We start from the raw sequence: 57,671 nt of genomic DNA, 5'->3' as shown, positions 1-57,671 counted from the left end.
CGTAACAAATATTGTTAGCAATAGTATCGTTAAATAAAACAACTTGTTGAGAAACTAATGCAAACTGGCGGCGTAAATCAGCTAATTTATAATCGTGCAAAGCAATACCATCAAGTAAAATTTCACTCGGTAACTCTAAGTCATAGTAACGAGGTAATAAATTAGAAATTGTTGACTTACCAGAACCAGAGCGCCCCACTAATGCAATACTTTCACCTGCTTTTATCGAAAGTGATAAATCATTTAATACAGGTTCGTTTTTAGTTGGATATTTAAAGGTAACATTTTTTATTTCAATAATACCTTTAACTTTATCAACCGCGACTGTGCCGGTATCTTTTTCTACATTTTCATCCAGTATTAAAAATATGCTTTGAGATGCAGAAATGCCACGTTGCATATCGCTATTAACATTAGCAAGTTGTTTCAGTGGACGCAGCAACATCATCATCGATGATATCAAAACCACAAAATCACCAGAGCTTATCGTATCAATCATGGAAGGCATTGATACCACCCATAAAATAACCGCCATTGCACTTGCAGCGAGTATTTGAATAATAGACACACTTAGCGCTTTGGTTGCATCCATTTTAATGCGTTGCTGGCGGTTATGATTATTAATTTTAGAAAATTTACTTATTTCTTGGTCTTGCCCACCAAACCCATGAATAACTTTATGCCCGCTCAGCATTTGTTCTGAACTACGGGTAACTTGCCCCATAGCCGATTGAATGTTTTTTGATATATGGCGAAAACGTTTAGAAACGACGGCAACAATAATAGCCACTAATGGAATAATCACTAAAAATATCAGTGACAATTTCCAGCTGGTGTAAAACATAAGAGCAAGTAAAAAGACAACAAATGCCCCTTCTCGAACAACGATTAGCAACGCTTTAGTTATTGCCTGTTGAACCTGTTCTGTATCAAAGGTAATTTTAGAAATTAAATCGCCCGTTGAGTTTTTATCATGAAAAGAAACAGGTAAATGTAAAATGTGTTCGAATAATTCTTGACGAAGAGATCGTACAACTTGTGAGCCTACATAGCTTAAACAATATGACGACATAAAGTTAAAAATACCACGCCCTATTACCAAAGCAATAACCACAAATGGGGCATATTTTAATACATCAGCATTTCTCTGATTCAGCCCTTCATCTATAAATGGCTTCATTAACTGAATAAACAAAGCATCCATACCTGAATACCCTATCATTCCTATAATAGCGACGAAGGCGACAGACTTATACGCACCAACGTAAGAAACAAGTCGTTTATAAATTTGTGTAGTACTTTGATCCATAACACTCTCTTTATACAATTACAGTCTCTATTGTATCCTCAGGGGCGATAAAACAAAACGTCAATCTTTAATAAACCAATAACTTTCCTGTTGTCTTGCAGTTATCACGCTAATATCACTACTATAAAACTTAATACTAATTTGCCCCTGCTTACCTGTACTATATTGCTTGGCATTAATTTTATTATACCGTGCTACAACTTCGTCTTTAGGAAAACCCCACTGCCCTTGATAAGCACTTGAGTGAATAACTATTTTTGGATTCACCTTATCTATAAAAGCCTTACTCGAAGAAGTATCACTACCATGATGCGGACTAAGCATTACAGTGCTTTGAAGTAAATAACCACCTTTTAGTAGTTGCGCTTCTCGTTGTTTAGAAATGTCACCCGTTAATAAAACACTGTAATTTCCATCTGATATTCTAACTACACATGAGTCATCATTTTCATTACCAAATCCAGTCGTTTTATAACTTTCAACTATTAATCCATAAAAGTTAGCTGTGATTACTTTACACACGCTTTGTAAATTATCAGGGTGAAACTGTTTAAAACTCAGTGCAAAGCCAGCATCGATAAAATGATCAACCCCACCGGCATGATCATTGTCTTCATGGCTCAAAATTGAAGTAGAGACAATTAATTTATTTGCTTGAATGTAGGGCAACAAAATACTGCGAGTTCGGCTAAAACGGTTAAAGTAACTCGGTCCAAAATCATATACTAGAGCATTTTTATCTTTTTCGAGCAGTATCATTAAACCATGACCAACATCAAAAACATGCAACTGCCAGTGAGGTTTTTCTGTCAATAAATAATTTATTAATAAGGTGCTTAATGGAATAAATGCCAACCATCTGTAAGGTAATAAATAGAATATTAAGATGGTTATATACGAAAAAACAACAAGCGAGGAACTAATTTCATCTGCGCTTATCCAACTTAAATGATCTGGAATCATTACAAGTAATTTAAATAAATAATTAAGGCTGTTATCTAATATCCATATAAGAATACTCATATCCAACACACTACTTATTAGTGTAATTATAATTAGCATGGGCATGATAATAAAAGACAATAATGGAATAGCGATTAAATTCAACACTAAACCAGCTAAACTAACACCATTAAAAAAGTAGAGTGACAATGGCATTAACCCAATAAACAAAGCTATTTGAATCAAAACTAAAGCTATAATTTTGTTTAAAAATGACGTATTTAAAACAGGGATTTTATTTACGACTATAAAAATAATAGCGACAGCTAAAAATGAAAAATACAGTCCAGGGTTTAATACATTAAAGGGGTTTATGAGCAACACAATTACAAGCGCAAATAAAATGCTGCGCCATCGCAATGGCTGTTTAGCTAAAAAATATAGCAATAAATAACAGCCTAACATAATCAATGCCCGTGTGGCTGAAACTAAAAAATCACTTAAATAGACATAAATAAAAGCGGTTACAAAACCTACAAAACTATAAATAATAGATAAATTTTTTGTCTGATTTCCTACGTAATTGATCTTTTTAAATAAAAATCGCGTTGTTATATATCCAAAACCAAAAATAAGTCCTATGTGCAACCCCGATATAGCTAGTAAGTGACTTAAACCAAGAGATTGCATTAATTGCTTATTATCAAAACTCATCAGTGATTTATCACCAGTAAGTAACGCATAATAAAGCCATTGAAGCTGCGTGTTTTTATATGTTGTTTGAATGAATTTACGGTAACCAAACACACGGCTGTGTTCTTTTTTATAAGTGATAGCTAATTGCTTATTTAAAACCTTACCTTTAAAAAATATTTTTTGAGTAAACGCATACCGCTCATTATCAAAAACATTAAAATTTTTATTACTTCGAAAAGACTTTAAATGGATTGTTGCATCAAAAGTATCACCAACTGATAGTAGTTGTTCCGAATTCACACTCAACATTGCATTCGGTGCTCTAAAATACGAATAGCTTTTGTCATCCAATGTTAATATTTTGGCTTTTATATACTGAGGCCGCTTATCTGAAATAACATCTTCAACTATCAGTTTTGTTTGATATGTGTACTTTTCATTCGAAATTTGAGCGCCGAAATCATAAAAAAAATAAAAATGTAGTGCTATACAACAAATAGAGCAAATAAAGCCTAACAATACGTTTAAAAACGGCTTAAAATAAGCGCTCACAATAAGGATAGAAATTGTGAATACTGTAAATTCAAGGGTCTGATAATAAAATACGGTTGCAATACACCCAATTACAAACCCAAGACTTATCCACACTGATGTAAATGGTTGCTTTAAATGGCTAAAAAAACGATCCAAAGATTTTTACCTAACCCAAATAAAATTAGACATCATAAATCACTAAGAATTTTTGGACATCTTTTGCAGGACGCAAATCTTTGGCACTTAAACAGACGCTCTGCACGTGGCGCTTTTGCTGTTGGGTTATTCTTTGCTTTCATCCCTGTTCCTTTTCAAATGGTTTTAGCGGCCGCTTTTGCAATTGTATTTAGAGTTAACCTTCCTATATCTGTCGCGCTAGTTTGGCTTACTAACCCCTTAACTATGCCACCTATTTTTTACGGCTCGTATCTCGTTGGTACATTAATACTAAATCAACCTGAGCAGCACTTTGTTTTTGAAGCTAGTTGGTCTTGGTTTTTAGAAAGTATAGAGACTATTGGTCCAGCATTTTTACTAGGCTCACTAGTGTGTGCTTCTATTGCTTCAATCATCGGTTATTTTGGTATTGATATAATTTGGCGACGCTCTGTTATCAAAGCGTGGTCAACACGCACTAAGTAATTAGTTTAATGTTAATTACATTCTAATTACTATAGACGAAAAAAAACCCAACTTATTAAAGTTGGGTTTTTTTATATTTATTATTTAATAATTTAAAAACGAAATATACGTCTTAAACCAACCAGTGGTAATAAAAATAATGTATACCAAGGGAAGCTTGCAGAGCTACGCTCATTTTCTTCAAGCTCAGCAACAGAACAACTATCTACTTCACCATTAGCAATAGGGGTAAGTTTTACTGCAACAGCCACACTTTCAAATTCAGTATTGCCATTAACATCGGTAACAATACCACCTAGCGTATCTCGTTTTTCAACGGTTTTTGTAGCTACACCAAAAATTTCGTTATTTTCATTAATTACTTTAGCCTCAGCCATAGTATAAGCATAACTAGTTTCACCATCAGATTCAAAACATGGTAGTAAGTCATTTAAATTGGTGATTTTATCTTCACCAATCTTATAAATAAATGCTTCTTTACGACGAGTATTATCAGAAACACCTACTTCGCCTTCACCAACAATGTAACCTTGGTTATTTATATCGTTACCATAAGAACTTGAACTCGAGAAGTAGCCTGTAGGAAAGACTGTGCTGCCAGTATTAATGTCATGATAAAAGAACTGACTTCTTTGCGTGCCTTCAATAAATTTAACTGCATAACCTGCAATAACTTCATTATCATTTATAGCTAATGATTTACCAGATATCCAATCATCTTCTTGATCAATAAAATCAATTACATTTCCATCTTTAAAATACACTGGCATAGTTATGATAGTACTATCGTTATTGTAATAACGAGTGTGAGATGAGCCAACTACAGTGCCATTTTCATTTATAGCTAGTGCAGTACTCGTGTAAGCATCGTCCTCTGTTTCATCTTCATCAGGAGCAAAAGCTAAGCCTAGAATCTCGGTAGAGTTAATATTTAAAAACTCATCCAGTTCCCATTTAACAGCTCGTTTATTAAATACGCTTGCTGATGAATTTAATAAGTTAATACAAACAGAAGTCGGTTCATCTTCGTTATCACAATTATCGTCTATGTTTTCTAATCTATCTTCTGGTATATCTATAGATACATTGCCAACAACCGTATAACCACTATTCGTTTTAATAATATCGTTTGCGCGGCTTGTACCGCCATACTCATTAAACTCTGGTACTAAAGGTACTTGTAAGCCATCGGCACTAACAACCATTCCACGTTCAATAAATTCATGAGTAAACCATGTTTCGGCATCATCTTCATCATCAGGTGTAAACAGCACTTTATCATAAGGCGCGCTACCCCAACCTACAGAGACACCATCTTCACTTACCGCATTATAAAAATTAGTGTTTGAGCGGGTTAATCCATCATAATCAACTGAAGCAACATCAAATAATGGTTGCTCAACTACGCTATCATTGTTGTAGATTACACCCACTAATGAACTTAATTTTTGATACTCAAAGTTTGATGTGATTCCTAGAGTACTACTACCTAAAAAGCTAACCATAAAATCATGAGCATCTGGGTTATTATCAACCGCATTATTATTTTCTATATCATCTAAAGTGAAAGTAATTACTTTATCACTTAACTCAAAAGCATTTTCTTCACTTGAGTAAGCACTTTCGACAACATTTTCTGTAAAGTCTATGTAGCTAATGTCGATTGGCAGATTATACAAACCATTTGCTGCACCGATCATATGCCCGCTTTCACTTACATCAGTAACGTAAGAATGTTTAGCACCTTCAAGTGTACCTAATTCAGTTAATTGGTATGTTGCACTTATTGCTGATGTACTCAGTGTTGCTAAAATACTGGCAGCGAGTAATTTATATTTCATTTTAATCCTTACTACTGATTCTGTAATTCTTCAAGTTCTTCCCAGCGCTCAAGGGCAGCTTCAAGGTCAGACTCAAGTTGTGCTAAATGGTTCAATGCTTTAGTAGTTACATCACTTTCTTGTTTAAAAAAGTCTGAATCACTAACTACAGCTTGTTGAGCTTCAATATCAGCCTCAAGTTTTTCCATTTTATTTGGTAGTTGCTCTAATTCAAGCTTTAATTTGTAAGAAAGTTTATTTGCCTTAGCTGCAGGTTTAGCTACAGGAGCGACTACTTTTTCAACCTTTTTTACTGGTTGCTGTTGAGTTTTTTTTTCTTGTTCGGCTAAGTAGTTAACATAAGCTTCGTAATCGCTGTAACCACCAACAATATCAGTAACTTTACCATTACCTTCAAATGCCCAAACACTCGAACATGTATTATCAATAAATTCACGGTCATGGCTTACTATCAACACAGTACCTTGATATTGATTAATTATATCCTCTAATAACTCTAGTGTTTCAATGTCCAAATCATTCGTAGGCTCATCGAGAACAAGAATATTAGATGGTTTTAAAAACAATTTAGCTAATAGTAATCTGTTCTTTTCACCACCAGAGAGTGCTTTAACTGGAGTTCGAGCGCGGGCTGGCGGAAATAAGAAGTCTTGTAGGTAACCTAAAACATGACGCGAGCGCCCACCCATCATTACTTCTTGTTTGCCTTCAGCAACGTTATCTTGAACAGTGGCTTCTTCATCAAGTTTTTCACGATATTGGTCAAAGTAAGCAAACTCTAAATTAACACCCTGCTTAGTCTCACCGCTGTCTGGCACTAAATCGCCAAACATTAATTTTAATAATGTTGTTTTACCAATACCATTTGGACCGACTAAGCCAATTCTGTCGCCACGCATTACAAGTGTAGAAAAGTCATCTGCAATAACTTTGTCTTTAAATGCATGACAAAGATGCTTAGCTTCAAATACTAACTTACCAGAGCGGTCAGCCGTTTCAATATTGAAATCAGTTTTACCAACTTGGTCAACACGTTGTTTACGCTCCGTACGAAGCTGTTTTAACTCACGAACTCGACCTTCATTACGGGTTCTTCGTGCTTTAACGCCTTGGCGGATCCACGTTTCTTCTTCGGCTAAACGCTTATCGAACAATGCATTTTGGCTTTCTTCTACTTTTAAATCATGGGCTTTTTGCTCTAAGTACGTAGCGTAATCACCAGGGTACGAAATAAGCTTACCACGGTCTAAATCTAAAATACGCGTAGCAACAGCACGAATAAACGCACGGTCATGCGATATAAATACGATTCCGCCTTTGAACTCTTTTAAAAATTGCTCAAGCCACATTACGCTTGCCATGTCTAAATGGTTTGTTGGCTCATCAAGTAGTAATAAATCAGGTTCACTAACGAGTGCACGTGCAAGTGCCACTTTACGTAACCAACCACCTGAAAGAGATTCTAATTTAGCTTCTGGCGTTAGTTCTAATTGTGTCAAAACTAGTTGAATACGGCTATCAAAGCGCCAGCCGTCAACCGCTTCTAATTGGTTTGATAAACGCTCAAGTTTATTTAATAACTTATCGTTACACTCTGTTTGAAGCTCATTACTTACATGATGGAAATCAATCAATAAGTTAGCAATTTCAGGCATACCTTGCGCAACATAATCAAATACAGTGCCATTTGCACCTTTTGGTGGATCTTGTTCTAAACGAGAAACTCGGATCCCACCTAGCTGATTTATTTCACCATCATCTAATACAACTTCGCCATCAAGCACTTTTAATAGAGTTGACTTACCTGCACCATTTCGACCTACAACACACACTCGTTCGCCACTTTCAATCACTGCATCTGCTTTGTTAAGTAAAGCATGAGTACCAAAGGCAAGTTGTGCTTTTAAAATTCTAATTAAATCCATAGTTCTTATTTACTCTTATTCTGTTTGCGCTAAAAATTCACGCACAGTGTGTGAGGTAAAAGGCCAAAATAATAACTCGCCTTTTTCACTTTTTAATACGGGAATACTGATTTGATACTCAGCAATAAGCTGCTCATCAGTCATAATATCAATTGGTAATAGTGTATTACTATTACCAAGTAACGGCATAATGAGTTGCTCTGCTTGCTCGCATAAATGGCAACCATCTGTGTGGTATAAAATCCACTTAGCCATGAGTGATCAACCAGCTATTATGAATTTTTTTATTACGTTTAAAATCAGGTGATAACGTTTTATCTGAAATATTAACGGCTTTTAAACCTAAACCAATTAAGCCAACCTCATCCATTACAAAGCCACGTTTGTTATTAGAAAAAATTAAGGTACCTGATGGGCTTAAAATCTTTTTAACCCACGTTAATAATTTAATATGATCGCTTTGAACGTCAAATGCATCTTTCATTCGTTTTGAATTAGAGAACGTAGGTGGATCTAAAAATATTAAATCGTACTGTGACGTTGCGTGCTCTAACCATTTTAAACAATCTGCTTGCTCAAAGCGGTATCGCGTATTATTGATATTATTTAAATCGAAGTTGTCTTGACCCCATTTTAAATAAGTTTTTGATAAATCAACGGTAGTTATTGCTTTAGCACCACCTAACGCAGCATGTACAGAGGCTGTGCCAGTGTATGCAAACAGGTTCAAAAAGCGTTTATCTTTGGCGTTGTCTTGAATATAACGTCGCATTAAACGGTGATCTAAAAATAAACCGGTGTCTAAATAATCGAATAAGTTTACTTTAAACTTAGCACCAAACTCTTCAACAACCATAGTACGGTTTTGTTTAGCCATTGCGGTGTATTGATCTTCGCCTTTTTGCTTTTTACGCACTTTTACAGCTATATTTTCTGGCGCTATTTTAAGCTGCTGAGATGTTAAGCTAATTACATCTTGTAAGCGTTTTTCAGAGGTTTTTTCATCAATTTCTTTAGGTGCTGCATATTCAAAAATAACAGCTGAATCGCCATAAATATCAACAGCAACGTTGTACTCTGGAATATCGGCTTCATAAACACGATAAGCATTAATCTCATTTTGCTTAAGCCAGTTTTTTAAACCTTGCTTGTTCTTTTTTAAACGATTAGCAAACGACGTTGAGCCTTCAAAATTAAGGGCTTTTTTATCATCTGTAGTTAAGCTTACTTGCTTATCATCTAATTGATATAAGTTAAGTTCAACATCTAATGGACCATTTTTAAACTTATAACGCTTAAGACGAACCAGTTTTAAAAGCTTAAATAAGCTTTCATCCATACCTAATAACGCAAGCTTCCAATGATTGAAATGCTTTTTGAAGCCAACACCTAAATTACGGTGTAAATCAACGAGTTCAGCCATCGAACCAATACGCTCACCGTATGGTAAGTTAGAAATAACTACACCTGGTAGTTTAGCAACAGCGGTTAGCTTAGTTGCATCGCTTTGCTTAAACTTAATAACATCATCAAGCTCAGCGCGTTTGGCATTATCAATCGCTTTTCCTAACACTTGCGCGTCATAATCATGACCAATTAACCATAATTTAGGATCAGTTATATTGGCGAGTAGCTCTTCTTTTAATTCTTGAAACTTAACAGCTCTAAAGCTAGGCAAACGCTCAAAAGCAAACCCTTCACGAAATAGCCCAGGTGCTTCGTTTCGCGCCATACCTGCGGCTTCAATTAAAATAGTACCTGCACCACAACACGGATCAAATAACGGTTGTTTTACATTATCAAGCCAGCCACTTCGTTTAATTAATGCAGCAGCTAGATGCTCTTTAATAGGCGCTTTACCTTGACCTTGGCGGTAACCACGTTCAGATAAACGCGGACCAGAGTAATCAATATACATTGATACGCCATAACGATTTAAACGAGCGACAACTCGTACGTTAGCGTCTTGTTTATCAACATTTGGGCGCTGTTCAAATAAATCATTAAAATAATCAACAATTGCATCTTTTATAACAAGACCAGAGAACTGTGTATTTTTTAGTGAGTCGTTAGTACCATTGAAATCAACTGCGAATGTTTGCGTTGGTCCAAACCATTCTTGCCAAGGTTGCGAGCGGGCAAAGTTATACAGGCTACTTTTGTCATCTACGCCTTCTTTTTCTTCAATAAGCATAAGCACACGCGTAGCAAAACGACTTGATAAACAAACCTTTTGCGCCAGTAATGAGTCAGCCTCAAAACGAACTGAACCCACAGTTTGCTTAGACACAGTTGCGCCAAGTTCTGTTAGTTCATCAACCAATAAATTTTCGATTCCGATAGAAGTAAGTGCGATAAATTGCAAAGTAATAACCCTTAATAGCTAATTGCGCAGGATTATAACATAGGTTGGCATACAAACACGCCATAAACACACGCTTATAAGGTAAATTTGGTTAGGCGGTTTGGCTTTGATATTGCTGATTTAGGATAGGATGTACACGATTATTCAAAATACGAATAACTTCAAACTGTGCTAATGATAAATTTTCATCAAGTCTGAAACTTTCACTTAAATTTAAACAAATAGACGCATCAGGGCAATGCTCTACAATTAAAAAATCACCAGACTGTACTTTAGATGTTAATTTTATAACAGCTTCAACACTTGGTTCTGAGCCAGTATATTCTTTAAAAAACCAACTTTTGGCTAAAACCGGCTTTAAGTGGTACTTCACAGCTGTTGCATTTAGCGATATTTGGCATATTTGGGCTGAATTCCAAATTTCAAACCCTGCCAAGTAATTATATGCTTGTTCATAAAATGCAGCATCTTCAATACTAAAATAAGGATTTTTAAATACAGAATCAGTTAGTTGTCTTAATTTGTAAGGAGTACATAATTGCATATCATCATTTAAATCAAGCAATAAGCGATTAGTATTAGAGCAAGTAATCCATTGCCATTGCTTAGATGCTTGTAACATATACTCCTCCTTGCTTAGTTAAATAATTTTTATAATACAATAAGCTTAGAGTATAACTGCTTTTAACCATTAGATATATGTTTACTTAGAACATTTATCGAACGATCAAAAGCTTAGATAACTGATCCTTATAAGCCGTTCAGGATCGATTTGACTAATTGTGGACCTTTATATATGAACCCAGTATAAACTTGTACCAAATCAGCGCCTGCATCCATCTTTTCTTTTGCCGATGCAGCATCATCAATACCGCCAACACCAATAATAGGAAGCTTGCCTTGAGTTAAGCGTTTTAACTCACTTACTACTTCTGTAGAGCGCATTCTTACAGGGTGTCCAGATAAACCACCTGCTTCATCTGCATATTGCTGACCAATAACAGCACTACGTTCTAAGGTCGTATTTGTTGCAATTACACCATCAATATTATTATTCAATAATGATTCACTTACTTGCTCTATTTGAATTTGATCAAGATCTGGCGCTATTTTTACGAGCATTGGTACTTGTTTATTGTGTTTTGCAATTAAATCGAGCTGTTCATTTTTCAGGCTTTGCAGTAAATCATCAAGCGCTGCACCATACTGTAAATCACGCAGACCTGGCGTATTTGGCGAGGAGATATTTACTGTAATATAAGATGCGCGTTCAAACACTTTACGCATACAGTGAATGTAATCATCTTTGCCTTGTTCGTTAGGTGTGTCTTTATTTTTACCTATATTAATGCCTAACACACCTTTATATTTTGCGGCTTTCACATTAGAAACTAAATTATCAACACCTTTATTATTAAAGCCCATTCTATTAATAATCGCATTTGACTCTGGAAGTCTGAAAATACGCGGTTTGTCATTACCTACTTGAGGTCGTGGTGTTACGGTACCGACTTCAATAAAACCAAAACCCATTTGGCTAAATGCATCTATACATTCAGCATTTTTATCAAGCCCGGCGGCAAGCCCTACTGGGTTTTTAAATTCGAGACCTAAAAAATTTACAGGTCTGTCTGCAACACTTTGCGACCATGCTACGTTTAAAGGTGTATTTGCAAAACGACGAAGATTATTAAGAGCAAATTCATGTGCCCACTCCGCATCACGGGTGAACATAAAGCGGCGAGCTAAATCATAAAACATCAATATAATCCTCTAATAAAAAATAGACAAAAAAATACCTCAGACAAGGCCGAGGTATTATATAGCAATTTTAACGATTAACTTATTATTTACGATAGAAATAATAATACATACGTTAAATTATTTAACTGGGGTATCACAGTTATGACTTAACAACATAAGTTCACGTAATGCTACTGAGAACTTAGCAAAGTCATGGCTTTGTGATGTTTTGAACTCAGCCAACATTTGTTTCCAACGTTGTAATAGCAATTCTTGGCTATCCATCCATTGATCAATTTGGCTATCAACATCAGTATCATCACCTTCAAAGCTATTTAATACAACTTCAGCGAGTGTACGTTGTTGCCAATCTAACTCTTCACGATAAGAAGAACGAGCTAATGCTTGCCAATGATTTGCTACCGGCTGCTTAGTTATTTGCTCTAAGAACCAATGTAATCCCATTCTAGCGCCTAACTTAAAGTAAGTATTCGATACCATCGAAATACTTCGCGTTGAGCTATTTGCAACTTCAGCTAAATCCATTACTGAGAACAAGCTCGATAACGAAACAATACGCTTAGCAATATCTGCTGGCACACCACTTTCTACTAACTTATTGGCCTCAACTACAATACGATCATTTTCTTTTTCAATCATATATGTATTTAAGTTATCGCTTAAGTCTTTAAACGTTGGTGCAAAAAATTCAATTCCTTGCTCAATTGTTTGTGATTTATTGCGATGACGTAAAAACCAACGTGTAGCACGGCGAACTGTACGACGAAGCTGATAAAGCATTTCGGTTTGAACAGCTGCTGGTATTTTATTATCAAGTGCGCTGATAGATGACCATGTATCGCGCATTTCAAAAATTTCACTCGCAATAGAATAACACGTCGCAATTTCAGCTTCGTTAGCGCCTGTTTCTTCATGCATACGTACCATGAAATTTAAGCCCATATCGTTAACTATGCTATTCGCTAATTTAGTTGCGATAATTTCTTTACGAAGTGGATGATTATTCATCGCGTCATTAAACTTCTCACGTAGTGGACGTGGGAATGACTTAACTAATAACTGACGATAATAAGGATTTTCTGTAATTTCATCACTTACTAACGATTCTTTTAATACCATTTTAGCGTACGAAACAAGTACAGAAAGCTCTGGTCGAGTTAAATCTTTACCTGCTGCAGCACGCTCGGCTAACTCTTCATCACTTGGAATAAATTCAATTGCACGATTTAACTTGCCTTCTTTTTCAAGCGCATGAATAAAGCGTACTTTTTCTTTAAGAGTAGAAGTGCCTTTAGATTGTGTAATTGAAATAGTATGCGTTTGACGATAACAATCTTTTAATACTAACTCAGATACTTCATCCGTCATTGAGTAAAGCAGTTCATCACGTTGTTTACGTGTTAAGTCACCTTCAGCAACCAAGCCATTAAGTAAAATCTTAATGTTAACTTCGTTATCTGAACAGGCAACGCCACCCACATTATCAATAAAGTCAGTATTAACACGACCGCCTTTAGCAGCAAATTCAATACGACCAAGTTGAGTAGCACCTAAGTTACCGCCCTCACCTATAATTTTAGCACCTAAATCTTTACCATTTATGCGAAGCGCATCGTTTGCACGATCCCCTACATCTGCATCGGTTTCTTTAGAGTTTTTAATGTATGTTCCGATACCGCCATTCCACAGTAAATCGAAGTCCATCATTAGAGATGCTTTCATTAGTTCGCTTGGCGTCATGCTTGCTTTTTTAGTGCCAAGCATTTTTTTCATTTCAGGGCTTAATGTAATTGATTTAGCCGCACGAGAGAAAACACCACCACCTGCAGAAATAAGGTCTTTATTGTAATCTTCCCAAGATGAGCGTGGCATATTAAATAAACGCTCACGTTCTGGGTAAGACGTAGCTGCATCAGGGTTCGGGTCAACAAAAATGTGCATATGGTTAAATGCAACTTGTAAACGAATATGTTTAGATAACAACATACCATTACCAAATACATCGCCTGCCATATCGCCTATAGCTACCACTGTAAAGTCAGTCGTTTGACAATCTATGTCCATTTCACGGAAATGACGTTTTACAGACTCCCACGCACCTTTAGCTGTAATACCCATTTTTTTATGGTCATAACCAACTGAACCACCCGATGCAAAAGCATCACCTAGCCAGAAGTTATATTCATTTGCTATGCCATTGGCGATATCAGAGAAAGTAGCCGTGCCTTTATCCGCTGCTACTACTAGATATGCATCATCTTCATCATGACGAACAACATCTTTAGCTGGCACTACTTCGCCGCGTTCAATGTTATCTGTAATGTCTAATAAGCCACGAATAAATATTTTATAACATTCTTGACCTTCTTTGATAAACGCTTCGCGTTCACTTGGTAGTTGTTTACATACAAAACCACCTTTTGAGCCAACTGGTACAATTACTGTATTCTTAACTTGCTGTGCTTTAACTAAGCCAAGTACTTCTGTACGGAAATCTTCACGACGGTCAGACCAGCGTAAACCACCACGCGCCACTTTACCGTAACGCAAATGCACACCTTCTACACGAGGTGAATAAACAAAAATCTCAAATGCTGGTAGCGGTAATGGCACATCAGGAATTAAGCTTGGTTGAATTTTAAATGACACATAAGACTTAAACTGACCTTCTGCATCTTTTTGGTAGTAGTTAGTACGAAGTGTTGCAACAATCATATCTACGTATAAACGTATAATACGGTCATCATCAAGGTTAGCTACATTTTCAAGCTCTAAGTAAACCTGAGTAATAAGCTTTTCAAGTGTTTTTGCACTAGCAGGCGCTTTAATTGAGAACTTTTTAGCGAATAAGTTAACTATTTGCGCTGCAATATTTGGATAATTAGCGAATGTACTTTCAATATACATTTGTGAGAAAGTAACGCCAATTTGACGCATATATTTAGCGTAAGCACGTAAAATAGAGGCTTCACGACCCGTTAAGCCGCCCATAAGTACTAAACGGTTAAATCCGTCGTTTTCTAAGCGATTGCCCCAAACATTCGTAAGCGCTGAGCGAAAACGAGCTGAAACCTTATCAAAATCAGCCATCCCTTTGCTATCAATTAGCATTGAGAAATCCATAATCCAATTAATACGACCGTCACTTGTTTTAACTGAGTACGGTGTTTCACCCACTACGCGTAAGCCAAAGTTTTCAAGCATAGGCATAACATCAGATAAGTGAATTGGCTCATCTTTATGGAATAAACTTAAACGAACAATATTGCTATTTGCTTCTTCTTGCGGACGATAGAAAAGCATCTCTAGCTTGTTTTCATCGTTAAGCATTTCTAGTTTTTCAATATCTACTACAGCAGCACTTGGTAAAACCTCATCTTTGTATGAGCGTGCAAATGCGTTGCAGTATTTACGATTTAATTCGTTACCACGTGCTTCGCCTGCTGATTCTAGTAAGGCTGATTGTAATTTATCTTCCCAAGTACGGGCAGCTTCAATTAAATTATTCTCGATATCTTTCACGTTATATTCGATATTGTTGTCGGTCACACGAACGGTATAATGAGTACGCGCTAATGTTGACTCAGAAAAATAAGTAGTAAATTCGACTTTATCGTCAGAATTAAATGCGTCACCTAAAATGTCTTGTGTTTCACGACGAAGTGCCGTGTTGTATCGCTCACGCGGTACATAAACCATACAAGAGAAAAAGCGACCATACGCATCTTTACGTACAAATAAGCGGCACATATCGCGCTCTTGTACTTGTAAAACACCCGTTGCAACTTCAAGTAATTCGCTTTCGCGTGCTTGCACTAGCTCGTCACGTGGGTATGTTTCTAAAATATTAAGTACTGCTTTGTATGCATGTGTACCTTTAGCAAAATCACACATTTCCATAATGCGATTAATTTTACTTTTAAGTACAGGCACATCTGAAGCACTATTATTGTAAAAGTTAGATGAAAACAAACCAATAAAGCGGTCTTCTCCAATCACGTTTCCTTTATCATCAAAACGTTTAATGCCAACGTAATCAATATAAGCTGGGCGATGTACACGAGAGAGTGAGTTAGTCTTCGTTAAAATAACTAAATTACTACTGCGTGCCTCTTGACGTGCCACTTCTGGCAATTCAGATAATAATCGTGAGTGCTCTTCGGTAGAGTTTTTCATTAAACCAAGGCTAGTATCCATTTTGCCTTTTAATTCATAATCACCTTGTACAGGGCTTAACTCATATTCGCGATAACCCATTAGTGTAAAGTTATCTTTAACAAGCCAATTTAAAAACTCTGCGGCTTCAGATATTTCACCGGTGTTTTTATTATGATGGCGTTTTGGCAAATCTTTACTAACAGCGATTAGCTTTTTACGGATTGGTTGCCAATCTTCTACAGCAACAGATACATCAACAAGTACCGACTCTAATTCTTTTTTGAAAGACTCAATCACAGATAAGTCTGTTTGACGGTCAATTTCAATAAAAAAGACAGCTTTAGTAGATGTTGATTCTTGTTCTGCTTTTAAATTTGATAAACCCGAAATTTTAGCGTTTTTATCACGCTGTATTTTAAGTGGGCTATGAAGTAATAAGTGAGAGGCAATATTTTCGCGAGTCATGGCCATACGCACTGAATCAACTAAAAACGGCATGTCTTTAGCTATGATTTCTACAATTGTATGTGATGACTGCCAGCCATCCTTTGCCACTTCAGGATTGAAAACGCGTATAACAGCGCTGTCAGATGTGTTTTTTTCTAGTGCATTCCAAAGACTGAGTGCAGCACCATATAAGTCACTATCGTTGCGGTTTGCCAAATCCTCTTTAGACATATTGCTGTACAAGGCTTTGGCGAATTTTTCAACGAGCAAAACATTATCAGCGTGAACTTTTTTTTGGATCAGCTTGCAGACATTATCTAGGATAACCGAGGCTTGGCCTTCTTTACGTGTCATTGTATGTTCCTTAATCTATTGCTGCTCAGGAGCAGAAATTTGTACAGCCATTTATTAGCGTGGAGTCAGCTAAATTCTAACCCTTTTGCAGCTAATAAACAGCCTTTTCGATGAAAACATTTTAAGCATTTCAGCTATTTGGTCATCTATTCACAAAACATAGATATAAATGACCATTACTGGTCATTTAGGAGCAAGATTATTCACATTATTTTTTCTGGTCAGTCCAGAGTAAGCTACCAATTGCCGGTAATAACAACACTGCACCAAGCATATTTACTAAAAACATGAACGTTAATAGTATTCCCATATCAACTTGAAATTTCAAATCAGAGAAAATCCACGTGCTTACACCAATAGCTAATGTAATACCTGTAAATAATACCGCACTACCGCGTTCAACTAACGCATTTCGATACGCAACGGAAAGTGGCACATTTTGCTTAAGCTGACTCATCATTGATGACAGTATATAAATACCATAATCAACACCAATACCTACACCAAGTGCAATAACAGGCAAAGTAGAAACCGTTAGGCCTATTTCTAATTGCACCATAAGCGCTTGTGCCAACGTTGATACAACATAAAGTGGTAATACAACCGCAATTGTTGCTTTTACACTTCTAAAACTCATTAAGCATAAAATAATAACGGCGCCATAAACGTAAAGCATCATTGGTATTTGTGCATCAGAAACCGACTCGTTAGTAGCAGCCATTACACCAACCGGACCAGAAGCTAACTTAAAGGCAATTTTATCTGTCCCTTCTTCTAGGGCAAACTGCTTAACACTTTCAATAACACGGTCAATAGTTTGTGCTTTGTGGTCATCTAAAAAGATAATCACTGGCATTACAGAACAATCACCATTGAGTAAACCAGTACTGGTTTCTACTCGAGCAGTTGATTGTACTAAGCTGGCTGAATTACGCGGTAAACTTTGCCATTTAAGATTACCTTCGTTATAACCCGCATTTACCGACTGTGCTACAGAGCTTAAACTAACCGCCGATTGCACTCCCACTACATTTTCTACTTTGTATTGAAAACGGCTAATATGTTCCATTACATCGTGTTCAGTACACGCTGCAGGATAAGCCTCAACAATCACTTTTAAAATATCAGATGAAATAGTGTATTTGTCAGATATTAAAAAAGTATCTTGATTATAACGTGCATCTTGATGAAGCGAAGGCGCGCCTGCATGTAAATCACCAATACGCATTTTGTCTGCTTGCCAATAACCTAATGCAAATAATACTAAGGTAAAGCCTATAATCATTTTGGCAACTTTAGGATCGGTTGCCTTGACAAGTAAGTCTCTTATTTTATCCAGCATGTTTGGCTTTTCTGCATCACCAGACTGAATATGTACACTGTTTTCAAAGCGCATGTAAGATGCCCAAACAGGTAGCAATATTAAATTGGTGAAAATAATAACCGCCACACCTAAGCTTGCTGTTATGGCAAGTTCACGGATTATGCCAATATCAATAGTTAGTAATGTTAAAAAGCCGACCGTGTCTGAAAGCAGTGCAATACCGCCTGGTATTAATAAAGCTCTAAAGCTCGATTGACAACAAATACGCGTACTTTTCCCTTCCCCTACTTTTTTACCAATCGCATTGATCATCTGCACACCATGGCTTACACCAATAGCAAACACCAAAAACGGTACCAAAATAGACATAGGATCAAGACCAAAACCTAAGCTAGAAAGCAATCCTAATTGCCAAACAACGGCAATAATAGAACACGCTATAGGTAAAATAGTCAGTTTTAAACTACCGCAAAATAACCAAACCATAATAAAAGTAAAGGCAATAGCAATCGCAAAAAATACAATAACGCCTTTTGCTCCTTCTGCTATATCGCCAGCCATTTTTGCAAAACCAATAATATGAATACTTACTTTATCAGTACTTAAAGGCTCTCTTAATTCACTTTCTAGTTTTTGTGCAAAAGATAGCGTATCTAGTTTTTGTTGTGTTTGCGGATCAGTTTCTAAAAGCTGTGCTGTTACCATTGCACACGAATAGTCACTGGCAATCATTCGCCCTACTACTTTGGCTTTTTCTATGTTCTCTTTAACAACCCCTAAACCACGCGTATCTGCTTTAAAGTTTGCAGGGATAATAGGACCACCGGCAAAACCATCTTCAACAACTTCAACAAAACGGGCGCTTGGTGAAAATATCGAATTTACTAAAGGACGGTTAACCCCTGGAATAAAATAAAGCTGATCGTGAACGGCTTTTAACTGTGTAAAAAATTCAGGGTTAAATATATTACCACTGTCGTCGCACACCGAGATTAAAATGCTGTTTGCGCCACCAAATTGCTTTTCGTGCTTGGTGTATACTTTCATGTACTCGTGATTTAGTGGAATATTTTTATTGAACGAAGCATCAAGTTGAATTTGCGTCGCTTTAAATACCAGTAAACACGTTATAAGTGCAAAACTTATAAGCATAATTAAACGATGTCTAAAAATCGCTTTTTCTATTAAATCTAAAATTTTATGCATTAAGGGGTCAACTCCTTCACTTTAATGCCATCTTCTGTTGCCATGATTAATTTATTATCCATAATCACACCATCAAGAATCGCTTTACCATCAGCCAGTTGCTCGTGAGTAAGCAATCCGTCTTTTAAATGAAAAATAACACCACTGTTTGCCAGCATTAACCATTGTTCGTTATTATAATTAATGATGCTGTTAACGGTTGCTGTTTTAACATTTTCTAAATGCTGCCAATCTTGCTCATTGCGTTGCTTGGTAAACACATTGCCACGTAAGCCTGCAACAACCTCTTGTGTATCATCAGAATTAAAACCAAAAAATGAACCTGGGTATATTTCTTCAATTCTTTGCCAAGTAATACCATTGTCAGTACTTCGAGCCATTAAACCCATTTCGCCTACGAGTATAAGCCCATCATTTGTATTCTCTATGCGGTTAAAATGAGGCAAAATGGAGGCTGTTTCAGCTTCATATCCTTGTGGGTCATTCTCTTTTAAATCGTTCAAGTAGTCTTGGTCTTCACTAAAGAGTAAAGAGTCTAAAAAACGTTTTTGCCAATGCTTACCGCCATCAGAGGTTTGGTAAAACATCCCATAAGCACCTACCATGAAACCATTTAAGTCATCTTCAAAAAGAATATCTAGGCATGGTTTATCTAACTCTGGTAACGCTTGTTGTAATTGCCAATTAACACCACCATCAGTAGTGTTAATAATGGTTGCATCGTGCCCGCATGCCCAGCCATTATTTTCATTGCTAAAATCTACCGCAGTCAATAATACTTGTGTTGGTACCAATTGAGCTTGTTGCCAACTTGCACCATCACTGCTTTTAATTACTGTGCCATGCTTACCAACAGCAATAATGTTGCTACCCGCTTTTGTTATATCTGTTAATAGGGTTTTGTCTGCGTGGGTTACGTTAATTGCATTTTTAGGAGCATCTTGTGCAACACTCGCACCGCTTATAATCAGGCTGGCATATACCAAATACTTCATAAATTTTAATCGCCTTGAACTGAAGGATTGTTTGTCTTTATTACTCGGGAAGGTCCAGCGCGTGAAAAAGACAAACGCGATGAGAAAGGAGAAAGGCATCTAACATATTAGCTAGATGCCTACTTTATAACTATCTACCAGCGCGACGCAATGCGCTTGATGTAAACTCGTTATCGTTAAACGATTGTGAAAAATCGTACATTTTTTCTTGGTTATCTAAACCAATTGCTAAATAACGGCGAGAATTCAAATCATGATAAACTTCTAATGTGCTCCACTGGGTAGGCACTTCGTAATAGTTAAGACCATAAGCCATTGCTACGCGATAAAGTTGATCACGGTTATCATAAATATCTGTAACCTGAACTTGCCAGCTATCTTCATCGATGTAAAACACACGTTTTTTATAGATATGACGTGTATCATCTTTTAAGTTAGCTTCAACAACCCAAACACGGTGTTTTTCGTAACGTGTATGTTCTGGGTTTATATGCCCAGGCATTAAAATATCATCGTACTCTAGCTTATCACTATGAAGTTTATAGCTGTTGTAAGGTATATATAACTCTTGCTTACCCTTTAGTGTCCAGTTATAGCGATTAGGCGAGCCATTAAACATGTCAAAATCGTCAGTAGTACGTAAGCTATCTGCTGCGGTACCTGGTGCATCGTATGCAACATTAGGTGCACGTCGAACGCGGCGTTGTCCTGAGTTATAAGTCCATGCTTGGCGCGGCGTTAATATTTGATCCATTGTTTCATGAACTAATAATGCAGTACCCGCTAAACGAGCTGGCTCTGTAACGCTTTGTTTAAACTTAAACAAAATATTTGAATCTTGCAGCTCTGCTGGTGTTGCACTAGGGTCTGAATATTTAACCAGTAACTGCTCATCAAAACCTACATAGTTATAAGTACCTGATGCCGTTGGTGCTGCTTGACCACCAAAACGTTCAATAGACTGCCCGCGATAACGTAGCAAATGATTCCAAATAGCCTCTAGCCCTGTTTTAGGAATAGGAAATGGAATACCAATTGCTGTATTTTTAATTCCGTTTCCGCCTTCAACTAGTTCAGCTGTTGCTGCAAACTGTTTCGTAGCATCATAAACAAATTGAGGAAAAGAAGCAGAACGGCGAGTTTCGTATACTGGCATTTTAAATGTATCTGGATACGCTTCAAATAATGCAATTTGCCCTGGGCTTAAGTTTGCCTTGTACTTATCAATATTACTTTTATCAATAGTAAAAAGCACTTTATCGGCAGTAAATGGGTCTAGGTGGTGCATCCCAGGCTCATAGCCAGCAGGTGCAGTTGTAATACCATTATTCCAAGCAGGAATAGATCCATCTGCATTAGCTGCTTTTTCTGCGCCAAGTGGTGTTAAGTCTTTACCTAAGTGAGCAACTTCTTCAGCGCTCAATTTTGCTAAAGCTGCGCTGCTTGCAAACAAACTACAAAAAGCTGTAGCAATGAGGGTAGGTTTATTAATCATAGTAATGTTACCCCTAAATAGAATATTTTAGATTAAAAGAAACGTAGTCGCGGTCTGAGAAAGTATTTATATCACCGCCACCCCAAAACGAGTTGTAGCTCACATCAAGTGACCACGCATTTTGGTAATTAAAGTTCATGGTTGCGCCTAATGACTTACGGTCTTCAATAAATAAGAACATAGGATCTGGCGTATTACCATTTACGTCATGAGAAAAAACAAAACGTGGTGAAAAGTTAATGCCATTATAAAGATTAAAGTAATCACCTTTAGCAATTAGACGATAACCCCATGATGAAGCTGTCGCGAATGACTTCTCTTCTGCACCATTAGATAAACCAAGTTGTAATGTTGAGTAATCAGTAGTACCTGGACCGGTAATTGTTCCGCTTCTACCTGTACCCGATACATTTAAACGCATCTCATCATAAGTAGGCATACTGTGAATACGTACTCCACCTACTTCACCTACTACAGCCCAACTATCAGCTCCCAATGAAGGACCAAATAAATGAGTCGCAGTAAATTGTAACTGTGATGTGTTGCGTTCAATATAACCTTGTGCAATTTCACCCGGACCTACAGAGCTTATAGCATCGCCAAAACTCATCTGTGAAATACCAGCAAAATCAGGGCGAATACCAGCAACAGCTAACTGCTCAGGCATTGCTGTGTAAAGTAACTCAACGTCATCAATTTGCAGTGGTTCATCTTCGCGAAAAGTAAACTCACCTGCAAATGCAGTTTCGCCCAATGACGTATTAAAACTTAAACCATAAAGCTTAATATCTTCTGGGTATTCGTTGGTTGCTTTAGAAAAGGCTTGAAGCTCAGAAATATTATTGCTAGTAATTTCAGTACCACTTAGCAATATCGATAAATCTTGAGCAATTGCTTCTGAAGTAAAGTTAGATACACGACCAGAAATAAGTGGACGGCGACTATGATAATTCACATGATATAATGCAACCTCAGTGTCATTAAAATCAGGTAAAAACACACCTAGGCGTAAGCCGTATTGACCACCATCATCTGGTTCTGACTTACCATCATCGCCTTTACCTTTTAACGCAACCTTAGTTGGATGCGCAAGATACATTTGAGCTAGTAATGCACTGCCCTCTGCACTTGAAGGATCAATACCTTGAGCTGCAGCGGCTTGAGCAAAATCTGTGGTTAAGTTATTTAAGCTATTTGTTAAAAATGCTAAATCTATATCAGGATTAGAAGTAAAACCCAGTTGAACATTTTGTTGATAGCCATTTTCAGCAGCAAAATCATTAGTAGAAAAATAAGTGCCCGCAGCTGGCAAGCGAGTTTCTTGCCATTGGTACTGATAAAAACCCTCAAGGGTAATATTTTCAGTAATACCTAATGAAGCCCACAACATTCCAACCGGAATAAACGCTTCTTTAAGCTCAGCACCTGGTGCTTTTAAACGGTCTATATCAACTGGGTTTACGTTAATACCATGAGAGATAAGTGTACTTTCTCCCCAGTTAACTACTTGTTGACCAATTCGAACAGAAAGAGGGTTATTACCATCATTTAAATCGAAATCAGCCCATACAAACGCATCAAGTAAACGAATATCTGCACAGCTTTGCGCTTTTGTCGCTCTATCGTCACATGGGTCTACACCTTCACCAGACGTTGGGTTGGAATAGGCATGATAACCATCCATAAGTGCAAAGTCGTAAAAATACATAAAACGAGTAAACAGACCATAGTTATCTTTATTGATTGATAAGTCGTGCGTACCCTTTAATAATTTAGAAAATGAATCACCGCTATCAAAATTTAAATTACCTGCATCACCATTATTTGAGTATGAACCCGGTTGAGCCCATACATCTTGTGATGAATAAATTGTATTTGATGCAGGATGATAGCCTGTCCAATCAAAAGCAGGATTGTTACTTTTACCTATTAAGTTAAAGTCCCTGTCTTCTACTCGAGTACTCTGTCCATATGAAAAAGTTGAATCGAAGGTAATATCAAACCCTCCGGCCTCAAATGTTACAGCGTGTGTGTTGGCTGCAGATAGCCCTAAGCTAGCGGCTGCTAGACCTAAAACAATTTTATTTCGAACAAAAAGCGATCTTCTTATCATTGTGGTTCCCCCCTGTCGCGGGTCATTTTGTGTGATCAAGTTATTGTTTTTAGTGTAATCGTAACGATAGAAGCGAATTAGATAAATTACAAATTAGTCGCATCCAATCAGTTATAAATTTTTTAAATGGCTGACGTTTACGTATTGGTAAGACGTCGTACCAGATAATTTATACACGTTATTTAACAATAGGACAAATTGAAATTAACAAAAAGATAATATTTTTATAATTATATAACATAAAAATAAAGTGTTAAGCCACTCGTTCAATGCGAATAAATTTGTTTTCGGGGGTTAATAACATTCTAAAACGACCACGTATTCCCAGGCTAGAAATATAAGGTCTTAAATGATGGGCAGAAAAACGAATGGTTTTCCCGCCATCTTCAACTACTTGCAATGAGCTAAAACGACCATGGTAGTAATCCATGCAGTCGCTATAGCTCAGTTTTAAACTAAAATAATACTCAGTCATCTAGGCAAGCGCTTTCTCTACTTTTTCAAACAGATCATCGCTAAGACCATCTAAATTAGCCAAACGTAATAGTTGCTGTTTCATCGCTTGTGCACGCTCACCATCATAACGTTTCCACGACATAAACGGAGTAAGCATGCGAGATGCATTTTGTGGATTTATTGCATTAAGTTTTATTAATAAATCACCTAAAAGCGCATAGCCCTCACCATCAGCACGATGAAAGTGCTGTGTATTAAAATGGCTAAAACTACCCACTAGTGCGCGAACGCGGTTAGGATTTGAAAAATCAAAACATGGGTGCTCATATAACGCTTTTATATTTGCAATAGCATCATCTGCGGTTTGCATAGCTTGCAGAGCAAACCACTTATCCATAACCAATACATCATGACGCCACTGGCTATCAAAATGATTTAGTAACTCGTTACAAATTGGGTGCGATGCTTTAACTGCAGCGCTCAATGCACCTAATACATTGGTCATATTAGATGAACCAGCAGAATGCCTAATAAAGTCTGATGCATGAGGACTATCTGTTTGAGCCAGATAATGTAAACACAACTGCTTTAATGAACGAATAGCCACCGCACTTGCACTTACACTCCCATCATCTATTAGTGATTCAAAACATGTTATAAATTCAGCAGTTAGAGCTTCGGCAATTTGTTTTTCAAACGCATTAGTTACGGCAATAATGTCATCAACTGGAATTACGTCAAATTCAGCCGCTAATGTATCAAAACTTGGTAGTTTTAGTAGTTCTGCAATTAATGCTAAATCACCTTGTTTTGAGCTTACTAAGGCGCGTAGCGACTCAATAATCTCATCACTTAATAGGTTACTACTCGCTTTAATTACATTATCTTTAACTGCATTTATAAATAATTGTTGTTGAGCATCCCAGCGTGAAAAATCACTACGAGCAAAACGCATTATATGCAGTAAATCTTGCTCACTAGTTTGCTGAGTTAAAATACAAGGTGCCGAGAAACCTTCAAGCAATACAGCAACCGGTTGTTCTGTAATATTATCGAACTTAAATGTTTGCGTATCTTTAGTTACATCAAGTACATAGTCAACTTTTTCGCCTTTATATTGTAATTCAATGCTTTTACCATTCGAATCCAATAATTCAATAGCAAAAGGAATATGCAATGACTTATTATTTACCTGATTAGTAGGCGCAGTTTGCTCTATTGTTAAACTGTATGTATTTATATTTGCGTCATAATGTTGTATCGTATTTAAACGAGGTGTGCCCGATTGACTATACCAGCGTTTAAATTGCTCAAGGCTTACGCCCGATGCGTCACTCATTGCACTCACAAAGTCATCGCAAGTAACTGCTTGGCCATCGTGTCGCTCAAAATAAAGTGTCATACCTTTTTGAAAGTTAGTTTCACCTAGTAATGTATGCATCATGCGAATCACTTCAGCACCTTTGTCATACACGGTAACCGTATAAAAGTTATTCATTTCAATAACTTTTTCAGGGCGAATAGGATGCGACATAGGTCCTGCATCTTCACTAAACTGGTGAGTACGCATTACTTTTACTGCATCAATTCTGTTTAAAGCCCGTGAACCTAAGTCACTACTAAACTCCTGATCTCTAAATACCGTTAAACCTTCTTTTAGCGATAATTGAAACCAGTCTCTACAGGTAACTCGGTTGCCAGTCCAGTTGTGAAAATACTCATGCCCTACTATCGATTCAATCGTATGGTAGTCTTTATCCGTTGCAGTTTCTTGGTTTGCTAAAACACATTTACTATTAAAAATATTTAAACCTTTATTTTCCATTGCGCCCATATTGAAAAAATCAACGGCTACAATCATATATATATCAAGGTCATACTCTAAATTAAAGCGTTCTTCATCCCACTGCATTGCTTTTTTTAGCGATGCGATTGCGTGAGGAGTTTTCGACAAATTTCCTTTATCAACAAACAGCGCTAATTCAATATCTCTACCACTTTTAGTAATGTAATTATCTTTTAAAACATCAAAATCGCCAGCAACCAATGCAAATAAATAACTTGGCTTTTTAAACGGGTCTTGCCATTTTGCAAAATGACGACCATCTTTTGTTTCACCACTATCGACTTTATTACCATTTGAAAGTAAATGTGGGTATTTAGTATCGGCAATAATAGTTACGTCAAATGTAGATAAAACATCAGGACGATCCATGTAATACGTAATTTTTCTAAAACCCTGCGCTTCACATTGCGTGCTATAAGCACCACCCGATAAATAAAGCCCTTCTAGTGATGTATTCGTTTCTGGTGATATCTCTGTCACTATATTGAGTTGGCAGCTATCTGGCAGGTTATTTATAATAAGTTGCTCGCCCACTATTTCATAATCAGTAACATCAACTGTATCAATCGATAAAGAAATTAGGCGTAAATTAATACCATCTAGCACTAATGGTGCATTTTTAACACCACTACGATTTAGCGTTAACAACGCACTTACTTTAGTCGTTAAAGGCTGTAAATCAAAAGTAAGTTCTGTGTGGTCAATTAAAAAATCCGGAGCTTTGTAGTCTTTTAAATATTGCGTTTGAGGTTTGCTTGATTCAGTCATATATACTCCAAAAAAAGCTCCTTTGAACAAAGGAGCTAATTAAATTAGGCAGATTGTTTTGGCTTAATACGTAAAATTTTAATACCTAAGTAGGCATAAATAACCGCTAAAACAGGGTTGATTAAGTTAAAGAAAGCGTAAAGTGCATAATCAAAAGGGTTTATTAATAGAACGCTTTGCATGTAAGCACCACAAGTGTTCCACGGAATCAGTGGGCTTGTAATAGTGCCACCATCTTCTAATGTACGAGATAAATTTACAGGCTTTAACCCCCGTTTTTCGTATTCATCTTTAAACATACGCCCAGGTACTACAATTGCAATGTACTGATCTGCTGCTATAACGTTAGTACCAATACAAGTCGCAATCGTTGCTGCTATTAGTGAACCCGTACTTTTAGCTATTTTAAGAATACTTTTAACAAAAATATCTAAAAGACCCGTTTTTTCCATAATGGCACCAAACATAAGTGCGGTCATTATCAACCATGTTGTTGTTAACATACCTGACATACCACCGCCACTGAGTAATGAATCCATTTTAGCATCACCGGTACTTATGCTAAAACCATCAAAAAAGGTAGTCCAAACCAACTTAAAATAACCGACTAATTGACCTTTAGATACATCAATTTGGCTGCTAATTAAATCTGATTGAAATAACATAGCCCAAATAGCACCAACTACAGCGCCAATAGAAATAGCTGGGAAAGCAGGCATTTTTCTAATCGCTAAAACTAAAAGTACAATTAACGGTATTAACATTTCAAAACCAATATTAAAGTTTTGTTGTAAAATAGCTGTAATTTCATCAATGCGCCCTGCCTCGCTTGACGCTGTGGCATTAAAACCCATAAATATAAATATAATAAGCGCTATTACAAAGCTGGGAACTGTTGTCCATAGCATATGTTGAATATGCTCAAATAAATCAGCACCAACAACAGCAGGTGCTAGATTAGTTGTTTCCGATAGCGGACTTAGCTTATCACCAAAATAGGCGCCCGAAATTACAGCGCCTGCTGTAACTGTTTGCTCAAGCCCAAGACCAGTAGCAACACCAAGTAACGCAACACCAATAGTTGCTGCGGTTGTCCAAGAACTTCCAATACTCATTGCTACAATGCCACAAATTAAGCAACTTGCTGCATAAAACCAACTTGGGTTTATAACCTGTAAGCCATAGTATATTAAGGTAGGAACAGTCCCTGATAGCAACCAAGTGCCTATCAAAGCACCTACCATTAATAAAATTAAAATAGCACCAAGCGATAAGGTAATACCTTCAATCATAGCTTGTTCTAGTTTTTTCCACGTATAGCCATTTTTAAGACCAATTAATGCGGCTGCAAAAGTAGCAAATAAAAGTGCAATTTGATTCGGACCTGATGATGAACTATCACCAAATAAATATACGGCTGCACCTAACAAGCATATTAAAACAGAGATAGGAATGAGTGCGTCAAAAAACGAGGCGGGCTTGATTGGTTTATCTTCCAATGGCTTCAAAGTAGAGACTCCTACACACACTTAATGTGTGTTTAATTATTATTTTTAGCACATTTAGCGCATGAATTGGGTAATGCAATATCAACCCAACTTTATGTAATCGGTAATTATAGCAATTTAGTAAATTATAGGTAGTAAAAAAGGCGCTAAAGCGCCTTTTTTATAGAGGTAAAACCAATAGTTATTTTTTAGCTATACGACCATATTTAATGTAATCCTGAGTAATTAATGCCGCTTCTTCTAAAAACGGGTCAAGCTCTTCAATTACTTCTGGTAGGTCATCTAGGTTTTCAACCGGATCTTTACCTAAACGCTTAAGACGTTCGTTTGTACGTACAAGTGCACGTGCTTCACCTTCATCTTTTTCTTTAATACGTTTTGCTTCAACTAAAGATATTGTTTTACGATCTTTCTCTTCATTGTACAAAGCAATGTCGTCAAATACATAACCAAACTCTGGTTCCGATTTAATACGCTCTTCATGATATTTTTCAAGATACGTAATAACTGGCGTTAAGTTATGCAATTTATTGTACTTAGCTTTAACAATACTATCCCATGGCAAAGCATTATCTTGTTTGCTTTCGCCCCACTCAGCAGGATCAATTGCTGATGGAAATGAAATATCTGGAATAACGCCTTTGTGCTGTGTACTACCACCATTTATGCGGTAAAACTTAGCAATAGTATATTGCACACTACCAAGCTCGTTGTCGTATAAATCGTATGGGCGACCTAACCCTTTATGCTGTTGTACAGTACCTTTACCAAACGTTTGCTCGCCAATAATAACAGCACGACCGTAGTCTTGCATTGCAGCAGCAAATATTTCAGATGCCGAGGCGCTGTATCTGTCTACTAGTACAGTAAGCGGACCATCGTAATAAGTAATACCATCACGGTCTCTCTGCTCTTCAATTCGGTTATTTAAAGTATGAATCTGAACAACAGGACCTTGATCAAAAAACAATCCCGAGAGCTGTGTTGCTTCATATAAAGAACCACCGCCATTTTGACGCAGATCAATAATAATCCCATCAACTTTCTGTTCTTTAAGCTTCGCAAGTTCTACTTTTACATCTTTTGAAAGATTATTGTAAAAACCAGGAATTTCGATTACTCCAACTTTGCTTGTTAAATCAGAATATTTAGCTTCAAATACTTCTGACTTAGCTGCTCTGTCTTCTAAGCGAATTTTATCACGCGTGATTTCAACAACTTTAGGCGTGCCATGTGCATCAGCGCCTTTTAAATACTGTAAACGTACTTTGGTCCCTTTAGGACCTTTTATTAAGTCGACTACATCATCTAAACGCCAGCCAATAACATCAACGAATTCTTCGTCATCTTGAGCAACACCAATAATGCGATCGTCAGCTTTTATCTGATCAGTCTTATCTGCTGGGCCACCCGGTACTAAACTGCGGATAACCGTATAATCTTCATCTGGACTTAATACAGCACCTATACCTTCAAGTTCTAGGTCCATGTCCATTTTAAACTGTTCAGCACGACGTGGTGATAAGTAAGACGTATGTGCCTCAATACTACGTGCCAAAGAATTCAATACTAATTGAAATGCATCTTCAGGGTTTGATTGTACTAAACGCTTTTCTGCATTTTTGTAACGTTTGGTCAGCACTTCTTTAATGCCTTCCCAATCTTTACCGGTCATTTTTAAACGTAAAGCATCGTACTTAACACGTTCTCGCCAAATTTCGTCAAGTTCAGTTTGCGATGTTGGCCATGCTGCATCTTCGCGGTCAAAAAAGTATTCATCTTCTTTATCAAACGTCATTTCTTTTTCAAGCAAAGTAAGTGAATACTCGTAACGTTCAAAGCGGCGTTTAAGGCTTAGATTAAAAATATCAAACGTAAAGCCTAATTTACCGGTAGTTAAAGCGTTATCAAAGTCATCACGATACTGTTCAAAAGAAGCTATATCACTTGCTAAAAAAACGCTTTTATTAAAATCAAGGGATTCGATATAACGATCGTAAACTTTACTAGAAAGCTCATCGTTAAATCGAACCGGTATATAGTGTGAACGAGCAAATAAGCTAGCCACTCGCTTGCTGGCAGTACCATGTTGACTTTCTTGCTTAAGTAAAGGCAAATCATCTATCGTAACGGCTTCTACAGCAGCAAATAATGAACCTGAAAACAGGGCAGCAACTAACGGAATGAGCGTAAACTTTTTACTCATACACAACTCCTTAATTTATTTACAACTTAAATGATGTATAAGCTGTCAGCTTTGGTTTTAACTTGCATACCTGTCACTAATTCAACATGAACGTCGTCTTTGTTTACTTCAGTGATTACTGCATTTACAAGTGCTTGGCCAAGTTTAACCTTAACCTTGTTATTAACCTTGACCTCAGTTGCTGGTAAAGGTTCAATTTTTCCTGAACGCTTAACCGGTGCTGCTTTAGCAGATTTATTAGCAGGTGAAGCATTTTTGTCACCTGTTTTGCTAGCATGAGCTGGTTTTTTCTTGAAAGATTTTGAATCAGAATCTTGGCGAGGACGCTGTTGTTTTTTGCGTTTTGCCATTTTAGCGCGGCTTTCTTCCAATGCTTTTTGTGCATGGTCGATATGCTCTTGCTCAACTTTTTCAGCTTGATTACCATCAAGATCAATACGAAACTCTGACTTAGTCACAGCTTCTAAATAACGCCAATTAGACGTGTATTTTCTAAGCGCTTGACGTACTTGAGTCTTACTTACTTTTTCAGACCCTTCAATACGCTCAGCAATATCTTTAAAAATACCGACTTTAAGCGGTTTGATACCGTCTTTTTGTTTAAAACATTGAGGGAATTCTTGATATAAAAATTCCAACACTTCATTAATATCTTTTAGCTTGTTTGTGGTTTCCATTTTAGAACCTATTTTTCACATCTTTCATCAAGGGACGAATCGACGTAGTGTATTACCCAGTCGACCAGCTCTTCAAAGTCAGCTTCAATTACAGCCATATCACCTCGAAGGTGTTCCCAAATACCATTAATTGTTTCATCAATAAACTCACACTCTGCATCATCTGGAAGACGATCCCAAGCTATGTGAATCAAATCATTGAGCGTTTCCGCTACATGTTCTTCTTCGCCTTCCCAGTCGCCAACATCTTGTACAGCAAATAGGTAGTCTTGAACATTTAGCAAATCTTTCATTACAGGCTCGCCTCTAAGCATTTTACTAATGCTTCAAGACCGGCTTTGTCATCAGTATCAAATCGGCCAATACTTGGACTATCGATATCGAGTACGGCAAATACTTTACCATGTTTCATGATAGGTACAACTAATTCAGAGTTAGACGCTGCATCACAGGCTATATGCCCATCAAAAGCGTGAACATCTTCAATTAATTGTGTTTCTGCGGTTGCTGCTGCAGTTCCACATACCCCTTTCCCTACTGGGATACGAATACATGCAGGGTTACCTTGAAACGGGCCAAGTACTAATTCAGTAGGAGAATCCATAAAGTAAAAACCCGCCCAATTTACATCTTCTAAAGAGGTAAATAACAGCGCGCTTATATTTGCCAAATTGGCAATTACATTAGATTCACCAGCTATCAGCGATTCAGTTTGCTTAACTAATGACTGGTAAAAATCGTGCTTTTGCATACCAAACTACTTCTTATTAAACAGACAGTAGCTAAAGGTACTCTTTGTCGTGAAAAATTGGAACCTTTTGAAGGTAAAAAAAAGGAAATCGCACCGTTTATCAGCGTGCTTGGTTAATAATGCTGCGATTATTTTTTACCGATTTGCGAAGACCAAATAAAAACAGTCCGGCCGCAAATGCTGACATAACACTATTAATCAAAAATATCTCGCCAGTAGAGGCACTTAATAAGTAACTAAATATAGCGCCACCTAACAAACCAAGCGTTAATACACCTGAATAATTAACTTTAGAATACTTAAACATTAGTAAGTACCCTGGCACAACAAAGGCCGCCATCGTTAAGCCTACAATATGTGCATTTGAGATAGCAGTCATCAACAGTTGAAAAAATACGGATAAGAAATCACCCTGTAGCGTTAGTGCATAATACAATCCTAACAAGCTGCCAATAATTACCGGGGACAATAATGAAAGCGCGACGCTTTTTGCGAGTTGATGTTTCATCTAATAATCCTTAATACAGAGTATAAATTTTAATGTATTAAGCATGCACCAAGATCTAAAGCTTAGAAATAGAGACTATGGTCGTAATTTATGATTAAAAATAAACCTTATTGCAGTATGAGCCTATTAATAAATTAATAGACTCATACGTTTGGGTTATACTTATCAAAGTGCTTATAACTGAGCTATTTTATTTGATAACTCAAAGTGGCGAGATGTTACTATTTCCTCTAGCACTGCCAATCTTTTGTTCAACATCGCTGTTTGTTCCTCTAATTTTGTTATCTTATTATTATTCAGTCCTTTAAATTTTACTTGCGCTGCCATTATTGTAGTTTTATAGGTGAAATAACGTTTAGTAATAGTAAGAATCAAAAAGGGTGAGCTAAATATAATTATTACAATAAATAGTTCTAGCATGGTCGTTTCCCAATCAATTTAAGTAAGCTTGTTGCGTATAAAGGCCACTTTTAGTGCATTGAAATAATTTTGATAATGTAACTTCGCGCTGCTTTCCTCGTCGAATTAGCATCTCAACATACACAATACTTAACACAATGGCTGTTGCTTTAAATAAGTTACCTTGTAGATCACCTGCTGCGCCGCCCGACATACCAAATATTCCGTAAGCTGCATTCATAAAAATATGCATCCACATAGGAAACCAAATACGATAACCACATTCACAATATAGCCACGCAAACCATGTACCTGCTACAGTAGTGATCGCAACCGCCATTAATGCAGAAATCGCATCATTACTTTGATAAATATGACCCAGGCCAAATATTACTGAACTAATTAATGCCGCAGGCACAAAGCCCCATCTACAATATTTAAATAAAACACCAAACAATGCAGCCCTAAAAATTAGCTCTTCAAAAAAACCCGCATAAACTGAGCCGGTGATTATTGCTGGTATTGATAGGTTAAGTTCATCACTCAAAAATCCATAACCTATTGCCATAGGAGCACAACAAATAATTGCTGCGAGTGCATAGTTAATAAAACCAGAAGAATTAAGCCCTATAGATTCAAAAGGCTCACTTTGTTTAAACAAAATAATAGCCGCAATAACTAACGGTCCATATAAAAAAGTATATTTAGCGGGGGTAAATAAAATGCCAGTTAGATTATCAAGTTCAGACAACCAGCTAGACCAACCTTCTCCCCAAAGCTGCCTCATTACATAGTGGCAAAACACAAATATAGAAATTATTACAAGTGCCTTGATAGCGTATTTCATATCTACTTTCCTCGTTAAGTTGTTAATTTCAACTTAATCTTGGCTATAGTAAAAATACAAAGCGACATATTAGGTCTCAATTACAAGACGAGGTATAAAGCCCATGTTTTAGGGGGGATTAACATGTTTTTGGGATTAATGACAAAGCATCCTTTATTACTTTTACATAAGAACGAGACACCGGTATTTTAATATCAATTGTATGCAGCGATAATTGCAACCCTCCAGCATTACCACTGTAGTGCTGAATGTTTTGCAGGTTAACCGCATAAGAACGGTGGCATCGTAATATAATTGTATTTTCTGGAAGCTGCTTTAATAAACCGCTAAGAGATACACGTAATAGTTTACGTGAAGTTGAAGCTCCTTCCATTATTGTTATTTCACAATAGTTGTCTGAAGATTTAATAAATAAAATATGGTGATGAGCCGTGTTAATTTCGTCGTTTTTATTATCGCCTTTAAGAGTAATTGTCTTTAATTCAACTTCTCTCAACTGCTCTTGATCGACGCTAACTGTACTTGGCTTAGTTAAATCTATTACATGCTTATTTACCACAAGTAAAAAAATAAGAGGAAATACACCAATACAAAAAATATACCCTACAAAAAGTAATTGATTCTGCCAATGCCAAGACCCAAGTACAGCAACCACAAAATACCCATGATTGAATAACGCAGTAATTAAAATATATGTGATAGGAATAATAATTAAACGGCTTAATTTACTTAGCTTAAACTTAAGTAACACTATTTCTATAAAACCTGACAATAGCAAAGCACAAAAGGTTACTAACCCATAGCCAAAAAGCCGCAGAAACTTGTAAGACTCGGTATCGCTTGAAGTGCCAAAAGGTTGAAATACAAAAAGTACAAAAAGCGCTATAAACGAAAACATGACGGCACGATATACAACTAACTTTCTCGAATCTAGATCATCTTTGAGCCACAACATCCTATTTTGCATACCTTTAATCCACCAATATTTAAAAATAGCACACATTAATATGTGCATTCCAACTCATTTAAAAATTTTTGTGATGGTAGTTTTATTAAAAACAAAAAAAGGAAGAGAACATCAACGTTATTTAACAGCAGAAGGTGTTGTGTGAGCAATTCTATCTGCTTTTAAGATTTTACTAATGAGAGATAAAACATGTAATACCAATTCGCTTAATTAAGTGGTCTATTTTGAGGGCGGAAAAACGTGTTGATAGCTAGGCAAAAAATTCGCTATTTAGTTGTTCTAAATGAGAGTTTTTTAACGCAGGGAGCGACACGTTTAGCCCCGCAAAATGATTAAGTATTATTGCGGATTGGTATAAGTGCACTGATTTTGTTCCAAACACAAAAAAGCCCGCTAAATTAGCGGGCTATTTTGTTATATGGTGGAGAGATAGGGATTTGAACCCTAGATGGGCTATAAACCCATGCCGGTTTTCAAGACCGGTGCATTCGACCACTCTGCCATCTCTCCGATACTGCTCTAAGTTAAAAGTAAGAGTGTACTAATAACTATTTAAATGAATGATACTTTAATTACCACACACCTATTAAATAAGTGGTGGAGAGATAGGGATTTGAACCCTAGATGGGCTATAAACCCATGCCGGTTTTCAAGACCGGTGCATTCGACCACTCTGCCATCTCTCCGCACGACCTGCATATTAGGGAAACCTATCCCTTTTGTGAAGCTTTTTTTTAAATTAATTTTTCAAGTGCTTAAAAAACAACTAAATTGTTCAAACTTAAAGCTAAATATATAAAATATCATCGCAAATGAACTTTTATTTAAATATTTGACTCTATTGATCTACAAAGGTTTGCCCAAACATATAAGAGTTGGTAATCTAATTTTAGTTAAATTATCGAAACACACGTTTCACTTAAGGAGCTCTACAATGGCGTTCAATCAATCGTACAATACCTCTAAACCGGTAATGTCTACCATTGAAACAAACAAGGTACTTAAAAACACCTACTTTTTACTTGCTATGACACTTGCATTTAGTGCTGTTACAGCCGGTATTTCAATGGCACTACAATTACCTTACTTCATGGGTATAGTGTTTACACTTGCTTCATTTGGCTTATTATTTGTTGTAAATAAAAAGGCAGAAACTGCATCAGGCGTATTTTGGGTATTCGCCTTCACTGGTTTAATGGGTGCAGGCTTAGGTCCTTTGCTTAACCACTATGCTGCAATGCCAAATGGTCCTATGCTTATTATGCAAGCATTAGGTTCTACCGCGCTTATCTTTTTTGGTTTATCTGCTTATGCACTAAACACTAAAAAAGACTTCTCATTTATGGGTGGCTTTTTAACTGTTGGTTTAATCGTTGTGATTGTAGCAAGCATTGTTAATATTTTTGTTGGCAGTTCACTTATGTTTATGGTGCTTAATGCTGCAGTTGTATTGATTATGTCTGGCTTGATATTATTTGATACGAGCCGAATCATTAACGGCGGCGAAACTAACTACATTCGCGCAACAGTATCTTTATACCTAAGCGTATATAACTTATTTACTTCTTTACTTGCTCTACTTGGCGTAAGTAATGACTAATTAAATAGTTCTGTTAAAATAGCCCCTTAATTGGGGCTTTTTTTATTGGAATTGTTTTGTCGCGTTTTGTTCTTTCATTACATACACCACCATCCGATCACGATACCACGCAACGTATAGTTAAGTTTGCAAATGCATGTTTAGCCCAAGGGCACACTATTGATGCTATTTTTTTATACCAGCAAGGTATTTATCATGCATCTACTCACTTTGATTTATCTTCAGATGAACTTCAAATTTCAGCACATTGGCAGCAACTCGCCGATAAAAAACTAAATTTAATGCTATGTGTTACCGCAGCGCAAAAGCGCGGATTGGATATTAACAACACAGGTGTATTTACTGTCGCAGGGTTGGCTGAATTTGCAATGCTTACTTGTGATGCAGACAAATGGGTGCAATTTAAATGATCAATGTATTAGTAATGAGTCAGTCCAGCCCATTTGACGATTTAAATATTCGTGATGCACTTGATATGACATTAATATTTGCAGCCGTTGATCAAAATGTAAGTTGGCTATTTAGCGGTCCTGCTGTTTTGGCTTTAAAAAAGCATCAACAACCAAATAATATTGGCTTAAAAGATTTTTTTAAAAACATTAAAACACTCGAAATCTATGATGTTGAAAATATTTACGTGTGTGAAAAATCATTGCTTGATTATGGTTTAAATAAGCATGATTTACTCATAGAGGCAAAGGCACTGAACTTTAGTCAACAACAAACATTAATTAAAGCGCAGCAACATGTGGTGACCCTATGAGTACGTTACATATTTTTTCTAAGCCGCTTAATTATTACTCGGCAAACCAGCTAGAAAATTTAATTTTATCAACCGATAACGTATTACTTGTTGGTGATGCCTGCTTTGCAAAAAAACAATTTAGACAATTTGCAGATACACTGTTAATACTTGAACAAGACGCGCAAGTACGCGCAATAAAATTAACAGATAACGATAAAGCCATTAGCTATGAAGACTTTGTAGCACTGACTTTATCAACTAATCAATCTATTACCTGGTAACTCATGCTTGAATTTAACAACCAACAAATTGAGACAGACAAACAAGGCTATTTGCTTGACCATACTTTATGGTCAAAAGAGCTAGCACCTGTTATCGCTACCCAAGAAAACATTACGCTTAGCGTTCAACATTGGGAAGTAATTAACTTTGTTCGTGATTTTTATATTGAATATAACACCAGTCCAGCAATCAGAATGCTTGTAAAAGCAATGGCTAAAGCTCTAGGTGAAGATAAAGGGAATAGCCTTTATTTATACAAATTATTCCCTAAAGGTCCTGCAAAGCAAGCAACAAAAATTGCCGGATTACCAAAACCAGCTAGGTGCATATAATGAGAGCTAAATCAGGCAATAATCAAGTAACTGAATCCAAACCTAAAAGAAGCACTGGGCGCACTTACTCACGCAGTGCACTTAATAAAACGCCTTCAGGTAAAAGAGAAATAAAGCCGCAAATAGCATCTAAAGACAGAAAAATTGTGTTATTCAATAAGCCATTTGATGTGCTATGCCAATTTACAGATGATGCCGACAGGCAAACACTAGCGGCGTTTATTCCCATAAAAGAAGTTTACGCAGCAGGTAGGTTAGACAGAGACAGTGAAGGCTTATTGCTTTTAACAAACTGTGGAAAATTACAAAACACCCTAACGGCGCCTGATAAAAAAACGAATAAAACCTACTGGGCACAAGTTGAAGGTGAACCAACGAGTGAATCAATTAATGATTTATGTAATGGAGTAAAACTTAAAGACGGCCTTACACTCCCCGCCAATGTTAAAATAATTGATGAGCCTACAATTTGGGTTCGTAATCCGCCTGTACGCGAGCGAAAAGCAATCCCAACAACTTGGTTAAGCATTACCATTAACGAAGGTAAAAACAGACAAGTCCGTCGTATGACCGCGCATATTGGTCACCCTACGCTTCGCCTAATCCGCTACAGTATTGGTAACTACACGCTTGATGATATTAATTCTGGTGAGTACAAAGTAATTAAAGGCGTGGTTGATGCATAAACCGCATGTGACCGTTGCCGCAATTGTAAAAAAACAAAACACGTTCTTACTTGTAAAAGAACGTGATAAATTCACAAATAAAATTTGTTATAACCAACCTGCTGGTCACTTAGAACAAAACGAAACCCTTTCACAAGCTGCAAGCAGAGAGCTACTTGAAGAAACTGGTTTAACGCTAATACCTACAGGCTTATTGGGTATCTATAATTTACACGCTGCAAATGGCGTACATTATTTACGATTTTGTTTTATATTTGAAGCCGACGAAAAAACACAAATGCCCAAACCTATTGACTCCGATATTATATCGGCTAATTGGCATACCTTAGAGGAAATTAAAACATTACCACTGAGAAGTAATTTAGTTTTAAAATGCATAACAGACAGCTTGCAAAAAGAGCCTTTAAACCTTGATGCTATTTATAATTAAGTTATTTATTAGCTAGGATTTAATGCTATGCAATTACGACCTTGATTTTTAGCGTAATAGAGTGCGCTATCTGCCCCTTTTACAAAATCTAGCATGTCATAGTTTCTGGTTTTATCTATAGTATTTACCCCCATACTTAAAGAGAGTAAACCAGTAAAACTACCTTTATGCACAATAGCTAAATCTTCAATCGCTTTTTGTATTTGATCCGCTATGAATAGCGCCCCCTGAGTATCTGTTTGCGGCAATAAAACAACAAATTCCTCGCCACCATATCGAGCTACAAAATCTTCTGGTCGACTTACTGTAGAGGCAATCTTCTGTGCTACATCATGTAAGCAGGTATCTCCTGCTACATGACCAAAAAAATCATTAAATTGTTTAAAATGATCTATATCAATAATGATAATAGATAAGGTACCTTTAGAATCACTCGCTTTTTTAAATTCATCTGCTAACTTTTCGTCAAATCTGCGTCTATTAGCTATTTTTGTTAGTGCATCTAGAAAAGCCATATCTCTTAGTAAATCTTCAGCTCGTAAACGCTCTGTGGCATCGTTAAAAACGGCTAGAATTTCTTCACCAATATCAATGCCCGATATTTCCATCACCACTTGAGAACCATCATTACAAGAAACACGATAATTGTTAGCGGGAATATCATTGTTATTTTTTTGAGCATCATCTAATGAGCTACTCCAAAGCTCTTTCACAACCTTCCTGTATTGCGGATCTGGGTATGCTTTATCCCACCAAACACTTATATTTGGAATATCTTTAATTGTATATCCAAATATATCTATAAACCGCTGATTTACTTTTAAAATATTCCCCGTTTTTGCACATACATTACAAACAGGCATGGGTAACACTGTAAATAGCTTTTCGTAATGGCTTAACTCATGCTTTCGCATTGAGTAAATTGTATTTTTTGATAAACAAGCCATTGGTGGACTATTTTTATCATGGTTTATCATTTCCTCCATCTCTAAAACAAAAGACCATTCAAGCCACCAAGCTTCGATATGATTGAATACCTTTTTTTCAACCTGATTTTTTAAAGATGATTGTTTAATTAAAGAAAATAATTCATGTATATGATTAGGGTCTTGATGAATACGAAAACTTTTTAGCTTTATAAACTCATAAAAAAGATGATATGCAGCTATTTTAAACTCGCTCGTAGTACTCGTTAATAGATCATTGGGGTAAATTTCAGATTTACAGGTATAGTGTTCAATTAAAGATTTTATCTTATTTACTTGATAAGCATAGTGCATACATTCATTCCATTGATTATATTTAGAACAACCCTAACGTAATTGGTATTTAACAAATTTTTCATTGCCGTACTTCCCATTAAACCTATATTTACTTTAGTCGCTTTAATAGAAAACACTATTTTTTATAACTTTAAAATCATTCCATTGATCTTATAAGTATCTCATTGTTAATTTAAAAAAGTAGCATTGTACTAAGTACATGACTTAAAAAACGCCTTAAGTCGAGTTTGCTATTTGTTATATAAATAAAATAGTGACAAATTATGTCCTTTGCCGCCCTACACTCTTTAAGCACAAACAAAATACATGCTATAATCGCGTCCTTTCCAAGTTAACAGCAATCTGTATAAGCGAAATTATTCATGAGCGAAAATAGTCACATTAAAGTCATTGTTGGCATGTCCGGCGGTGTTGATTCTTCTGTATCTGCATATTTATTACAACAACAGGGCTACCAAGTAGAAGGCCTGTTTATGAAGAACTGGGAAGAAGACGACAATGATGAGTATTGTGCCGCCGCTGATGATTTAAAAGATGCACAAGCAGTGTGTGATAAGTTAGGCATTGAGCTTCACACTGTTAACTTTGCAGCAGAGTATTGGGACAACGTGTTTGAGTATTTTTTAGCAGAGTACAAAGCGGGTCGTACTCCAAACCCAGATATAATGTGCAACAAAGAAATTAAATTTAAAGCCTTTTTAGAGTTTGCTGCACAAGCTCTTGGGGCAGACTTTATTGCTACGGGACATTACGTTCAACGTGAACTTCGCGGTGACAAATACGTAATGTGTCGCGGACTTGATAACAATAAAGACCAAAGCTACTTTTTATATACCTTAAGCCACGAGCACCTTGGTCAAACTTTATTCCCTGTAGGCGATATCGAAAAACCAGAAGTACGCCGCATAGCAGAAGAACAAGACTTAATCACTCACGATAAAAAAGACAGCACCGGTATCTGTTTTATTGGTGAGCGTAAATTTAAAGACTTTTTACAAAAGTTTTTACCAGCTCAACCTGGTGTAATCGAAGACACTGATGGCAACGACGTAGGTGAACACGAAGGCTTGATGTACCACACACTTGGACAGCGCAAAGGCTTGCTAATTGGCGGTATGAAAGAAGGCTCGGGTGAACCATGGTACGTAGTAGACAAAGACTTAGAGCGCAATGTACTTGTGGTTGGTCAGGGTAAAGATCACCCTCGCCTATACAGTAATGGTCTTAATGCAAACCAACTTCATTGGGTAGACCGCATTGGTCCTAAGGGCACCACTCGCTGCACAGTAAAAACTCGTTACCGCCAAGAAGACTTAAGCTGTACCCTATTAGTAGGCGAAGACGGCATGGCACGCGTGTTATTTGACGAGCCACAAAAAGCAGTTACGCCTGGTCAATCTGCCGTATTTTATGCAGAAGATGTGTGCTTAGGTGGTGGTATTATTGACTCGGTGATCAAGTAATGAACGAACACCAAGTCATGGCGCTTGCCGCTATGTGCCAAGTAGCTAAGCAAGTTCAAAAAATTGCGCAGTATGGCAGTAATAATGAGCACGACTTAGAAGTATTATTTTCAAGCATTATTCAAACATCACCGGCATCGCCAGAAGATGTTTACCAAGGTACTGACAACCTACGTGATGGCTATAAAACATTAATGGCTCAGTTAACTGCTGGCGCTCAAAAAGATGTTGAAATAGTAAAATACGTAGGCGGTTTAATGCAGCTTGAGCGTGCGCTAAGTGCAAACGATAAAAGCTTAAACGAATTAGGTAAACGAATTGATGATATTCATCGTCGTTTAGATCACTTTGCTATTACCGATGACACTGTTGTTGCCGGTTTAGCAGATATATACTCGTCGGTGCTGAGCCCCCTTGGGCACCGAATACAGGTTTATGGTAAACCCGAGTTATTAAAACAGCAGCTCACTCAAAATAAAATCCGTGCGTTATTACTAGCCGGCATTAGAAGTGCAGTTTTATGGCGTCAAATGGGCGGTAAGCGCCGTCATTTTTTCTTTGCAAAAAGAAAAATACTCGCCATTGCTAAATCAAAAATTTAACTATCGTTCAAACTAAAATTTAGGAGTTATTATGGAGCTTTCAGCGTTAACGGCTATCTCTCCAGTGGATGGTCGCTACGGCAGCAAAACCACTGAACTACGCAGTATTTTCAGCGAATTTGGCTTAATCAAATACCGCGTAATCGTTGAAGTGCGTTGGTTGCAAGCGTTAGCTGCAGCAAGCGATATTAAAGAAGTACCTGCATTTAGCGAAGAAGCAAATGCACTTCTAAACGCCATTGTAGATAACTTCAGTGAAGCTGATGCACAACGCGTTAAAGATATTGAACGCACTACAAATCACGATGTTAAAGCGGTTGAATACCTACTAAAAGAAAAAGTAGCCGATAACAGTGAGCTTCATGCAATTAACGAATTTATTCACTTTGCTTGTACCTCAGAAGATATTAACAATCTATCTCATGGTTTAATGCTAAGCGAAGCGCGTAAAAACGTTTTACTTCCTTATTGCGATGAACTTTTAAGCGCAATTAAAGCTAAAGCAATTGAATACAAAACAATCCCAATGATGACTCGTACACACGGGCAACCTGCTACACCATCTACTATGGGTAAAGAGTTTGCTAACGTATACATGCGTTTAAAACGTCAACGTGACCAAATTGCACAAGTAGAAATGCTAGGTAAAGTTAACGGTGCTGTTGGTAACTACAACGCTCACCTTAGCGCATACCCAGATTACGACTGGCATACACATGCAGATAAATTTGTATCAAGCTTAGGTTTAACACTAAACCCATTTACTACACAAATTGAACCGCATGACTATATTGCAGAGTTGTTTGACGCAATTGCACGTTTTAACACTATATTGTTAGATTTTGACCGTGACATGTGGGGTTACATCGCCCTTAATCACTTTAAGCAAAAAACTATTGCTGGCGAAATTGGCTCATCTACAATGCCACATAAAGTTAACCCAATTGATTTTGAAAACTCAGAAGGTAACTTAGGATTAGCAAACGCTATTTTTGCTCATCTTGCACAAAAATTACCAGTTTCTCGCTGGCAGCGTGACCTTACTGATTCAACGGTATTACGTAACCTAGGTGTTGGTATGGGTTATGCTCTTATTGCATATCAATCAACTCTTAAAGGTGTAAGCAAGCTTGAAGTAAACGAGCAACGCCTAGCTGACGAGCTTGATCAAAACTGGGAATTACTAGCCGAGCCAATTCAAACGGTTATGCGTAAATATGGCATCGAAAAGCCATACGAAAAACTTAAAGATTTAACACGTGGCAAACGTGTAAATAAAGAAATAATGGCTGATTTCATCGATGGTTTAGACCTTCCTGAAGATGCTAAAGTAGAAATGAAAAAACTAACACCTGCTAACTACATTGGTCGCGCTGTTGAGTTTATTGATGATTTAGTTTAAAAACTGAATTAAATAAATGAAAAAGCGAAAGGTCTCCTTTCGCTTTTTTTGTTTTAAAATTAATTGCACTAATTTATGAGCTTTAGTATGTATCAATTAAAAATAAATAATTTATCTGAGCAAGAATTTTTAAGTCATTTTTGGCAAAAAAAACCGCTTTTAATAAAACAAGGTTTTAGTGATTTTCAGGACCCTCTTGATGCTAACGAACTTGCCGGTCTGGCAATGGAAGAAAGTATTGAGTCGCGAATTGTAACTAATCACAATAACGAATGGGATACGTACCAAGGTCCATTTGAAGACTTTGAGAAGTTAACAGACGAAAATGCCACCTTATTAGTGCAAGCTGTTGATCATTGGCATCCTGAAGCAGCGCAATTATTAGAACCATTTAGATTTATTCCCAACTGGCGAATAGATGACTTAATGATCAGCTATTCAACTCCAAGCGGTGGTGTGGGTCCACATTTAGATCAGTATGATGTGTTTATTATTCAAGGTGAAGGCAAACGCCACTGGCGCGTAGGTCTGCCCGATCCGACACTTAAACAGTTTGCTCAAAACAAAAAGTTACTGCAAGTAGAAGCATTTGAAGCCGTAATAGATTGCATATTAGAACCAGGCGATATTTTATATATTCCACCGGGATGCCCGCATGAAGGTTACGCATTAGAAAATGCACTAAACTACTCTGTTGGTTTTAGAGCCCCAAATCAACAAGATTTACTTTCAAGTTTTGCCGATCATATTATTGATACCGAAACCGGACAAGAGCGCTATACCGATCACAACCTAATGCTTAGAAAGTCAAAAGGTGAACTCAATAGCACTGAAGTAAATAAAGTTAAAGCCTTAATGCAAAGGTTGCTTGAAAACGACACGTTATTTAAACAATGGTTAGGCACTACATTAAGCCAGCCTAAGCACGAAATGGATTTAGCACCAACTGAAGACCCATTTTCCACTGAGCAAATAACCAATGCATTAAACAATAGCACTATCGTATTTGAACGTTTAGGTGGCACGCGTGCTATTTATCAATTATTCGAAGATGAATTACTATTAAGTGTAAACGGTGAAAACTATAGCTTATTGCTTAGCGATTTAAATGCCGTTAAATTACTTACCGATCATGGCGAGTTTGAAAGTTCAGAATTAAGTTTAATAAAGCCAAGTCTCGTTTTTCTACAAACTTTTACTACACTGGTAAATGAGGGAATTTGGTTTAATATTGATCAAGGCTGATTGCTACAATAGGAGTTTGCCATGGGCTATCAAGTTAAAAAAGTAGATTGGGATACACAAAAAGACTTATTACAACAAATCCGAGAAAAGGTTTTTGTATACGAGTTACACATTCCTAAACACATTGAGTTTGATAGCCTCGATGAATTTGCGCTGCATGTACTTGTTACCGACGAAACTCAAACACCTATTGCTACTGGTAGGTTATGTGTAGATGGATTAATTGGTCGAATAGCTGTCCTACCTGAGCATCGTAATCGGTGTGTTTATAAATCGTTACTCAACTTTATTGTTGAATTAGCAGCAAGCCAAGGCATAGAAAAAGTAAGTATTAATTGTATTTTAAACGAAGTAGAACGCTTCAAAAAAAATGGGTTTGTACAGCAAGGGAATGTATTTATGGAAGCGGGAATTCCTAGACTACGAATGCAATGCTCTGTCGCGCTCTTTAATACCACGCCATTTACGCTTGTGCATTAAACATCTCATTCAAAATAAAATTAGCACAACATTAATCACTGCACTAATTTTATTACGGATATAGCTTAGGCACTGTTTATCTTTCGAGGTTTAATCTTGAAAGTTCAACTCGCCTTAATATTATTATAAATCAAGCATGCGTTTTTTTAATCTTTCTAAATCAATGATATTAGAGCGCACAGTTAGCTTTATGTGGCTATATTCATACTCTTCTTTAATAACACTCATACTCGATCTAATTTCACCTACTATACCTTTTGCTGTGTAAGGAATAATAATTTCATCTTCAACCATATCGTCTTGCGCTATACCAACAATATATTTATGGAGTTTACTAATATCATCTGGATTACGAGTAGATGTCATCATTGCATCAGGAAATTCATCCATTAGCGCTTGCTGTTGCTCAATACTTAATTGATCAGACTTATTTAACACCAATAGTTTTTTACTACCCTCAACCCCAACTTCTGCTAGTACTTTATGCACTACATCAAGCTGTGAGCGAAAAGATGAATCTGAAGCATCAACAACATACAAAAGTAAAGACGCATCATGCGCTTCAGCTAATGTTGAGTGGAATGAGGCAACCAAATCATGTGGTAATTTTTTAATAAAACCAACGGTGTCTGACACCAAAATACGAGGCTGCGTAATTGGATACAATGCTCGAACAGTGGTATCTAGTGTTGCAAATAACTTGTTTTCACCCTCTACGTCGCTGCCTGTAATTGCACGCATCATTGATGACTTACCAGCATTGGTGTAACCAATTAAAGCCACTGAGAAAAGCTCTGAGCGCTGAGTTCGCCTGTCCATCATTACATCTTGAACACTTACAAGCTCACGCTTTAGCTCTGCTAATTGGTCGCGAACCTTACGGCGATTTAGCTCCAGTGTAGTTTCACCTGCACCTTTACCCATTTGGCGTTCTTTATCACCGGTTGATGTTTCACGAAGCCGTGGCGCTACATAATTAAGGCGAGCTATTTCAACTTGTAATTTTGCCGTTTTAGTACGCGCATGGCGGCTAAATATTTCAATAATAATACCGGTGCGGTCAAATACTTCTACGCCTAACTGATTTTCTACATTTCGAAGTTGAGACGGTGTTAAATCACAATCGAATACAACTACATCGGCACACGCAAAATCAAGTTTATCTGATGGAATTTCTGAAGATATTTCAGGTAAATAATCTTCATCGAGTAAATCATCTTCTTGCCCATCTGCAGCAGAGCCTTTATTACCTGTGAGGTGTGCTATTTCGGTAAGTTTACCCGAGCCCAATACATTAACTTTTTGGGTAGAACTTTGCTTTTGTGATTGTGTGCCTACTACTTTAAATCCTAAAGTAGTAACCAAACGGGCAAGTTCAGCAAGCGACTCTATCGCCTCGTCACCTTTAAACTGCGGTGTGCTAATAGAAATAAGTAACGCATTAGGAAGTGATGGTTTTGCAGTTAGTTGCATAAATTTTTGTGTTAATGCACCTAAGTGCAAACCTATTTTTCATTCGAAAGTAACCTGATCCTACGCTGTTATAGCCTCGCTTTATAGCCTTATAGTGCACTAATGGCGTTAATATTTAAAACTAGCCATAATATTCTCAATTTAATGGCTAGTTTTAAAATTTCATTCAGATCAATACAAAATAAATAGGTTAAGTTTGTTATTTAAACTTACTTTTTAAAATGATAGTTAATTAATGGTTAGGCTGATAATTAAACAACACCCTGCTCAATCATTGCATCAGCAACGCGCCTAAAACCTGCAATATTAGCGCCTAATAAAAGATTTCCTGGCTCACCAAATTCTATTGCGGTGTCGTTAGCTGTAACAAATATATTTTTCATAATTTGTTTTAGCTTTTCATCAACCTCTTCAAAGGTCCAACTTTGCATACTCGCATTTTGCGCCATTTCTAATTGACTCGTTGCAACACCGCCAGCATTAGCGGCTTTTCCTGGTCCATACGCAATTTTTGCAGCAATAAAGCAATCAATAGCCTCTTTTGTTGAGGGCATATTTGCCCCTTCGCTTACCAATACACAACCACCCGTTAATAATGCGTTTGCATCCGCCTGTGTTAATTCATTTTGTGTTGCGCATGGAAAGGCAGCGTCAGCATTAAAACGCCAAACAGCATGCCCGTCTTTAGGGTAATCACTTTGGCTAATATAAATCGCATCTGCATGATTTTGTTTGTATACACTTAAACAATCGCGTGATTGCTCTTTTAAACGCTTTATAAGGCTCAAATCTATACCCGACTCATGATAAACAGTACCGCGAGAGTCGCTACAACTTATGGGTGTTGCCCCCATTTGATATAATTTTTCCATAGCATAAATAGCAACATTACCCGCACCCGACACTAAACAGCGCTTACCTTGTAGGCTGTCGCCGCGTGCTTGTAGCATGTACTGTGCAAAATAAACGGCGCCATAGCCGGTTGCTTCTTTACGCACTAGCGATCCACCCCACAATAAGCTTTTACCTGTTAATACGCCCTCATAGCGACCAGTCAAACGTTTGTACTGACCAAACAAGTAACCAATCTCACGCGCTCCTACACCAATGTCTCCAGCGGGTACGTCAGTTGTAGGACCAATATGGCGATAAAGCTCACTCATAAATGATTGGCAAAAACGCATTATTTCCGCATCAGAGCGCCCTTTAGGATCAAAATTAGCGCCGCCTTTACCGCCACCGATTGGTAAACCCGTTAAGGCATTTTTAAATATTTGCTCAAATCCTAAAAATTTAATTATGCTGGCATTTACACTAGGGTGAAAACGCAGACCCCCTTTATAAGGGCCAAGCGCAGAGTTAAACTCAATTCTGTAGCCTTTATTTACTTGGATATTACCTTCGTCATCAACCCAAGGGACTCTAAACATAATTTGGCGTTCGGGTTCAACTAAGCGTTGAATAATGGCATTTTTTTTATATTTGCCTGAGTTTTCTAAGATAGGTTCGAGTGATTCAAGTACTTCTTCAACAGCTTGATAAAACTCGCATTGTGCAGGGCTACTATTTTTTAATTGCGCGATAGTGCTATGGATATAATTCATAATTATTCTTCCGTGTTAATAATAAAAGTATTTATCAGATATTGAAGTAAACGTGATCAAGTTTATGATTCATGCTGTAAAGTCTTAAGTTAATTTAATTAACTGTTACTTTAGCATGGTACAACACGATATTTAACGTCTATTACTTGAATTATTTTTGATCAGAAGAATTAACAATATTTATTTTTTATTTAATTAAAGTGAATTTAAATTCATTGAAGGCAAAAGTGACTGTTTTAAAATAAGAGGACTAAGGAGTTCTGTAAGTGTAAAGGTACTTGTTAAAATTTAGAACAGATAGTAATTAAGGCTTTGTACTGTGCATTGCGCGTATACAAAGCCTATTAACTAAAAGCTGGTTATTCCGCAGATTCTTCTGGGCGAACTTGCTTTTGTACGCCAGTTAAAAATAGACGTAATATTTGATCGTTACAAACACGGTAATGCTTGTTATCAACTTTACGAGAAAATGCGCTTAACTCATGCTTACTTAAATCAAAATCAACAAGTGCAAGTGTGGCAATAACATCTTCTGCCTTCATATTTAAAGCGATACGTAGCTTCATAAATATGATGTTGTTGTTTAGCTTTTTCTCTGGCTCTGGTTGCTCGCCTTCGCGCTTGCCACGTTTAGTATTAATAAACCCATTTAAAAAACTAGCAAACTCGGTATCACTGATTGGGGTAAAAGCTTCTTCACCTTCTTTAGTCAACCATGCAATTACTTGCTCAGTTGTAACTGTAAGTTCTGCGGCTGCAAAAACATTAACCGTAGCGGTATCAGTTAAATTAAAAGTATAGCGAATGCGGCGTAAAATATCGTTATTAGTCAAAGTAAATCCCAAAGTGAGGTATAGCAACCAAGCAGTTATTGCTTAATTTTAAATAAGCACCTAGTTTAACAGATTTACTAATACCACCCTATTAATTTTTATTTAAGTGCTTGGGCTTAATTACCAAGCACTTTAGCGGGATCTACACGAGTAGCTTGCAAAGCAGGATAAATAGTGGCAAATATTGCTAATACAAAAGTAACAATAACCGTAATGCCAATATCTTCAAGTGCTAATTTACTGGGTAAAAACTCTATAAAGTACACACCTTCCAGCGGATTCGCACCAAACAGTAAGCTAAGCCAAGTGAATAACTCACTTATATTAAGGGCCAAAACAACACCAATAAGTGTACCTAAGGCAACACCTACAAATGCTTGAGTTAAACCCTGCATTACAAAAGTGGCTAAAATGGTACTGTCTTTTGCACCCATGGTTTTTAAAATTGCGATAGTACCTTGTTTTTCACGTACTTCCATCACCAAGGACGACACAATATTAAAACTCGCTACAGCAATTATTAAAAATACAACAATATAAACAATAGTGCGCACCATTTGAATATCTTGATATAGACTGCCTTGCGTCCTAAACCAACTAGAAATATAAACATAGTCATTAATAGTTTGGCCTATGTCTAGGGCTATTTGGTGGGCGGAGAAAACATCATCAACACTTAATCGTAATCCTGTAACTTGGGTTTCATCATAGCCGAGTGTTTGTTGAGCCTTACTTAAATGAATAAACGCAGCGCTACTGTCTATCGGCCCTCCCATTTCTATAACACCAGCAAGAGTAAGTGTTACTCGCTTGGGTGCCAATAACGACTGACCTTTTTGACCTATTTGCGGGATCAGCAAAGTGACGTTATCGCCAACTTTTGCATCTAACTGTTTAACTATTTGCTTACCTAAAATCACATCATCGAGCCCTAGCTGGCTCACTAGTTTACCACTTGTAAACTGGTTTACAGCCGATACATTGCTTTCTAACGATGGCTCAACCCCTCTAATTTCAATCGCTTTTAACTGGCTTTTATATTGCGCCATACCATTAACGGCAATAAATGGAGCCGCGCCTGTAACGTGAGGTTGCGCTTGTAAGTTCTCGATTTTTTGAGACCAATTTGCAATAGGTCTGTTTGGTGCTACATATTCAACTTGCGGCACAACGCTTAATAATCTGTGTACTAGTTGTTGCTCAAAGCCATTAATAACCGACAGCGCCACAATTAAAACTGCTACGCCTAATAAAATACCAATAGTAGAGGCTTTAGCGATAAAACTAACAAAGCCATTTTTTTCATCTTTATGACCTGAATAGGCTCTAAAGCGTTTACTTAAAAATGCACTAAGCAACATGCTGCGACTCTTTAATAGCTAGTTTACCATCGTCTAAATAAGCTATTTTACCTAGCTTATCGGCAAGTTCTAAATCGTGTGTCACCACTACAAAACTGGTATTTAAGCTTTGGTTAAGCTCGTTAATTAAATCATAAATTTTAATCGCATTTTGTTTATCTAAATTACCCGTTGGTTCATCAGCAAGTACTAATGCGGGCTTAGTAACAAGTGCGCGGGCAATAGCAACACGCTGACGTTCACCACCCGAGAGCGCTGAAGGTTTGTGCGAACTACGATGAGCAAGCCCTACTTTTTCAAGCATATCGAGCGCTTGTGCATTTGCGTCTTTGGCACTTAAACCTTTAATTAATAGCGGCATTGCTACGTTTTCAACTGCACTAAATTCCATTAATAGGTGATGGAATTGATATATAAAGCCTAAATTTTTGTTTCTAAAAGCAGCTTGCTCTGTACGCGAGAGCTTTGCTACGTCTTGGTTTTTAATTTTAGCGCTACCAGAACTTGCGGTATCTAATGTACCCAGTATGTGTAAAAGCGTGCTTTTACCCGAACCTGAGCTACCAACAATGGCAAGCATTTCGCCTTGCTGTAAAGCTAAATCGACGCCTTTTAATACTTCTACTTGATTGCTGCCATCTTGATAAATTTTACTTAGATTTTTACAGCTAATAACTAAATCATTCATAACGTAATACCTCTGCTGGTTTTACTTTTGCGGCTTTTCGCGCAGGATATAAGGTCGCTAAAAAGCTCATTGCTATACTGCCCAGTGCTATAATAACAAGGCTTAAAATATCAAATTTTACGGGAAGTTCTATCCCCGCAAGTAAGTTTAAGCCAACAAAAGCAAGTAGCTCATTAATATATAAACTAAACATAACACCTAAAAAAGCCCCAATTGCAGTGCCAATTACACCGTTATAAAGTCCTTGCACCATAAACACTTTTTGCACTTGTGATGGCGTTAAACCTAACGTTTGTAATATTGCTACTTCACCTTGTTTTTCACTTACCATCATGGTTAATGCAGATACAATATTAAACACAGCCACCAGCACAATTAAACCTAATAGCATGGTCATAATACGTTTTTCCATTGCAACGGCTGCAAACAAAGTACCTTGGCTACTACGCCAGTCGCTATAGTTATAACTTTTTAATATGCGTTGGCTAGCTTCAATAAACTCGTCGAGTGCAAAGGGTTCATGCAGCGATATACTTAAATTAGGGGCGGTATTTTTATCTAGCTTTAGCACTCTTTGCAGCGAAGCTCCGCTTGTAAAAGCAAGCCCCATGTCTATTTCAGAACCCGTTTCGTATATAGCTGCTACTTTAAATAAACGTTGGCTTGGCACGCGACCAAGAGGAGTATAGGTTGAGGCATTAGGCATAATTACACGTAATTTATCGCCAATGCTTACACCTAATTTACGGCTTAAGTAACGGCTTATAGCAATGCTGTAGTTTTTATTAAGAACGGTTTGCCAATTACCTTGTACGATTTTATCGGTAATTTTATATAAAGACCCATTGTCATCATAAAGACCTTGCAGTAAAACCCCGTGCAAATCTTTATTGGTTTGCAAAATAGCTTCACCGTGGCGGTATAAACTGACATGGTCAACATAAGGAGATTGCTCAAGGTCGGTTTTTAACGTGCTCATTTGTGTGGCAGTGTGTTTATCAGCTTGAACTTCAACATGGGGAATAAGCCCAAGCATATTGGTTTTTAAGCTATTTTCAAAACCATTCATTACGCTGCTTACGGTAAATAATGCCATTAAACCAATAGCGATACCGGCAATAGAAAAAAACGAAATAAATGATATAAACGCATTTCCTTTTGAGGAACGGCTATATCTAAGCCCTATAAATAAGCTAACCGGTTGAAACATATTATTTTTAACACTTATCGTAAAAGTATTGGGCAATAGTAGCACGAAAAAAGTGCCTTTGGGTATGGCGTAAAATGTAAGAAATAATTTAAAAATCTGATACTTGGCTATATTTAAAGCAATACTTATTTGATCATTAACTCATCCTTAAGCTTTAAGACCTGCAACTAAATAATCGAGCAATACCCGAACATTAGTTGCCACAAACTGCCTTGGTGGATATACGCCCCACACTCCTTCTTGTTGAGGCTGATAGGCCGTTAAAATTGGCACTAATTCCCCCATTTTAATTTCGCTTTCTATGTAGTAATCAGGTAGCTGAATAATACCCAAGCCTTTTTTAGCACCATCCACCAGCGCCCAACCACTATTACATTGTAGCCGCCCTGCTACTTTTATATGTTTGTCCTTCGCGTTTTCATTTACCCGCCAATAGCTGCTGTTACCAATCAAACATTGATGATTATTTAATTCACCTAAAGTATGCGGTTCGCCAAATCGAGTTAAATATTGTGGTGAAGCACACATAATAAAGCGACGTGCGCTTAATCTACGTGCTTTTAAACTTGAATCTTTTAAATGCCCAAGTCTTATTGCTAAATCAAAACCGCCCTCCAACAGGTTTTCTTGCTCGTTACTCAATGTAGCAATTACTTCTACGTCGGGGTGATCGTTCATAAAATCATGCACAATGGGCATAATAAAGCTCTCTCCGTACATAACCGGTGCAGTAAGCTTTATTTTTCCCTTTGGGGAGCTTTGTTGTTGAGCAAGCCCTTGTGTTGCCTCATCCATAGCGTGTTGAACATGTTTGATTTGGTGTAAATACACTTCGCCCTCTTTAGTTAACACCACTTTGCGGGTTGTGCGAGTTAAAAGCTGAGTATTTAAACGCTGCTCAAGCGCTGTAACATGGCGACTAATATGCGCCACCGAAAGGCCAAGTGTTTTTGCAGCCGCAGTAAAGCTACCTTCTTCACCTACCGCTATAAACTCATCTATTCCATCCCAACGCGCCATTATTACCATACTGTAAAAGTGTTTTAATAAAATCGAGATTATCATTATTTGAGAAACAAATACAATAAGCCCATCACCCAAGCACATTGGGTCTACAATTACTTTTTGAATAACCCGTTAAAGGAAAATACATGTCTGAATTTATTAAATCAAAAGCGGCTATTGCGTGGGGTCCTAATCAACCACTTAGCGTTGAAGAAGTTGATGTAATGATGCCTAAAAAAGGCGAAGTAATGGTAAAAATTACCGCTACTGGTGTTTGTCATACCGATGCATTTACTTTATCGGGTCAAGATCCTGAGGGCATATTCCCTGCAATTTTAGGTCACGAAGGCGCTGGTGTTGTTTACGCTATTGGCGAGGGCGTAACAAGTGTTGAAGTGGGCGATCACGTTATTCCTTTATACACAGCTGAATGTGGCGTGTGTAAAATGTGTACCTCAGGTAAAACAAATTTGTGTTCAGCTGTACGCGAAACACAAGGTAAAGGCTTAATGCCAGACGGCACAACACGCTTTTTTAAAGACGGTCAGCCAATTTATCATTACATGGGCACATCTACGTTTTCTGAGTACACAGTATTGCCAGAAATCTCACTTGCTAAAGTAAACAAAGAAGCCTCTTTAGAGGAAATTTGTTTATTAGGCTGTGGCGTTACTACCGGTATGGGCGCAGTAACAAATACAGCTAAAGTAAAAGCTGGCGACACCGTGGCTATATTTGGTTTAGGCGGTATTGGCTTATCAGCCATTATTGGCGCAAAAATGGCTGGAGCAAGCCGTATTATTGGTGTAGACATTAATACCTCTAAATTCGATCTTGCAACAAAACTAGGTGCTACCGATTTAATTAATCCAAAAGATTTCGATAAGCCAATTCAAGACGTTATTGTTGAAATGACTGACGGCGGCGTTGACTACTCGTTCGAGTGTATTGGCAATGTTGACGTAATGCGCTCAGCGCTTGAGTGTTGCCATAAAGGTTGGGGAGAATCTGTCATTATTGGTGTAGCAGGTGCAGGCCAAGAAATATCAACCCGCCCGTTTCAACTAGTTACTGGTCGTGTATGGCGTGGTAGCGCATTTGGTGGCGTTAAAGGTCGCTCACAACTTCCTGAAATTGTTGAACGTTATATGGCTGGCGAATTTGCCCTTAGCGATTTTATAACACACACAATGGGTCTTGAAGATATTAACGAAGCGTTTGATTTAATGCACGAAGGTAAAAGTATTCGTACAGTCATTCATTACTAATAAACTGCATTCGTAAAATAGCTTATTAATAAGCCGTAATACTTTTAAGTTTACGGCTTTTAAGGATTAAGTATGTTAGAAAATATCTCAAGCGTAAAAGTCGCTGGTGGTTGGCATAAACAATATACTCACAGCGCTCAAAGTACACACTGCACTATGCGTTTTGCCGTATTTTTACCACCTGGCGCAAGCGAGGCCAATAAAGTACCAGTACTTTATTGGTTATCGGGTTTAACCTGTACCGATGAAAACTTTATGCAAAAAGCCGGCGCATTTAAAAAAGCAGCCGAGCTAGGTATTGCTATTGTAGCGCCAGACACCAGTCCACGCGGCGAAAACGTACCAAATGAAGACACCTACGACTTTGCACAAGGTGCAGGCTTTTACGTAAATGCTACGCAAGCTCCTTACAACACACACTTTAATATGTACGATTATGTTGTAAACGAATTACCTGCATTAATAGAGCAACATTTTCCGGTAACAAGTACAAAAGCAATTAGTGGTCACTCTATGGGCGGACATGGAGCATTAATGGTTGCTCTTAAAAACCCGACTACGTTTGTAAGTGCCTCTGCATTTAGCCCTATTGTAAATCCTATTGAATGCCCTTGGGGTGTAAAAGCATTTACTGGCTATTTAGGAAACGATAAAGCGCTTTGGACACAATACGATAGTTGTGAGTTAATGAAAAACGCAGAGCCAACTAACTATTTACCTATGTTAGTAAGCCAAGGCGATGCCGACAACTTTTTAGAAGAGCAGCTTAAGCCTCAAAATTTAATAGCTGTTGCTAATCAAAAAAACTACCCACTTACACTTGAAATGCAAGCTGGCTACGATCACAGCTACTTTTTTATAAGTAGTTTTATTGACCAACACTTATTATTTCATCATCAGTTTTTGTCTGCTTAGATTCATTAGTGTGTAGGGTAGAATTTTCAACTTCTACACACTCTTTTAAACTCTTTGTTATTTGCCTACATACTTGAGTGGTCGTACTTTTACCTTTAACTAAATTAACTAACGCCGAATCTATTTTCAATCCAACATCTGCAAAACTAAATCCATTACTATTACTTGGTGTCGGGGTTAACGGATTTTTACTAGGCTCTGAACCTGATTGGTTATTTATAATTTGCTCATCTCGCGCGCTAGACTCAGCTCGCCCATCAATAAGCGCCCCAGCAACAGTACATCCGCTAAGAAAAAGTAATAAAATTATCGTAATAATAGTTCGCATGAGTATTCCTTTATATAGTAGCTACTGAGCAAGTAATTAAATTAGTATGAAATTACCTATTGCCTATTGCCTAACACTTATCAGCTCTTCATCCGATAGCGGCTTAGTAATATTTTCATTTTTAGATTGCTTTTCAATCAATACACATTCTTTTAAACTTTTAGTTATTTGCTTACATGTTTGATTAGGCTTACCTTCATCTTTAACAAATTCCACTATGGCGGAGTCAACTGCGTATCCCATTTTTGAGAAACTCATGCCGTTTTCGTCTTTAACAAAAGTACCTGAGTTCGTTGAACTACTACCCGAGCGTGCAGAACCATCAAGCAATACACCTACAGCGGTACAACCGACTAAACTTTGTAAAAAAACAACAATAACTAAAATACGCATTATTCATCCTGAATGCTAACTACTGGCTAATGGCTAATGCTTTAATTTTAACCTTTTTGTAAAATTACGCTGTAAAAATATGTACAAAATAGTAAGGAATTAAAATAAAACTTTATTATTAAACCTTCAACTCTTCTACAAACTCGTTAATAAAACCAATTAACTATTGAGTAAAATAGTAATAAATATATGTAAAAACTTCTTAAAAACACCACCTAAAAACTCATACAAGAATTAAACTGTTGATTAGTAACATATAAATTAATGGCTTACTGTTTGCTACTTGCCTGCTTATTATTAACAAACTTAACTAACATAGGCTAAATATGGAAATTGACTTACAGTGGAACGAAATACTAGATAACCTAATTCACTTAGGTATTGCCTACTTACTAGCACTGCCTATGGCATACGACAGAGAGCGTAGCCATGATGGTGCGGGACTTAGAACCTTTCCACTCGTTGCTGTTGCATCGTGTGGGTATGCACTTATTGCCATGTCAGTACTCGAATCGGGCGAAGCACAATCTAAAATGTTACAAGGCATTATTACTGGTATAGGTTTTATTGGCGGCGGTGCTATTTTAAAAAACAACCGCACTACGTCAGGCACAGCAACCGCAGCAAGTATTTGGAATATGGGCTTAATTGGTATAGCCGTAGCGTACAGCCGCTACGAAATAGCAATTTTACTTGCCATTATTAATTTTATAACGCTGAGGTATGTAAAAAAATTCAAGTAAATTTAATATAGTTAACGTTCAGATTAGCGGATAAATCAGCACGGTAATTAAGCTTGATATTAAATAACGATAATCCTAATGATCAGGGCTATAAGGAATGACGGCAGTATGCCATGAGCAGGCATTGAAGATTCTCAATGTGTGAAGTCAAGATTTGATAATCATATAGAAAGTTCCTCAAGTTTTTCGATACAGTTGTGTTGACCAAAACATAAACTGTACCTCGAGGAACTTAGTATGAAACTATATGGTGGAAT

At 37.1% G+C, this 57,671-nt stretch carries 50 protein-coding genes and 2 tRNA genes (1 of these 52 running past the window's edge); 16 read left to right on the top strand and 36 right to left on the bottom strand.

Going from position 1 to position 57,671, the window contains the following annotated elements; genetic code table 11:
* Both msbA and I6F65_RS03825 read right to left on the bottom strand, forming a co-directional pair.
* A protein-coding gene (msbA, locus tag I6F65_RS03830; protein WP_166109134.1) for a lipid A export permease/ATP-binding protein MsbA crosses the window boundary here: on the bottom strand, positions 1-1,309 show its 5' portion. 437 nt of this gene lie to the left of the window's left edge; 1,309 of the gene's 1,746 nt are visible here — the first part of the coding sequence; its start codon is at positions 1,307-1,309; its stop codon lies beyond the left edge, outside the window.
* Positions 1,310-1,369: 60 nt separating this feature from the next.
* On the bottom strand, positions 1,370-3,637 hold the full coding sequence (locus I6F65_RS03825; protein ID WP_166109135.1) for a DNA internalization-related competence protein ComEC/Rec2: 2,268 nt from the start codon (positions 3,635-3,637) through the stop codon (positions 1,370-1,372).
* Here I6F65_RS03825 and I6F65_RS03820 point away from each other — a divergent pair.
* Positions 3,617-4,123, top strand: a complete 507-nt coding sequence (locus I6F65_RS03820) for a DUF2062 domain-containing protein (RefSeq protein WP_024609834.1) — start codon at positions 3,617-3,619, stop codon at positions 4,121-4,123. The two genes, I6F65_RS03825 and I6F65_RS03820, sit on opposite strands and share 21 nt — an antisense overlap.
* Positions 4,124-4,215: 92 nt before the next feature.
* Here the strand turns inward: I6F65_RS03820 and I6F65_RS03815 are convergent, their stop codons facing one another.
* The 24 genes from I6F65_RS03815 to I6F65_RS03700 form a co-directional block, all read right to left on the bottom strand.
* Positions 4,216-5,964, bottom strand: a complete 1,749-nt coding sequence (locus I6F65_RS03815) for a DUF3466 family protein (RefSeq protein ID WP_197111626.1) — start codon at positions 5,962-5,964, stop codon at positions 4,216-4,218.
* 11 nt (positions 5,965-5,975) lie between these two features.
* Positions 5,976-7,889: an ABC transporter ATP-binding protein gene (locus tag I6F65_RS03810; protein WP_197111623.1), complete on the bottom strand. Its 1,914-nt coding sequence runs from the start codon at positions 7,887-7,889 to the stop codon at positions 5,976-5,978.
* 15 nt (positions 7,890-7,904) lie between these two features.
* Positions 7,905-8,144: a glutaredoxin family protein gene (locus I6F65_RS03805; protein ID WP_197111621.1), complete on the bottom strand. Its 240-nt coding sequence runs from the start codon at positions 8,142-8,144 to the stop codon at positions 7,905-7,907.
* Positions 8,137-10,254 (bottom strand): bifunctional 23S rRNA (guanine(2069)-N(7))-methyltransferase RlmK/23S rRNA (guanine(2445)-N(2))-methyltransferase RlmL, encoded by a 2,118-nt coding sequence (gene rlmKL, locus I6F65_RS03800; RefSeq protein ID WP_166109137.1) that lies wholly within the window; start codon positions 10,252-10,254, stop codon positions 8,137-8,139. The genes I6F65_RS03805 and rlmKL overlap by 8 nt, the downstream gene beginning before the upstream one ends.
* Positions 10,255-10,345: 91 nt before the next feature.
* Positions 10,346-10,876 carry a cell division protein ZapC domain-containing protein gene (locus I6F65_RS03795; protein ID WP_197111619.1) on the bottom strand — a complete coding sequence of 177 codons (531 nt, stop codon included), beginning with the start codon at positions 10,874-10,876 and terminating at the stop codon, positions 10,346-10,348.
* Positions 10,877-11,004: 128 nt separating this feature from the next.
* On the bottom strand, positions 11,005-12,015 hold the full coding sequence (pyrD, locus tag I6F65_RS03790) for a quinone-dependent dihydroorotate dehydrogenase (RefSeq protein WP_166109138.1): 1,011 nt from the start codon (positions 12,013-12,015) through the stop codon (positions 11,005-11,007).
* A 120-nt stretch (positions 12,016-12,135) separates the two neighbouring features.
* Positions 12,136-16,977 (bottom strand): NAD-glutamate dehydrogenase, encoded by a 4,842-nt coding sequence (locus tag I6F65_RS03785; RefSeq protein ID WP_024609840.1) that lies wholly within the window; start codon positions 16,975-16,977, stop codon positions 12,136-12,138.
* Between the two features lie 208 nt (positions 16,978-17,185).
* Positions 17,186-19,507 (bottom strand): RND family transporter, encoded by a 2,322-nt coding sequence (locus tag I6F65_RS03780; RefSeq protein ID WP_197111618.1) that lies wholly within the window; start codon positions 19,505-19,507, stop codon positions 17,186-17,188.
* Positions 19,507-20,502: a YCF48-related protein gene (locus I6F65_RS03775; protein WP_197111616.1), complete on the bottom strand. Its 996-nt coding sequence runs from the start codon at positions 20,500-20,502 to the stop codon at positions 19,507-19,509. The genes I6F65_RS03780 and I6F65_RS03775 overlap by 1 nt, the downstream gene beginning before the upstream one ends.
* A 130-nt stretch (positions 20,503-20,632) precedes the next feature.
* Positions 20,633-21,997 (bottom strand): DUF1329 domain-containing protein, encoded by a 1,365-nt coding sequence (locus tag I6F65_RS03770; RefSeq protein ID WP_166109141.1) that lies wholly within the window; start codon positions 21,995-21,997, stop codon positions 20,633-20,635.
* A 13-nt stretch (positions 21,998-22,010) separates the two neighbouring features.
* Positions 22,011-24,110 carry a DUF1302 domain-containing protein gene (locus I6F65_RS03765; protein WP_166109142.1) on the bottom strand — a complete coding sequence of 700 codons (2,100 nt, stop codon included), beginning with the start codon at positions 24,108-24,110 and terminating at the stop codon, positions 22,011-22,013.
* Between the two features lie 253 nt (positions 24,111-24,363).
* Entirely contained in the window at positions 24,364-24,585 is a 222-nt protein-coding gene (locus tag I6F65_RS03760; protein ID WP_033024233.1) for a DUF2835 family protein, read from the bottom strand.
* A complete protein-coding gene (pepN, locus tag I6F65_RS03755) occupies positions 24,586-27,180 on the bottom strand; it encodes an aminopeptidase N (protein ID WP_197111614.1) in 2,595 nt (864 codons plus the stop codon). It lies immediately after the preceding gene.
* Positions 27,181-27,224: 44 nt separating this feature from the next.
* A complete protein-coding gene (nhaC, locus tag I6F65_RS03750) occupies positions 27,225-28,688 on the bottom strand; it encodes a Na+/H+ antiporter NhaC (protein ID WP_197111612.1) in 1,464 nt (487 codons plus the stop codon).
* Positions 28,689-28,869: 181 nt separating this feature from the next.
* Complete coding sequence (gene prc / locus I6F65_RS03745; protein ID WP_197111610.1) at positions 28,870-30,894, bottom strand: carboxy terminal-processing peptidase; 2,025 nt, start codon at positions 30,892-30,894, stop codon at positions 28,870-28,872.
* Positions 30,895-30,920: 26 nt separating this feature from the next.
* Complete coding sequence (gene proQ, locus I6F65_RS03740) at positions 30,921-31,571, bottom strand: RNA chaperone ProQ (RefSeq protein ID WP_024609847.1); 651 nt, start codon at positions 31,569-31,571, stop codon at positions 30,921-30,923.
* 8 nt (positions 31,572-31,579) lie between these two features.
* Positions 31,580-31,864: a hypothetical protein gene (locus I6F65_RS03735; protein WP_024609848.1), complete on the bottom strand. Its 285-nt coding sequence runs from the start codon at positions 31,862-31,864 to the stop codon at positions 31,580-31,582.
* A complete protein-coding gene (locus I6F65_RS03730) occupies positions 31,864-32,322 on the bottom strand; it encodes a GAF domain-containing protein (protein ID WP_024609849.1) in 459 nt (152 codons plus the stop codon). Before I6F65_RS03730 ends, I6F65_RS03735 begins: the two co-directional genes overlap by 1 nt.
* A gap of 100 nt (positions 32,323-32,422) precedes the next feature.
* Positions 32,423-32,830: a hypothetical protein gene (locus I6F65_RS03725; RefSeq protein WP_024609850.1), complete on the bottom strand. Its 408-nt coding sequence runs from the start codon at positions 32,828-32,830 to the stop codon at positions 32,423-32,425.
* A 174-nt stretch (positions 32,831-33,004) separates the two neighbouring features.
* Positions 33,005-33,250, bottom strand: coding sequence for a hypothetical protein (locus I6F65_RS03720; RefSeq protein WP_024609851.1), 246 nt, complete (start codon positions 33,248-33,250; stop codon positions 33,005-33,007).
* A gap of 13 nt (positions 33,251-33,263) precedes the next feature.
* On the bottom strand, positions 33,264-34,076 hold the full coding sequence (locus I6F65_RS03715; protein WP_197111608.1) for a CPBP family intramembrane glutamic endopeptidase: 813 nt from the start codon (positions 34,074-34,076) through the stop codon (positions 33,264-33,266).
* A gap of 118 nt (positions 34,077-34,194) precedes the next feature.
* Positions 34,195-35,091 (bottom strand): LytTR family DNA-binding domain-containing protein, encoded by an 897-nt coding sequence (locus I6F65_RS03710; protein WP_231613101.1) that lies wholly within the window; start codon positions 35,089-35,091, stop codon positions 34,195-34,197.
* A 371-nt stretch (positions 35,092-35,462) separates the two neighbouring features.
* Positions 35,463-35,553: transfer RNA gene (locus tag I6F65_RS03705), tRNA-Ser, on the bottom strand.
* An 85-nt stretch (positions 35,554-35,638) separates the two neighbouring features.
* Positions 35,639-35,729 (bottom strand) — tRNA-Ser (locus tag I6F65_RS03700).
* A gap of 248 nt (positions 35,730-35,977) precedes the next feature.
* Between I6F65_RS03700 and I6F65_RS03695 the strand changes: the two genes are divergently transcribed.
* Genes I6F65_RS03695 through I6F65_RS03665 form a run of 7 tightly spaced genes read left to right on the top strand, consistent with a single transcriptional unit; the run spans position 35,978 to position 39,118 of the window.
* Positions 35,978-36,643: a Bax inhibitor-1/YccA family protein gene (locus tag I6F65_RS03695; protein WP_166109146.1), complete on the top strand. Its 666-nt coding sequence runs from the start codon at positions 35,978-35,980 to the stop codon at positions 36,641-36,643.
* Between the two features lie 56 nt (positions 36,644-36,699).
* Entirely contained in the window at positions 36,700-37,053 is a 354-nt protein-coding gene (tusD, locus tag I6F65_RS03690) for a sulfurtransferase complex subunit TusD (protein ID WP_024612076.1), read from the top strand.
* The gene (tusC, locus tag I6F65_RS03685; protein ID WP_024612075.1) at positions 37,050-37,406 is read left to right on the top strand and encodes a sulfurtransferase complex subunit TusC; all 357 of its coding nucleotides are present in this window, start codon (positions 37,050-37,052) and stop codon (positions 37,404-37,406) included. The genes tusD and tusC overlap by 4 nt, the downstream gene beginning before the upstream one ends.
* Positions 37,403-37,669: a DsrH/TusB family sulfur metabolism protein gene (locus I6F65_RS03680; protein ID WP_024589175.1), complete on the top strand. Its 267-nt coding sequence runs from the start codon at positions 37,403-37,405 to the stop codon at positions 37,667-37,669. The genes tusC and I6F65_RS03680 overlap by 4 nt, the downstream gene beginning before the upstream one ends.
* A gap of 3 nt (positions 37,670-37,672) precedes the next feature.
* Positions 37,673-38,002 carry a TusE/DsrC/DsvC family sulfur relay protein gene (locus I6F65_RS03675; protein WP_024612074.1) on the top strand — a complete coding sequence of 110 codons (330 nt, stop codon included), beginning with the start codon at positions 37,673-37,675 and terminating at the stop codon, positions 38,000-38,002.
* Positions 38,002-38,688, top strand: a complete 687-nt coding sequence (locus I6F65_RS03670; protein WP_166109147.1) for a pseudouridine synthase — start codon at positions 38,002-38,004, stop codon at positions 38,686-38,688. Before I6F65_RS03675 ends, I6F65_RS03670 begins: the two co-directional genes overlap by 1 nt.
* Positions 38,681-39,118 (top strand): NUDIX hydrolase, encoded by a 438-nt coding sequence (locus I6F65_RS03665; RefSeq protein ID WP_166109148.1) that lies wholly within the window; start codon positions 38,681-38,683, stop codon positions 39,116-39,118. The genes I6F65_RS03670 and I6F65_RS03665 overlap by 8 nt, the downstream gene beginning before the upstream one ends.
* 8 nt (positions 39,119-39,126) lie before the next feature.
* On the opposite strand, the gene I6F65_RS03660 is transcribed toward I6F65_RS03665, so the two are convergent.
* Positions 39,127-40,398 (bottom strand): diguanylate cyclase, encoded by a 1,272-nt coding sequence (locus I6F65_RS03660; protein WP_166109149.1) that lies wholly within the window; start codon positions 40,396-40,398, stop codon positions 39,127-39,129.
* 365 nt (positions 40,399-40,763) lie between these two features.
* Here I6F65_RS03660 and mnmA point away from each other — a divergent pair, with 365 nt between their 5' ends.
* The 5 genes from mnmA (at position 40,764) to I6F65_RS03635 (ending at position 45,593) form a co-directional block, all read left to right on the top strand.
* Positions 40,764-41,864, top strand: coding sequence for a tRNA 2-thiouridine(34) synthase MnmA (mnmA, locus tag I6F65_RS03655; protein ID WP_197111606.1), 1,101 nt, complete (start codon positions 40,764-40,766; stop codon positions 41,862-41,864).
* Complete coding sequence (gene hflD, locus I6F65_RS03650) at positions 41,864-42,466, top strand: high frequency lysogenization protein HflD (protein WP_024611469.1); 603 nt, start codon at positions 41,864-41,866, stop codon at positions 42,464-42,466. The genes mnmA and hflD overlap by 1 nt, the downstream gene beginning before the upstream one ends.
* A 31-nt stretch (positions 42,467-42,497) precedes the next feature.
* The gene (purB, locus tag I6F65_RS03645) at positions 42,498-43,868 is read left to right on the top strand and encodes an adenylosuccinate lyase (RefSeq protein ID WP_197111604.1); all 1,371 of its coding nucleotides are present in this window, start codon (positions 42,498-42,500) and stop codon (positions 43,866-43,868) included.
* Positions 43,869-43,955: 87 nt separating this feature from the next.
* The gene (locus tag I6F65_RS03640) at positions 43,956-45,113 is read left to right on the top strand and encodes a cupin domain-containing protein (RefSeq protein ID WP_166109152.1); all 1,158 of its coding nucleotides are present in this window, start codon (positions 43,956-43,958) and stop codon (positions 45,111-45,113) included.
* 21 nt (positions 45,114-45,134) lie between these two features.
* Positions 45,135-45,593 (top strand): GNAT family N-acetyltransferase, encoded by a 459-nt coding sequence (locus I6F65_RS03635; protein WP_024611466.1) that lies wholly within the window; start codon positions 45,135-45,137, stop codon positions 45,591-45,593.
* A gap of 123 nt (positions 45,594-45,716) precedes the next feature.
* Here the strand turns inward: I6F65_RS03635 and hflX are convergent, their stop codons facing one another.
* The 7 genes from hflX to I6F65_RS03600 all read right to left on the bottom strand — a co-directional run bounded on the left by hflX (position 45,717) and on the right by I6F65_RS03600 (position 53,782).
* Positions 45,717-47,066: a GTPase HflX gene (gene hflX / locus I6F65_RS03630; RefSeq protein WP_166109154.1), complete on the bottom strand. Its 1,350-nt coding sequence runs from the start codon at positions 47,064-47,066 to the stop codon at positions 45,717-45,719.
* Between the two features lie 251 nt (positions 47,067-47,317).
* Complete coding sequence (gdhA, locus tag I6F65_RS03625) at positions 47,318-48,670, bottom strand: NADP-specific glutamate dehydrogenase (RefSeq protein WP_197111602.1); 1,353 nt, start codon at positions 48,668-48,670, stop codon at positions 47,318-47,320.
* 359 nt (positions 48,671-49,029) lie between these two features.
* Positions 49,030-49,503, bottom strand: coding sequence for a DUF1456 family protein (locus I6F65_RS03620; protein ID WP_024611463.1), 474 nt, complete (start codon positions 49,501-49,503; stop codon positions 49,030-49,032).
* Between the two features lie 116 nt (positions 49,504-49,619).
* Positions 49,620-50,864, bottom strand: coding sequence for a lipoprotein-releasing ABC transporter permease subunit (locus tag I6F65_RS03615; protein ID WP_197111600.1), 1,245 nt, complete (start codon positions 50,862-50,864; stop codon positions 49,620-49,622).
* Positions 50,854-51,552, bottom strand: a complete 699-nt coding sequence (lolD, locus tag I6F65_RS03610; RefSeq protein WP_024611461.1) for a lipoprotein-releasing ABC transporter ATP-binding protein LolD — start codon at positions 51,550-51,552, stop codon at positions 50,854-50,856. Before lolD ends, I6F65_RS03615 begins: the two co-directional genes overlap by 11 nt.
* Positions 51,545-52,762 (bottom strand): lipoprotein-releasing ABC transporter permease subunit, encoded by a 1,218-nt coding sequence (locus tag I6F65_RS03605; protein ID WP_024611460.1) that lies wholly within the window; start codon positions 52,760-52,762, stop codon positions 51,545-51,547. The genes lolD and I6F65_RS03605 overlap by 8 nt, the downstream gene beginning before the upstream one ends.
* Positions 52,763-52,909: 147 nt before the next feature.
* The gene (locus I6F65_RS03600; RefSeq protein ID WP_024611459.1) at positions 52,910-53,782 is read right to left on the bottom strand and encodes a LysR family transcriptional regulator; all 873 of its coding nucleotides are present in this window, start codon (positions 53,780-53,782) and stop codon (positions 52,910-52,912) included.
* Between the two features lie 131 nt (positions 53,783-53,913).
* Between I6F65_RS03600 and I6F65_RS03595 the strand changes: the two genes are divergently transcribed.
* On the top strand, positions 53,914-55,035 hold the full coding sequence (locus tag I6F65_RS03595) for an S-(hydroxymethyl)glutathione dehydrogenase/class III alcohol dehydrogenase (RefSeq protein ID WP_166109158.1): 1,122 nt from the start codon (positions 53,914-53,916) through the stop codon (positions 55,033-55,035).
* A 72-nt stretch (positions 55,036-55,107) separates the two neighbouring features.
* Positions 55,108-55,950, top strand: coding sequence for an S-formylglutathione hydrolase (gene fghA / locus I6F65_RS03590; RefSeq protein WP_024612723.1), 843 nt, complete (start codon positions 55,108-55,110; stop codon positions 55,948-55,950).
* On the opposite strand, the gene I6F65_RS03585 is transcribed toward fghA, so the two are convergent.
* Both I6F65_RS03585 and I6F65_RS03580 read right to left on the bottom strand, forming a co-directional pair.
* Positions 55,904-56,278 carry a hypothetical protein gene (locus tag I6F65_RS03585; RefSeq protein WP_024612722.1) on the bottom strand — a complete coding sequence of 125 codons (375 nt, stop codon included), beginning with the start codon at positions 56,276-56,278 and terminating at the stop codon, positions 55,904-55,906. The genes fghA and I6F65_RS03585 overlap by 47 nt on opposite strands.
* 63 nt (positions 56,279-56,341) lie before the next feature.
* Positions 56,342-56,671, bottom strand: a complete 330-nt coding sequence (locus I6F65_RS03580) for a hypothetical protein (protein WP_024612721.1) — start codon at positions 56,669-56,671, stop codon at positions 56,342-56,344.
* A gap of 326 nt (positions 56,672-56,997) precedes the next feature.
* Between I6F65_RS03580 and I6F65_RS03575 the strand changes: the two genes are divergently transcribed.
* Positions 56,998-57,414 (top strand): MgtC/SapB family protein, encoded by a 417-nt coding sequence (locus I6F65_RS03575; protein WP_024612720.1) that lies wholly within the window; start codon positions 56,998-57,000, stop codon positions 57,412-57,414.
* The last annotated feature ends 257 nt before the right edge of the window (positions 57,415-57,671 follow it).

The organism is Pseudoalteromonas sp. SWXJZ94C, assembly GCF_015864385.1.
Taxonomy (GTDB): Bacteria; Pseudomonadota; Gammaproteobacteria; order Enterobacterales; family Alteromonadaceae; genus Pseudoalteromonas.
This window is presented reverse-complemented; position numbering and strand designations above follow the sequence as displayed.

What these genes read in the sequence shown, in the direction of transcription:
- I6F65_RS03725 (WP_024609850.1), bottom strand. Translation starts at nt 32,830, where the DNA reads ATGAAACATCAACTCGCAAAAAGCGTCGCGCTTTCATTATTGTCCCCG.
- I6F65_RS03680 (WP_024589175.1), top strand. Translation starts at nt 37,403, where the DNA reads ATGAGTACGTTACATATTTTTTCTAAGCCGCTTAATTATTACTCGGCA.
- I6F65_RS03640 (WP_166109152.1), top strand. Translation starts at nt 43,956, where the DNA reads ATGTATCAATTAAAAATAAATAATTTATCTGAGCAAGAATTTTTAAGT.
- I6F65_RS03715 (WP_197111608.1), bottom strand. Translation starts at nt 34,076, where the DNA reads ATGAAATACGCTATCAAGGCACTTGTAATAATTTCTATATTTGTGTTT.
- I6F65_RS03600 (WP_024611459.1), bottom strand. Translation starts at nt 53,782, where the DNA reads ATGGCGCGTTGGGATGGAATAGATGAGTTTATAGCGGTAGGTGAAGAA.
- I6F65_RS03695 (WP_166109146.1), top strand. Translation starts at nt 35,978, where the DNA reads ATGGCGTTCAATCAATCGTACAATACCTCTAAACCGGTAATGTCTACC.
- I6F65_RS03765 (WP_166109142.1), bottom strand. Translation starts at nt 24,110, where the DNA reads ATGATAAGAAGATCGCTTTTTGTTCGAAATAAAATTGTTTTAGGTCTA.
- prc (WP_197111610.1), bottom strand. Translation starts at nt 30,894, where the DNA reads ATGAGTAAAAAGTTTACGCTCATTCCGTTAGTTGCTGCCCTGTTTTCA.
- I6F65_RS03770 (WP_166109141.1), bottom strand. Translation starts at nt 21,997, where the DNA reads ATGATTAATAAACCTACCCTCATTGCTACAGCTTTTTGTAGTTTGTTT.
- I6F65_RS03665 (WP_166109148.1), top strand. Translation starts at nt 38,681, where the DNA reads ATGCATAAACCGCATGTGACCGTTGCCGCAATTGTAAAAAAACAAAAC.
- I6F65_RS03815 (WP_197111626.1), bottom strand. Translation starts at nt 5,964, where the DNA reads ATGAAATATAAATTACTCGCTGCCAGTATTTTAGCAACACTGAGTACA.
- lolD (WP_024611461.1), bottom strand. Translation starts at nt 51,552, where the DNA reads ATGAATGATTTAGTTATTAGCTGTAAAAATCTAAGTAAAATTTATCAA.
- pepN (WP_197111614.1), bottom strand. Translation starts at nt 27,180, where the DNA reads ATGACTGAATCAAGCAAACCTCAAACGCAATATTTAAAAGACTACAAA.
- I6F65_RS03780 (WP_197111618.1), bottom strand. Translation starts at nt 19,507, where the DNA reads ATGCATAAAATTTTAGATTTAATAGAAAAAGCGATTTTTAGACATCGT.
- I6F65_RS03615 (WP_197111600.1), bottom strand. Translation starts at nt 50,864, where the DNA reads ATGTTGCTTAGTGCATTTTTAAGTAAACGCTTTAGAGCCTATTCAGGT.
- I6F65_RS03585 (WP_024612722.1), bottom strand. Translation starts at nt 56,278, where the DNA reads ATGCGAACTATTATTACGATAATTTTATTACTTTTTCTTAGCGGATGT.
- fghA (WP_024612723.1), top strand. Translation starts at nt 55,108, where the DNA reads ATGTTAGAAAATATCTCAAGCGTAAAAGTCGCTGGTGGTTGGCATAAA.
- I6F65_RS03710 (WP_231613101.1), bottom strand. Translation starts at nt 35,091, where the DNA reads ATGCACATATTAATGTGTGCTATTTTTAAATATTGGTGGATTAAAGGT.
- I6F65_RS03675 (WP_024612074.1), top strand. Translation starts at nt 37,673, where the DNA reads ATGCTTGAATTTAACAACCAACAAATTGAGACAGACAAACAAGGCTAT.
- I6F65_RS03605 (WP_024611460.1), bottom strand. Translation starts at nt 52,762, where the DNA reads ATGTTTCAACCGGTTAGCTTATTTATAGGGCTTAGATATAGCCGTTCC.
- I6F65_RS03735 (WP_024609848.1), bottom strand. Translation starts at nt 31,864, where the DNA reads ATGAAAGATTTGCTAAATGTTCAAGACTACCTATTTGCTGTACAAGAT.
- I6F65_RS03595 (WP_166109158.1), top strand. Translation starts at nt 53,914, where the DNA reads ATGTCTGAATTTATTAAATCAAAAGCGGCTATTGCGTGGGGTCCTAAT.
- I6F65_RS03575 (WP_024612720.1), top strand. Translation starts at nt 56,998, where the DNA reads ATGGAAATTGACTTACAGTGGAACGAAATACTAGATAACCTAATTCAC.
- hflX (WP_166109154.1), bottom strand. Translation starts at nt 47,066, where the DNA reads ATGCAACTAACTGCAAAACCATCACTTCCTAATGCGTTACTTATTTCT.
- gdhA (WP_197111602.1), bottom strand. Translation starts at nt 48,670, where the DNA reads ATGAATTATATCCATAGCACTATCGCGCAATTAAAAAATAGTAGCCCT.
- I6F65_RS03810 (WP_197111623.1), bottom strand. Translation starts at nt 7,889, where the DNA reads ATGGATTTAATTAGAATTTTAAAAGCACAACTTGCCTTTGGTACTCAT.
- tusC (WP_024612075.1), top strand. Translation starts at nt 37,050, where the DNA reads ATGATCAATGTATTAGTAATGAGTCAGTCCAGCCCATTTGACGATTTA.
- pyrD (WP_166109138.1), bottom strand. Translation starts at nt 12,015, where the DNA reads ATGTTTTATGATTTAGCTCGCCGCTTTATGTTCACCCGTGATGCGGAG.
- I6F65_RS03720 (WP_024609851.1), bottom strand. Translation starts at nt 33,250, where the DNA reads ATGCTAGAACTATTTATTGTAATAATTATATTTAGCTCACCCTTTTTG.
- proQ (WP_024609847.1), bottom strand. Translation starts at nt 31,571, where the DNA reads ATGGAAACCACAAACAAGCTAAAAGATATTAATGAAGTGTTGGAATTT.
- I6F65_RS03760 (WP_033024233.1), bottom strand. Translation starts at nt 24,585, where the DNA reads ATGACTGAGTATTATTTTAGTTTAAAACTGAGCTATAGCGACTGCATG.
- I6F65_RS03785 (WP_024609840.1), bottom strand. Translation starts at nt 16,977, where the DNA reads ATGACACGTAAAGAAGGCCAAGCCTCGGTTATCCTAGATAATGTCTGC.
- I6F65_RS03670 (WP_166109147.1), top strand. Translation starts at nt 38,002, where the DNA reads ATGAGAGCTAAATCAGGCAATAATCAAGTAACTGAATCCAAACCTAAA.
- purB (WP_197111604.1), top strand. Translation starts at nt 42,498, where the DNA reads ATGGAGCTTTCAGCGTTAACGGCTATCTCTCCAGTGGATGGTCGCTAC.
- I6F65_RS03580 (WP_024612721.1), bottom strand. Translation starts at nt 56,671, where the DNA reads ATGCGTATTTTAGTTATTGTTGTTTTTTTACAAAGTTTAGTCGGTTGT.
- I6F65_RS03795 (WP_197111619.1), bottom strand. Translation starts at nt 10,876, where the DNA reads ATGTTACAAGCATCTAAGCAATGGCAATGGATTACTTGCTCTAATACT.
- mnmA (WP_197111606.1), top strand. Translation starts at nt 40,764, where the DNA reads ATGAGCGAAAATAGTCACATTAAAGTCATTGTTGGCATGTCCGGCGGT.
- I6F65_RS03775 (WP_197111616.1), bottom strand. Translation starts at nt 20,502, where the DNA reads ATGAAGTATTTGGTATATGCCAGCCTGATTATAAGCGGTGCGAGTGTT.
- I6F65_RS03660 (WP_166109149.1), bottom strand. Translation starts at nt 40,398, where the DNA reads ATGCACTATGCTTATCAAGTAAATAAGATAAAATCTTTAATTGAACAC.
- I6F65_RS03730 (WP_024609849.1), bottom strand. Translation starts at nt 32,322, where the DNA reads ATGCAAAAGCACGATTTTTACCAGTCATTAGTTAAGCAAACTGAATCG.
- I6F65_RS03820 (WP_024609834.1), top strand. Translation starts at nt 3,617, where the DNA reads ATGGCTAAAAAAACGATCCAAAGATTTTTACCTAACCCAAATAAAATT.
- hflD (WP_024611469.1), top strand. Translation starts at nt 41,864, where the DNA reads ATGAACGAACACCAAGTCATGGCGCTTGCCGCTATGTGCCAAGTAGCT.
- I6F65_RS03635 (WP_024611466.1), top strand. Translation starts at nt 45,135, where the DNA reads ATGGGCTATCAAGTTAAAAAAGTAGATTGGGATACACAAAAAGACTTA.
- I6F65_RS03805 (WP_197111621.1), bottom strand. Translation starts at nt 8,144, where the DNA reads ATGGCTAAGTGGATTTTATACCACACAGATGGTTGCCATTTATGCGAG.